Source organism: Neisseria musculi, from assembly GCF_014297595.2.
Lineage (GTDB): Bacteria > Pseudomonadota > Gammaproteobacteria > Burkholderiales > Neisseriaceae > Neisseria > Neisseria musculi.
Genome location: NZ_CP060414.2, coordinates 172,019 through 228,882 on the forward strand (window position 1 = coordinate 172,019; position 56,864 = coordinate 228,882).

Annotated in this window: 53 protein-coding genes, 10 pseudogenes and 1 CRISPR repeat array (1 of these 64 cut by a window edge); of the genes and pseudogenes, 42 read left to right on the forward strand and 21 right to left on the reverse strand. The window is 51.5% G+C overall.

Translation table 11 applies throughout. The features are described from left to right. Nucleotides 1-720 precede the first annotated feature (720 nt). The 3 genes from H7A79_RS00780 to H7A79_RS15140 form a co-directional block, all read right to left on the reverse strand. Nucleotides 721-1,404, reverse strand: coding sequence for a 16S rRNA pseudouridine(516) synthase (locus H7A79_RS00780; protein WP_187000760.1), 684 nt, complete (start codon nt 1,402-1,404; stop codon nt 721-723). A 501-nt stretch (nt 1,405-1,905) separates the two neighbouring features. After that, complete coding sequence (locus H7A79_RS00785; protein WP_353663628.1) at nt 1,906-2,100, reverse strand: IS3 family transposase; 195 nt, start codon at nt 2,098-2,100, stop codon at nt 1,906-1,908. Between the two features lie 309 nt (nt 2,101-2,409). Continuing rightward, complete coding sequence (locus H7A79_RS15140; RefSeq protein WP_187000022.1) at nt 2,410-2,664, reverse strand: IS3 family transposase; 255 nt, start codon at nt 2,662-2,664, stop codon at nt 2,410-2,412. A gap of 643 nt (nt 2,665-3,307) precedes the next feature. Here H7A79_RS15140 and cas1 point away from each other — a divergent pair. The 3 genes and pseudogenes from cas1 (at nt 3,308) to H7A79_RS00805 (ending at nt 6,853) form a co-directional block, all read left to right on the forward strand. Beyond that, nucleotides 3,308-4,216 carry a type II CRISPR-associated endonuclease Cas1 gene (gene cas1, locus H7A79_RS00795; protein ID WP_187000332.1) on the forward strand — a complete coding sequence of 303 codons (909 nt, stop codon included), beginning with the start codon at nt 3,308-3,310 and terminating at the stop codon, nt 4,214-4,216. Then, the gene (gene cas2 / locus H7A79_RS00800; protein ID WP_135033316.1) at nt 4,209-4,535 is read left to right on the forward strand and encodes a CRISPR-associated endonuclease Cas2; all 327 of its coding nucleotides are present in this window, start codon (nt 4,209-4,211) and stop codon (nt 4,533-4,535) included. The genes cas1 and cas2 overlap by 8 nt, the downstream gene beginning before the upstream one ends. A 63-nt stretch (nt 4,536-4,598) precedes the next feature. Next, a CRISPR array of direct repeats spans nt 4,599-6,020; the repeat unit is 36 nt; unit sequence ATTGTAGCACTGCGAGATGAAAGAGGAAGCTACAAC. 191 nt (nt 6,021-6,211) lie between these two features. Continuing rightward, a pseudogene (locus H7A79_RS00805) lies at nt 6,212-6,853 on the forward strand (IS1595 family transposase). Between the two features lie 247 nt (nt 6,854-7,100). Here H7A79_RS00805 and recD read toward each other — a convergent pair. The 3 genes from recD to H7A79_RS00820 form a co-directional block, all read right to left on the reverse strand. Then, nucleotides 7,101-8,837, reverse strand: a complete 1,737-nt coding sequence (gene recD / locus H7A79_RS00810) for an exodeoxyribonuclease V subunit alpha (RefSeq protein WP_187000762.1) — start codon at nt 8,835-8,837, stop codon at nt 7,101-7,103. Between the two features lie 374 nt (nt 8,838-9,211). Continuing rightward, on the reverse strand, nt 9,212-9,706 hold the full coding sequence (tpx, locus tag H7A79_RS00815; RefSeq protein WP_135037469.1) for a thiol peroxidase: 495 nt from the start codon (nt 9,704-9,706) through the stop codon (nt 9,212-9,214). Between the two features lie 24 nt (nt 9,707-9,730). Then, a complete protein-coding gene (locus H7A79_RS00820; RefSeq protein WP_187000763.1) occupies nt 9,731-10,336 on the reverse strand; it encodes a DUF4230 domain-containing protein in 606 nt (201 codons plus the stop codon). A gap of 306 nt (nt 10,337-10,642) precedes the next feature. Between H7A79_RS00820 and lepA the strand changes: the two genes are divergently transcribed. From lepA to H7A79_RS00840, 4 genes are all read left to right on the forward strand, one after another. Beyond that, nucleotides 10,643-12,436 carry a translation elongation factor 4 gene (gene lepA / locus H7A79_RS00825; protein ID WP_135037475.1) on the forward strand — a complete coding sequence of 598 codons (1,794 nt, stop codon included), beginning with the start codon at nt 10,643-10,645 and terminating at the stop codon, nt 12,434-12,436. After that, nucleotides 12,437-13,420, forward strand: coding sequence for a signal peptidase I (gene lepB / locus H7A79_RS00830; RefSeq protein WP_187000764.1), 984 nt, complete (start codon nt 12,437-12,439; stop codon nt 13,418-13,420). A gap of 137 nt (nt 13,421-13,557) precedes the next feature. Next, nucleotides 13,558-13,845, forward strand: coding sequence for a hypothetical protein (locus H7A79_RS00835; protein ID WP_353663616.1), 288 nt, complete (start codon nt 13,558-13,560; stop codon nt 13,843-13,845). A gap of 167 nt (nt 13,846-14,012) precedes the next feature. Continuing rightward, nucleotides 14,013-14,267, forward strand: coding sequence for an IS3 family transposase (locus tag H7A79_RS00840; RefSeq protein ID WP_187000022.1), 255 nt, complete (start codon nt 14,013-14,015; stop codon nt 14,265-14,267). Between the two features lie 328 nt (nt 14,268-14,595). Here H7A79_RS00840 and H7A79_RS00845 read toward each other — a convergent pair. Then, nucleotides 14,596-14,809, reverse strand: a pseudogene (locus H7A79_RS00845) (IS110 family transposase); the annotation flags it as partial. 104 nt (nt 14,810-14,913) lie between these two features. On the opposite strand from H7A79_RS00845, the gene H7A79_RS00850 reads away from it, so the two are divergent. The 5 genes and pseudogenes from H7A79_RS00850 to H7A79_RS00870 all read left to right on the forward strand — a co-directional run bounded on the left by H7A79_RS00850 (nt 14,914) and on the right by H7A79_RS00870 (nt 18,136). Beyond that, nucleotides 14,914-15,069: an IS3 family transposase gene (locus H7A79_RS00850; RefSeq protein WP_167743223.1), complete on the forward strand. Its 156-nt coding sequence runs from the start codon at nt 14,914-14,916 to the stop codon at nt 15,067-15,069. Between the two features lie 49 nt (nt 15,070-15,118). Further along, nucleotides 15,119-15,907, forward strand: a pseudogene (locus tag H7A79_RS00855) (integrase core domain-containing protein); the annotation flags it as partial. Nucleotides 15,908-15,949: 42 nt separating this feature from the next. After that, nucleotides 15,950-16,063: pseudogene (locus H7A79_RS00860) on the forward strand (IS1595 family transposase); the annotation flags it as partial. A gap of 672 nt (nt 16,064-16,735) precedes the next feature. Next, nucleotides 16,736-17,358 (forward strand): annotated as a pseudogene (locus H7A79_RS00865) (IS1595 family transposase). Nucleotides 17,359-17,485: 127 nt separating this feature from the next. Continuing rightward, the gene (locus tag H7A79_RS00870) at nt 17,486-18,136 is read left to right on the forward strand and encodes an IS1595 family transposase (RefSeq protein ID WP_186999959.1); all 651 of its coding nucleotides are present in this window, start codon (nt 17,486-17,488) and stop codon (nt 18,134-18,136) included. A 527-nt stretch (nt 18,137-18,663) separates the two neighbouring features. On the opposite strand, the gene H7A79_RS00875 is transcribed toward H7A79_RS00870, so the two are convergent. From H7A79_RS00875 to tgt, 3 genes are all read right to left on the reverse strand, one after another. Further along, complete coding sequence (locus tag H7A79_RS00875) at nt 18,664-19,314, reverse strand: IS1595 family transposase (protein WP_186999959.1); 651 nt, start codon at nt 19,312-19,314, stop codon at nt 18,664-18,666. A 176-nt stretch (nt 19,315-19,490) separates the two neighbouring features. Then, nucleotides 19,491-19,838 carry a rhodanese-like domain-containing protein gene (locus tag H7A79_RS00880; protein WP_187000766.1) on the reverse strand — a complete coding sequence of 116 codons (348 nt, stop codon included), beginning with the start codon at nt 19,836-19,838 and terminating at the stop codon, nt 19,491-19,493. A gap of 30 nt (nt 19,839-19,868) precedes the next feature. Beyond that, nucleotides 19,869-20,984 (reverse strand): tRNA guanosine(34) transglycosylase Tgt, encoded by a 1,116-nt coding sequence (gene tgt / locus H7A79_RS00885; RefSeq protein ID WP_187000767.1) that lies wholly within the window; start codon nt 20,982-20,984, stop codon nt 19,869-19,871. A 134-nt stretch (nt 20,985-21,118) separates the two neighbouring features. On the opposite strand from tgt, the gene ung reads away from it, so the two are divergent. The 5 genes and pseudogenes from ung to H7A79_RS00910 all read left to right on the forward strand — a co-directional run bounded on the left by ung (nt 21,119) and on the right by H7A79_RS00910 (nt 24,200). Then, nucleotides 21,119-21,778, forward strand: coding sequence for a uracil-DNA glycosylase (gene ung / locus H7A79_RS00890; protein ID WP_135037571.1), 660 nt, complete (start codon nt 21,119-21,121; stop codon nt 21,776-21,778). A gap of 180 nt (nt 21,779-21,958) precedes the next feature. Continuing rightward, a pseudogene (locus H7A79_RS00895) lies at nt 21,959-22,112 on the forward strand (uL14 family ribosomal protein); the annotation flags it as partial. Nucleotides 22,113-22,244: 132 nt separating this feature from the next. Next, nucleotides 22,245-23,201 carry a glutathione synthase gene (gene gshB / locus H7A79_RS00900; protein WP_135037568.1) on the forward strand — a complete coding sequence of 319 codons (957 nt, stop codon included), beginning with the start codon at nt 22,245-22,247 and terminating at the stop codon, nt 23,199-23,201. 22 nt (nt 23,202-23,223) lie between these two features. After that, nucleotides 23,224-23,628: a diacylglycerol kinase gene (locus H7A79_RS00905; protein ID WP_187000768.1), complete on the forward strand. Its 405-nt coding sequence runs from the start codon at nt 23,224-23,226 to the stop codon at nt 23,626-23,628. 101 nt (nt 23,629-23,729) lie between these two features. Continuing rightward, on the forward strand, nt 23,730-24,200 hold the full coding sequence (locus tag H7A79_RS00910) for a copper chaperone PCu(A)C (protein WP_187000769.1): 471 nt from the start codon (nt 23,730-23,732) through the stop codon (nt 24,198-24,200). Nucleotides 24,201-24,372: 172 nt separating this feature from the next. Here the strand turns inward: H7A79_RS00910 and H7A79_RS00915 are convergent. Further along, nucleotides 24,373-24,777 (reverse strand): annotated as a pseudogene (locus tag H7A79_RS00915) (transposase); the annotation flags it as partial. A gap of 428 nt (nt 24,778-25,205) precedes the next feature. Here H7A79_RS00915 and citC point away from each other — a divergent pair. The 14 genes and pseudogenes from citC to H7A79_RS00985 all read left to right on the forward strand — a co-directional run bounded on the left by citC (nt 25,206) and on the right by H7A79_RS00985 (nt 39,219). Beyond that, a complete protein-coding gene (citC, locus tag H7A79_RS00920) occupies nt 25,206-26,240 on the forward strand; it encodes a [citrate (pro-3S)-lyase] ligase (protein ID WP_187000770.1) in 1,035 nt (344 codons plus the stop codon). Continuing rightward, the gene (gene citD, locus H7A79_RS00925; RefSeq protein WP_187000771.1) at nt 26,237-26,530 is read left to right on the forward strand and encodes a citrate lyase acyl carrier protein; all 294 of its coding nucleotides are present in this window, start codon (nt 26,237-26,239) and stop codon (nt 26,528-26,530) included. The genes citC and citD overlap by 4 nt, the downstream gene beginning before the upstream one ends. Continuing rightward, a complete protein-coding gene (locus H7A79_RS00930) occupies nt 26,527-27,405 on the forward strand; it encodes an aldolase/citrate lyase family protein (RefSeq protein WP_187000772.1) in 879 nt (292 codons plus the stop codon). Before citD ends, H7A79_RS00930 begins: the two co-directional genes overlap by 4 nt. A gap of 3 nt (nt 27,406-27,408) precedes the next feature. After that, nucleotides 27,409-28,932: a citrate lyase subunit alpha gene (gene citF / locus H7A79_RS00935; protein ID WP_187000773.1), complete on the forward strand. Its 1,524-nt coding sequence runs from the start codon at nt 27,409-27,411 to the stop codon at nt 28,930-28,932. A 3-nt stretch (nt 28,933-28,935) separates the two neighbouring features. Beyond that, nucleotides 28,936-29,586 (forward strand): citrate lyase holo-[acyl-carrier protein] synthase, encoded by a 651-nt coding sequence (gene citX / locus H7A79_RS00940; protein ID WP_187000774.1) that lies wholly within the window; start codon nt 28,936-28,938, stop codon nt 29,584-29,586. After that, nucleotides 29,583-30,335 carry a triphosphoribosyl-dephospho-CoA synthase gene (locus tag H7A79_RS00945; protein WP_246408001.1) on the forward strand — a complete coding sequence of 251 codons (753 nt, stop codon included), beginning with the start codon at nt 29,583-29,585 and terminating at the stop codon, nt 30,333-30,335. Before citX ends, H7A79_RS00945 begins: the two co-directional genes overlap by 4 nt. Continuing rightward, nucleotides 30,322-30,642: pseudogene (locus H7A79_RS00950) on the forward strand (anion permease); the annotation flags it as partial. The gene H7A79_RS00945 and the pseudogene H7A79_RS00950, both read left to right, overlap by 14 nt. 61 nt (nt 30,643-30,703) lie before the next feature. Further along, entirely contained in the window at nt 30,704-31,801 is a 1,098-nt protein-coding gene (locus H7A79_RS00955) for a DASS family sodium-coupled anion symporter (RefSeq protein WP_281384941.1), read from the forward strand. A gap of 346 nt (nt 31,802-32,147) precedes the next feature. Beyond that, nucleotides 32,148-34,073, forward strand: coding sequence for an ATP-binding cassette domain-containing protein (locus tag H7A79_RS00960; RefSeq protein WP_187000776.1), 1,926 nt, complete (start codon nt 32,148-32,150; stop codon nt 34,071-34,073). 66 nt (nt 34,074-34,139) lie between these two features. Then, nucleotides 34,140-34,304 carry a hypothetical protein gene (locus tag H7A79_RS00965; RefSeq protein WP_187000777.1) on the forward strand — a complete coding sequence of 55 codons (165 nt, stop codon included), beginning with the start codon at nt 34,140-34,142 and terminating at the stop codon, nt 34,302-34,304. 100 nt (nt 34,305-34,404) lie between these two features. After that, entirely contained in the window at nt 34,405-34,938 is a 534-nt protein-coding gene (locus H7A79_RS00970; protein ID WP_187000778.1) for a hypothetical protein, read from the forward strand. Nucleotides 34,939-35,356: 418 nt separating this feature from the next. Beyond that, on the forward strand, nt 35,357-35,968 hold the full coding sequence (locus H7A79_RS00975) for a hypothetical protein (RefSeq protein ID WP_187000779.1): 612 nt from the start codon (nt 35,357-35,359) through the stop codon (nt 35,966-35,968). Between the two features lie 527 nt (nt 35,969-36,495). Further along, nucleotides 36,496-38,529, forward strand: coding sequence for an excinuclease ABC subunit UvrB (gene uvrB, locus H7A79_RS00980; RefSeq protein WP_187000780.1), 2,034 nt, complete (start codon nt 36,496-36,498; stop codon nt 38,527-38,529). A 111-nt stretch (nt 38,530-38,640) separates the two neighbouring features. Further along, entirely contained in the window at nt 38,641-39,219 is a 579-nt protein-coding gene (locus tag H7A79_RS00985; RefSeq protein WP_187000781.1) for a hypothetical protein, read from the forward strand. Nucleotides 39,220-40,045: 826 nt separating this feature from the next. Here the strand turns inward: H7A79_RS00985 and H7A79_RS00990 are convergent. From H7A79_RS00990 to H7A79_RS01010, 5 genes and pseudogenes are all read right to left on the reverse strand, one after another. After that, nucleotides 40,046-40,996, reverse strand: a pseudogene (locus H7A79_RS00990) (IS110 family RNA-guided transposase). A 239-nt stretch (nt 40,997-41,235) separates the two neighbouring features. Then, entirely contained in the window at nt 41,236-41,601 is a 366-nt protein-coding gene (locus H7A79_RS00995; protein WP_187001756.1) for a hypothetical protein, read from the reverse strand. A gap of 9 nt (nt 41,602-41,610) precedes the next feature. After that, nucleotides 41,611-41,835, reverse strand: coding sequence for a hypothetical protein (locus tag H7A79_RS01000; RefSeq protein ID WP_187000500.1), 225 nt, complete (start codon nt 41,833-41,835; stop codon nt 41,611-41,613). A 152-nt stretch (nt 41,836-41,987) separates the two neighbouring features. After that, nucleotides 41,988-42,116 (reverse strand): hypothetical protein, encoded by a 129-nt coding sequence (locus H7A79_RS01005; RefSeq protein WP_281384923.1) that lies wholly within the window; start codon nt 42,114-42,116, stop codon nt 41,988-41,990. Nucleotides 42,117-42,129: 13 nt separating this feature from the next. Beyond that, nucleotides 42,130-43,071, reverse strand: a complete 942-nt coding sequence (locus tag H7A79_RS01010; protein WP_187001580.1) for a rolling circle replication-associated protein — start codon at nt 43,069-43,071, stop codon at nt 42,130-42,132. 879 nt (nt 43,072-43,950) lie between these two features. Between H7A79_RS01010 and H7A79_RS15145 the strand changes: the two are divergent. The 4 genes and pseudogenes from H7A79_RS15145 to H7A79_RS01025 all read left to right on the forward strand — a co-directional run. Next, nucleotides 43,951-44,119: pseudogene (locus H7A79_RS15145) on the forward strand (IS3 family transposase); the annotation flags it as partial. Then, entirely contained in the window at nt 44,095-44,217 is a 123-nt protein-coding gene (locus H7A79_RS15150; RefSeq protein ID WP_434968549.1) for a hypothetical protein, read from the forward strand. The pseudogene H7A79_RS15145 and the gene H7A79_RS15150, both read left to right, overlap by 25 nt. A 125-nt stretch (nt 44,218-44,342) precedes the next feature. Beyond that, nucleotides 44,343-44,552 carry a hypothetical protein gene (locus H7A79_RS01020; protein ID WP_187000782.1) on the forward strand — a complete coding sequence of 70 codons (210 nt, stop codon included), beginning with the start codon at nt 44,343-44,345 and terminating at the stop codon, nt 44,550-44,552. Continuing rightward, nucleotides 44,545-44,988 (forward strand): phage virion morphogenesis protein, encoded by a 444-nt coding sequence (locus H7A79_RS01025; protein WP_187000783.1) that lies wholly within the window; start codon nt 44,545-44,547, stop codon nt 44,986-44,988. The genes H7A79_RS01020 and H7A79_RS01025 overlap by 8 nt, the downstream gene beginning before the upstream one ends. A 578-nt stretch (nt 44,989-45,566) precedes the next feature. Here the strand turns inward: H7A79_RS01025 and H7A79_RS01030 are convergent. Further along, nucleotides 45,567-45,704 carry a DUF3149 domain-containing protein gene (locus tag H7A79_RS01030; protein ID WP_135035102.1) on the reverse strand — a complete coding sequence of 46 codons (138 nt, stop codon included), beginning with the start codon at nt 45,702-45,704 and terminating at the stop codon, nt 45,567-45,569. Nucleotides 45,705-46,100: 396 nt separating this feature from the next. On the opposite strand from H7A79_RS01030, the gene H7A79_RS01035 reads away from it, so the two are divergent. Next, nucleotides 46,101-47,006 (forward strand): LysO family transporter, encoded by a 906-nt coding sequence (locus tag H7A79_RS01035; RefSeq protein ID WP_187000784.1) that lies wholly within the window; start codon nt 46,101-46,103, stop codon nt 47,004-47,006. A 97-nt stretch (nt 47,007-47,103) separates the two neighbouring features. Beyond that, entirely contained in the window at nt 47,104-47,880 is a 777-nt protein-coding gene (locus H7A79_RS01040; RefSeq protein ID WP_135035096.1) for a DeoR/GlpR family DNA-binding transcription regulator, read from the forward strand. Nucleotides 47,881-47,961: 81 nt separating this feature from the next. On the opposite strand, the gene H7A79_RS01045 is transcribed toward H7A79_RS01040, so the two are convergent. From H7A79_RS01045 to H7A79_RS01055, 3 genes are all read right to left on the reverse strand, one after another. Continuing rightward, nucleotides 47,962-48,294, reverse strand: a complete 333-nt coding sequence (locus H7A79_RS01045) for an NGK_0946 family protein (RefSeq protein WP_377057408.1) — start codon at nt 48,292-48,294, stop codon at nt 47,962-47,964. A gap of 47 nt (nt 48,295-48,341) precedes the next feature. After that, a complete protein-coding gene (locus H7A79_RS01050) occupies nt 48,342-48,716 on the reverse strand; it encodes a hypothetical protein (protein ID WP_377057410.1) in 375 nt (124 codons plus the stop codon). A 358-nt stretch (nt 48,717-49,074) separates the two neighbouring features. Beyond that, entirely contained in the window at nt 49,075-49,227 is a 153-nt protein-coding gene (locus tag H7A79_RS01055) for a hypothetical protein (RefSeq protein WP_187000785.1), read from the reverse strand. A 708-nt stretch (nt 49,228-49,935) separates the two neighbouring features. Between H7A79_RS01055 and H7A79_RS01060 the strand changes: the two genes are divergently transcribed. The 3 genes from H7A79_RS01060 (at nt 49,936) to H7A79_RS01070 (ending at nt 54,695) form a co-directional block, all read left to right on the forward strand. Further along, nucleotides 49,936-51,636: a glutamine--tRNA ligase/YqeY domain fusion protein gene (locus H7A79_RS01060; RefSeq protein WP_187000786.1), complete on the forward strand. Its 1,701-nt coding sequence runs from the start codon at nt 49,936-49,938 to the stop codon at nt 51,634-51,636. Nucleotides 51,637-52,018: 382 nt separating this feature from the next. Next, a complete protein-coding gene (rho, locus tag H7A79_RS01065; protein ID WP_135035084.1) occupies nt 52,019-53,278 on the forward strand; it encodes a transcription termination factor Rho in 1,260 nt (419 codons plus the stop codon). Nucleotides 53,279-53,345: 67 nt separating this feature from the next. Beyond that, nucleotides 53,346-54,695 (forward strand): deoxyguanosinetriphosphate triphosphohydrolase, encoded by a 1,350-nt coding sequence (locus H7A79_RS01070; protein ID WP_135035105.1) that lies wholly within the window; start codon nt 53,346-53,348, stop codon nt 54,693-54,695. 615 nt (nt 54,696-55,310) lie between these two features. Here the strand turns inward: H7A79_RS01070 and H7A79_RS01075 are convergent. Continuing rightward, nucleotides 55,311-55,739 (reverse strand): TOBE domain-containing protein, encoded by a 429-nt coding sequence (locus H7A79_RS01075; RefSeq protein ID WP_187000787.1) that lies wholly within the window; start codon nt 55,737-55,739, stop codon nt 55,311-55,313. A gap of 654 nt (nt 55,740-56,393) precedes the next feature. Here H7A79_RS01075 and H7A79_RS01080 point away from each other — a divergent pair. Beyond that, nucleotides 56,394-56,768: a hypothetical protein gene (locus H7A79_RS01080; RefSeq protein ID WP_187000788.1), complete on the forward strand. Its 375-nt coding sequence runs from the start codon at nt 56,394-56,396 to the stop codon at nt 56,766-56,768. Nucleotides 56,769-56,810: 42 nt separating this feature from the next. Then, nucleotides 56,811-56,864: the start of a malate synthase G gene (locus tag H7A79_RS01085; RefSeq protein WP_187000789.1), read on the forward strand. 2,121 nt of this gene lie beyond the right edge of the window; the window shows 54 of its 2,175 coding nt (coding positions 1-54); its start codon is at nt 56,811-56,813; its stop codon lies off the right edge, out of view.

A 56,864-nucleotide genomic window follows, 5' to 3' on the forward strand; every position in this document is an offset into this window, starting at 1 on the left:
CGGCACCGGGTCGGCCGCAAACCTGACGGAAGGCCGTCTGAAAGCTTTAATCTTGGCATTAGTTTAGAAGGCTGCTACGCTATTCCCACGAAGCTAATGATGGTAGAGAATACGTTGGCCGAATATTGAAATAATGTTGTAAAGCTCTTGTTTACAAATCAACAAAACTGCTGCAGCAGCGGTTTTGTTGCGTAGGCAGCTGCTCGACTAGAACGGCATGGAACTAGATAAAAGTTTTTATAATGGATCCGCTTAACTTTCGCTACGGCGTTGTCTGCGCCTTGCTGTAATATTTGCTGTAATATACTGTTTACGGCTTGCTGCGTTGTATCGAAAATTAGTTCAATCCACTATATGTGATGAACGCAATATTGATCGTTATACCGAATTTGTAGATATGATGTAGAGTATATTTGTGTAGTGGCTGAGCAGCATTAATATTTATAGATATAGTTAACTTTAAATATTATGAATTAAAAAAATTTGTGTTAAAAAAAACCATCTATACTAAGGGGAAAAGTATAGATGGCCAAACACATTACGGGGAAAACGTCTTACTCACTTACTTACTCCTTTCGGAGCAAGTGTTACTCAGACAGATAAATTATATAATAGTTCATCAGTTTTGGCATTAAGTTTTGTAAACCACTTTCTAAATAATGCAACCTATTGCTTTATAATTAAAAATATATTTAATACTGTTGTCATTTTGGTCGTTGTTTACATAAATATAAACTTCCAGCTACCCTCGGGCAGATTTTCAGTAGTTTGGTTGCCGAATTTGCAGCGATGGAGTTGTTCTACACGGTTGCCGGCGGCAGCTATCATACGTTTAACTTGATGATATTTGCCTTCGGTGATGGTGAGCATTAGCGTGTGGGAAGATTCGAGCGTGGCATCGGCAGCAGTTACAATTTCATTTTCATCACGAAGCAGAACGCCGTTTTTGAGAGTGGCGCACAAGGTTTTACCCGCAGCGTGTTTGAGTGTAACGCGGTATAATTTAGGTATCTTACATTTGGGTGAAGTTTGGCGGTGGTTGAAACCGCCATCGTTGGTAATCAACAACACTCCGGTGGTGTCGGCATCCAAACGGCCGACAGCCTGCATCGACAAGCGGCGCATATGGTTGGGAAACAGGCTGAATACGCTGGGATAGTGCTGTGGTTTATGTGATGTTTCATAACCCGCAGGCTTATTGAGTAAGATATAAAAATAAGGCATGGGCACAACCACCAACGATTCACCATTGATTTCAAGAGTGCGTATTTCTTCGGGGCGGATAGTACAGCGCGTATCGTTATACAGGATACCGTTGATAGCAATACCGTTGTTTTCAATCAGCTGCAGACACTCTTTACGGCTGCCTATGCCTTGCGATTGAAGATATTTGAAAAGTTGCATAGTGAAAGGTAAGCAGGTTTTCAGACGGCCTGATTGTACTGCAAGGCCGTCTGAAAACCTATTTTCTATAACACAGTTGATCCAATTACTACACGCCTCGTTGAGCCACTATAGAAAATTTCAGCATTATTTATATTTTGGGGGTCGGTATCGGTTATCAGTTGCGACAGGCTGCTAAAATCAAGATAACACACTATAAATTAAATAAGCACCCCAAAGAAAACCGCTTGAATATTTTATACCTTATACTGGGAACCGCCGCACATTCGGCTGCCGATATCCCAGCATCCAACCTGATACCGTCATTATCTTATACCGCAAAGTCTCTCGTCATCAGCTATGATTTGGTTTTGGAAGTAGATCAGGCTTTTGGGTGTTAACCCCATCAAATCCAAGCCACAGTTGCAGTCTGAAATTGATCTGTCTGTGTGAACTCCCCCAAAAAAGTTGGACAGCTTAACCAATCGACTCCCAAAGCCTGAATCCTGTATGGCACAGAACTCAATCCTTTTCATTCCAATTAATCCCATTATGGTTGCAGTAACGGATAGATTCGCGCAAAGCCGCTTCCGGTTCGGCAGCGGAAGCGTATTTGCGCGTATGGAAACATTCCGACTTTAACATGCCGGAGAAGCTTTCCACGGCCGCATTGCCCAAACAGTTTCCTTGCGCGACATGTTTTGCACCGGTTTGCATTTGCCCGATTCAATTTGGTAATCAAGCACCTGATACCGCACCCATACCGATCCGAATGCAGTATCGGCTTTTCAGACGGCCTTGACTTCTCCAATGCCTCTTTCAACATCTTGCCGGCCAAATTGAAAGCAGGCCGGGTGGGGGTGCGGCAACCGATGATTTCTCCGTTAAACCAGTCCGTCAGCGGCAACAGTTGCGCTTTTTCCCACCGGCATCGAGTCCGGCAACCGATGATTGCCTTGTTGAACCAATCCATCAGCGAAGAAAGATACAACTTTTCTCCCGCATTATTGAGCTCCGTGGCAGCCCTTACCCGTTTCCCATTTGGCTTTTCCGCCTTGAAACGGCGTTGCAGGATAGCGGCACAACGTTGCCGGCCTCTTTCGAACGGGCGATGGACGGCATTGGCACCGCCGTACCGCCGCCCCGGCCCGACACCGCCTTCAGACGGCTGATTGTCTTGTGGTTGGCCAACATCCCTGCATAGCGGATTGCCGCCGTTATCCTGCGGCAGCCGCAGCGTCCTTTGTGTTGCCGGCAAGCCGCACGGATATGCCGTTTCAAACCGGCATATTGGTCTTCTGCCGAATGCGCTGCCGGTTGGCAGCAGAAGGCAGTAGCATGTACCGCGCCCCGAATCTTCCCCGGCGCCGTCTGAGCAGCCGTGGCTGCGGAAGATACTACGCGGCTGCCCCGTCATCTCCAAAGCCGTTTCAAAGGATAGTCCTGCCTTAATCCTGAGACGACTCGGCATCTTTCTGCCGCGCTTCGTTCTTCCCGGATTCAGACATCGGGCTGTTTTCAGACGGCCTTTGCCCGCGGTATCGGGCGGTTGTCGGGCCGGTATGGAATCCGCCGGCCGGGGCGCGTCCCTTTGGGGATACCCCTTCATTTCTGACCATGACATGGCGTTCATCTTGAGATTCAAAGGGTTGCAATCCAAAGGGCAGTCGGAGATGCCCTGTTGCGGGTTGATGCTGCCCTCCCCGTGAAGAATATAACGCGATGCCTGTTTGCGAATGGTAGTGCGGTTTAGAGAAAAAACGTTGGCGGTGTGTTTTTACCATGCCTACAGGGTATTTCACGGCTTTTAATTTGAATCCGTTTGAATACTTTGCCGTAAAAAACTGCATCTCAGATAGCGGGGGATGGTGTCTGGTTTTTGGGGGCAGTTCATTTCAGACGGCCTTTTTATAAAGGGAATTTTATGAGCTGGCGCAGTATCCTTATTAGCAAACCTGCCCGCCTGTCGTTACAGCAAAACCACTTGCTGATCCAACAAGACGATACAGTTCCCGTACCGCTGGAAGACATTGCCGTGATTGTGGTCGAATCGCGCGAGGTAGTGCTTACCGCTCCGCTGCTATCGGCACTGGCACAATACGGCATCACTCTGCTCACCTGTGATGAGCAGTTTCTGCCCTGCGGGCAATGGCTGCCCTTTGCCCGCTACCACCGCAGCCTGAAAATCCTAAAATATCAAATGGAAATGACCCTGCCGCAGAAAAAGCAGCTTTGGCAGCAGATTGTGAAACAGAAAATCCGCAATCAGGCCTGGCTGCTGGACTACAGCGGACACGATATTGCGGCAGGCCGTCTGAACGCATTGGCCGACAGCGTGAAATCGGGCGATAAAAACTTTGCCGAAAGCCAAGCGGCCGCGCTCTATTTCCGCGTACTGTTTGGCGAACACTTTACCCGCAGCCACGATAATGCCGTGAATGCCTGCTTGAATTACGGTTACAGCATCGTGCGTTCCGCTGTTGCCCGCGCTTTGGTGCAGTATGGCTTTCTGCCTGCACTGGGCCTGCAGCATCATAGCGGATTAAACGCCTTTAACCTGGCCGATGACTTTATCGAGCCCTACCGCCCGATGGTGGATTTACTGGTATGGGAAAACGGCTTTACAAACGGGTTGCCGGATACGCTGACTCCGCAGGCCAAGCAAAAATTGGTGTCATTGCTGCACTGCCAAATCAAACTTGATAGGCGCAGTTATTCCCTATTGGCTGCCATCGACCGCACCGTACAGTCTTTTCAGACGGCCTTAACCGGCGGTTCAAAAAATTTGAAGTTGCCCGAGATGCTTCCTTTAAAGGTGCAGGATTATGAGTGAGGCCAAGTTTATGCGCTTAATCGTATTTTTCGACCTTCCGGTCACCACCGTAGAAAAACGCAAAGCCGCCAGCCAATTTCGGAAATTTTTGCAAAAAGACGGCTACCAAATGCTGCAATTATCTGTTTACTCCCGCATCGTACGCGGCAGAGATGCGTTGCAGAAACACCACAAACGGCTGCAGGCACACTTGCCGGAGGAGGGGCAAGTCCGCTATTTAGAGGTAACCGAAAAGCAATTTGCAGGCATGATTATGCTGATCGGCGAGCCGAAACCGCGTGAAAAAAAGGTGAATGCCGACCAACTTTTACTGTTTTGACACAGTTTTTCAGAGCAAAATAAAGCAGGGAATCCTTATAAAACAAGGATTCCCTGCTTGGGTATTGTAGCACTGCGAGATGAAAGAGGAAGCTACAACATCGGTATGGAGCGGTATGCAAAGGCGAAAATTGTAGCACTGCGAGATGAAAGAGGAAGCTACAACCCATGATAGATTACTACGCTCCAACACACTATTGTAGCACTGCGAGATGAAAGAGGAAGCTACAACTTCTCTTTTGCCGATGACAAAAAATTTAAGATTGTAGCACTGCGAGATGAAAGAGGAAGCTACAACGGCGGCTTGCTTCTTTCACGTCCTGCACGTATTGTAGCACTGCGAGATGAAAGAGGAAGCTACAACCCTGAACACGCCGGGTGTAACCGAAGTATTATTGTAGCACTGCGAGATGAAAGAGGAAGCTACAACTCGACGAGGCACTGGGCAGCAGTTGGTTTAATTGTAGCACTGCGAGATGAAAGAGGAAGCTACAACGTGGAAACGGGAAATAATGATTTCATACCTATTGTAGCACTGCGAGATGAAAGAGGAAGCTACAACTGAATGCCAAAATTGAGGAAGAGAAACAAAATTGTAGCACTGCGAGATGAAAGAGGAAGCTACAACAAACGCCTGATAAAGGGCAAATATGTAGATATTGTAGCACTGCGAGATGAAAGAGGAAGCTACAACGTCATTGTCGGAATGGCATCGTGCTGGGAAATTGTAGCACTGCGAGATGAAAGAGGAAGCTACAACAAGACCTGAATTGGCCAAATATGCTTATGAATTGTAGCACTGCGAGATGAAAGAGGAAGCTACAACGTTATTACGTTGCCCGATGGCGGCATTGTCATTGTAGCACTGCGAGATGAAAGAGGAAGCTACAACAGGACATATACAATTACAATTAAAGAAATCATTGTAGCACTGCGAGATGAAAGAGGAAGCTACAACAATACAAATCGCCCATTATTACAAGAAATGATTGTAGCACTGCGAGATGAAAGAGGAAGCTACAACCTTGACTGAACCGGTGGGGATAACAGCATAATTGTAGCACTGCGAGATGAAAGAGGAAGCTACAACGGCGGCTTGCTTCTTTCACGTCCTGCACGTATTGTAGCACTGCGAGATGAAAGAGGAAGCTACAACTCGACGAGGCACTGGGCAGCAGTTGGTTTAATTGTAGCACTGCGAGATGAAAGAGGAAGCTACAACTTCAAACGAACCGCTAATGCTCCGTATGGCATTGTAGCACTGCGAGATGAAAGAGGAAGCTACAACCAGGTATACCACACTTGGCCAATTGGTCAAATTGTAGCACTGCGAGATGAAAGAGGAAGCTACAACCAAAATACAAATGTGGTGGTTACCGACAAAATTGTAGCACTGCGAGATGAGAGAGGAAGCTACAACTGCGAGGTGTGGTTAGATGACTACACCCCCATTGTAGCACTGCGAGATGAGAGAGGAAGCTATAACGGAGATACGGCACGTGCCATGTGCATAATATTGCAGCACTAAGAGAGATGTAGTGAATGAATTTTAATTTGCTATTTCATAAACTTATGATATTAATATATTTGTATAGGGGACTTAGGAAGCAAAATCACCCAATATAGTGATAAGCTTCTGAAATGAAATTAAAAAACAAGTATTAAAAGTGCAGTAAAATTACCGAGCCCAATGCCGTCAGGTCCTGTGGCTTTCCGCCTTCTATTTGAACGCTTCCGATACCGCTAACTAACCGGAATCAGTGTCGGAAGCATTAACAGCCCGTACCTGAAGTTACACCGGTGCCCAGCTGGCGAATGCGGGCAGTACATCTCTTTCTAAGACACCGTAGAATCAGACCAATCCTATTCCAAGGCAAAGCGCATCTGAGGTAAACTCGGGCTGGGAGAGGGAGGCAAAACCATTGTTTTCGGCATCTTAAAACGGGACGACAAAGTCTATACCGAAATCGTGCCGGATACTTCGAAAGCTACACTGCAACAGGTTATTCGAGGGCGGGTTGCTGTTGAAATTGTCATCAATACCGACGGCTGGCGCGGCTATCACGGCTTGGTCGATATGGGCTGTGAAAAGCACTTCAGGGTACATCATGGTGTAGACGAGTTCGCCCGGGGTGCGCAACACATTAACGGCATCGAATTGTTTTGGGGTTATGCCAAAAACCGCTTGGTTAAATTTAACGGTGTACCGAAACAGACTTTTTATTTACACTTAAAGGAAACCTAATTTCGCTTCAATCACAGGCATGATGATCTGTATTAGTCTTGCTTAAAATACTGAGAAATCGACCCTTGGGCTAATTTTTCTTCCTAAGAAACATAAATAATATATTGTTTTTAAACATAAAATATATTTTAGCAAAGGATGTGGACAAGCTGGCCTTTTCCTGTGCCTGAGCCTTTTCTGATGCCCAAAGCCTTGTCTTGCAACGCCTCAAGGCCGTCTGAAACACTTGGATGCTGCCACTTCCCCTGCATGAAAATAACGGCAATCGGCTTTTTCGGGATTTTGCAAACTGCCCGGCCTTATGGTTATAAGGGGCGGGCTTTATTTTCTGCTTTTGGCTGTTTCTCTGTTTATCATTTCGCGCAATGCGCTGCGGCGGTTTTCTTGTGTGGCGCAGGCCGTCTGAAAAGCAAGGCGGCCGCCCCAAAATACAAACCGTTCGCGGGCGCGGGTTACGGCGGTGTAGAGTAGGGCGCGGCTCAGGCCGTGCGGGCTGCCGTTTGCGGCCGGAGGCAGCAGCCAGACTTCGCCGTATTCCGAACCCTGACTTTTGTGCACGGTAACGGCAAATGCGGTTTCGTGGGCGGGCAGGCGGCTCAGGGAAACGGATCGGAACCCGTTTGCGGCAGGAAAGTGCGCAGCCAGCGTGTCGGGACGGTTGTGGTCGGGGAGAATCAGGCCGATGTCGCCGTTAAATAAATCCAGCGTGTAATCGTTGCGCAACACCATCACTATCTGCCCTGCAAACCACGGTGCATCGGCGCGTGCCAAACCATGCCGCTGCAGACAGCGGCGGTAGGCTTCGTTGAATGCGGCGGCATCTTCCCGCCGGGCTGCCAGCACCACCGTGTCGGTGTGGCGGCGGAACGCTTGTCCGGCATCGCCCGAAGCTACTGCCTGCCAATAGGCGGCCTGTTTTTCATAAAAAGCTTCGACCTGTTGTTTGATGCCGCTTGCGCACACGCCGAGTGCTGCGGGAAAACGGGCAAATTGCGCCCATGCGCTTTCTGCATCGCCCGCTATAACGGCATGGGCCAGGCAGCCGATGCCGCTGTCGCTGCCGAAGCGGTGGCTGAACTGCAGGCGGGAGGTGTTGGCCGACAAGGGTGGCGGGTTGCTGCCGACTTTGAAGCCGTGTTGCGGCAGTATGACCGATAATTCTTGCGCAGTGGTGGTGTTTAAAAGGGTTTCTTGCGCCAGTTCGGCCAAAACCGCGCCTGCGCCTACCGAAGGCAGTTGGTTTTCATCGCCCAACAGAATCACGCGGCACCCCGAAGGTATGGCACGCAGCAGTTGCAGCATGAGGGCAAGGTCGAGCATTGAAGCTTCATCTATAACCAACACATCCAGCGGCAGCGGCTGCCCGCTGTGGAAAGCAGGCTGCATCTGCGGCGGGTGCAGCTTCAGCAGGCGGTGTACGGTTTGCCCCTCGAGTTGCAGCAGATGGCGGCAGACAGGCTCGGGCGGTTTGAAATCGCAGACGGCGCGGTGCAGCGCGCGCGCCATATGGGCGGCAGCCTTGCCGGTGGGGGCGGCCAAGGCAATGCGCGGCAATGTACCGGCATTGCTGCACAGCAGCGCCAGAAGTTTGGCCACGGTGGTGGTTTTCCCCGTGCCCGGCCCGCCGCTGATGAGCATAAACGGTTGCAGCAGAGAGAGTGCGGCGGCATCGCGTTGGCCTTCGCTGTTTGCGCCGTCAAACCATTGCGCCAGATTCTGCCCGGCCTGCATCCAATCAACGGGTTGGGTTTCCGCTGCGGCCAGGCGCACGATCTCCCGCGCCAGGTCGTGCTCCAGTTGCCATATCCGGCCGAGAAACAGCCGCCTGCCCACAATCACCAGCGGCATATCGCTGCTGCCGGCTATGCCCGGTATCTGCTGCAAAGCAGCGGTATCGGCATCGTTGAGCCAAATAAAAGCGTGGCCATCTGAAAGCGCTTCAAACAGTTGATATACATAGGGGGCGGCCGTTTCGGCTTCTGCAGGCGCGTGCCGCTGCAACAGCGCAACGGCGGCATCTGCCGCCTGAGTGTAGCCGTTATCATTGAAGGGATACATATTGCTTCCTGTTAAGCCGCGCTTGCAGCAATCGTTTGACCGGCAGCAGAGTGAGTCCACTTAATCCTGTTACAGCTTTTTTTCGCTGCGGCCGGCCGCCTTGTGCTGGAAATAAAACAGATTGACTGACCGCACCTTGCCTAACCTGAGAGGGTTTGTAACCAGCCTGATGGCACAGCCGGAAACATCACCACACCGTGTTGCGGGCGGCGGTGCTGCGGTGCTGCGGTGCTGCGCTGTCGTATGGCTGCCGGCTGTTTCGGGCGTATTTGCAATTTGTGGAAACCAAAACGAAACCAATGATGCCGTTATGGTTTCGGAACAAGGCCGTCTGAAATGTTCAGACGGCCTCGGTTGTTGCATTCAAAGCCGCATTACAATGCCGTTAAAGCCGAGGCATAATCCGGCTCGCGGGCGATTTCGCCCACCAGCTCGCTGTGCAGGACTTGGTTGTTTTCATCCAGCACCACCACCGAGCGGGCGGTCAGCCCTTTGAGTTTGCTGCTGTCGATGGCCACGCCGTAATCGCGGGCAAAGCTGCTGCGGAAAGTGGACAGCATTTCCACATTGTCGATGCCTTCGCCGCCGCAGAAGCGCGCCTGGGCAAACGGCAGGTCGGCAGAAATACACAGCACCACAGCGTTATCCAGGCCGGCCGCTTTTTCGTTGAAGGTGCGCACGGATTGCGCGCACACGCCGGTATCGATGCTGGGGAAAATATTGAGGATTTTGCGTTTTCCCGCAAAGTCGGCCAAGGTTTTTTCGGCCAAACCGCTTGCGGTTAATTGGAAATCGGGCGCAGTCTGCCCTTTTTGTAAAAATACGCCGCCGATTTCAACGGGGTTGCCTTGCAGGGTTACTTGGGACATAGCTTTCCTTTCATATCTAAACAATCAAACTTTGCACGGCGGCAAAGCGGAGGGATAAATGGATACATTGGTTTGCGTGAGCGCAAACAGCGTTTCGAGCCGGCGCCGGGCCTGAACTTGCGCGTGTTCAAGAATATCTGCTTTACAGGCGCTTGCCAACACTTGTTTTTTCGCCTGCTCCTGTACCGAAGCAAACACGCTTTTATCGATAGGGTGCAGGCCGAGCGAACCGGTTTGGATGTCGTACACTTCGATATTGTCGAGGTTAACATCTAGCACCTCTACCGGCGGCAGGCTGATAATCACTTTGCCGTCAACCACATTCACATTGTCGGCAGTGAGTTTGTTTAAATCCAAGCCTGCCAGCACCCGGCCCTGCGCCATAAACAGCCCGGTTTGCGCATCTTGCCACAGCGCATACCAGTTGCCTTTTTTCTGGGTTTTCACAATGGTATCGATATGGAATGCCGTGCTTTCCAGGCGGTTGAGGTTTTGGATTTGCGTGAGTACTCCTTCGCGCGTGAGCACTTGCTGCTCTTGCTGCGGCAGCCTGTCCGACCCATACCGGCCGGCGGCAAAGGCCAGCAGCAACAGCAATACCGCAACAGCGGTGCGGAAAAACGTTTTCATGTGTTCCAACCCCAACCAAAACTGGATAACAGCCCAGATATAATGCTTCCAATCGGATTTTCAATATCCGGGCCGTCTGAAAAATCCCCTGCGGAACACAGGCGGCAAATCCCCGCCGGCTTCTTTGCCGTGGTGCGTCTGACGCTTCGGCGGGATTGCCGCAAACCCCGCAGGCCGGGCCGTTTGAAATTAGCCCAAACCTTATTTTTCGGCTAAAATACGCAGCTATTTGATTTTCGTTTTGCCCGATTGGGCAAACCCTTTTCAGACGGCCTTTCAAGAATAACGAGCAGTATGTCCAACTCAATGAAAAACATCCGGAATTTCTCCATTATCGCCCACATCGACCACGGAAAATCCACACTGGCCGACCGCTTTATCCAATATTGCGGCGGTTTGGAAATGCGCGAAATGAGCACACAGGTGCTCGATTCGATGGACATCGAAAAAGAACGCGGCATCACCATCAAAGCGCAAACCGCCGCCCTCAACTATAAAGCGCGCAACGGGCAGACTTATCTGCTCAACTTAATCGACACCCCGGGGCACGTGGATTTTTCTTACGAAGTTTCCCGCTCGCTTTCCGCCTGCGAAGGCGCGCTGTTGGTGGTGGACGCTTCGCAGGGCGTGGAAGCGCAAACCGTGGCCAACTGCTACACCGCCATCGATTTGGGTGTGGAAGTGGTGCCGGTGCTCAATAAAATCGACCTGCCTGCTGCCGACCCCGACCGCGTGTCGCAGGAAATCGAAGACATCATCGGCATCGATGCGGCAGATGCAGTGCAATGCTCCGCTAAAAGCGGCTTGGGTGTGGAAGACGTGCTGGAAGAAATCGTGGCCAAAATCCCCGCACCCGAAGGCGATGAAAATGCCCCGCTGCAAGCCATGATTATCGATTCGTGGTTCGACAACTATGTGGGCGTGGTGATGCTGGTTCGGGTGAAGCAAGGCCGTCTTAAACTGAAAGACAAAGTGCTGTTTATGAGTACCAGAGCCGAAACCCAGGCCGAACAGCTCGGCGTGTTCACCCCGAAATCGGTAGCCAAATCCGAGCTGAAAGCAGGCGAGGTGGGCTTTCTGATTACCGGCATCAAAGAGCTGAACGCGGCAAAAGTGGGCGACACCATCACGCTCTCTGCCAACCCCGCCCCGCAGGCGCTGCCGGGTTTCCAAGAAGTCCAATCGCAGGTGTTTGCCGGGCTTTATCCGGTGGAAAGCCATGATTACGAAGCTTTGCGCGATGCACTGGAAAAACTGCAGTTAAACGATGCCTCGCTGAAATTCGAGCCGGAAGTGTCGCAAGCGCTGGGGTTCGGCTTCCGCTGCGGCTTTTTGGGGCTGCTGCACCTCGAAATCGTGCAGGAGCGTTTGGAGCGCGAATTCGATATGGATTTAATCACCACCGCGCCGACTGTGGTTTATGAAGTATTGCTGAAAAACGGCGAAAAAATCGAAGTGGAGAACCCTTCCAAACTGCCCGATGTGGGCAGCATCGACACAATTTTCGAGCCGATTATCACCGCAACCATCCTCACCCCTCAGGAATATGTGGGCGCAGTGATGACCTTGTGCAACCAAAAACGCGGCGTGCAGAAAAATATGCAGTATATGGGCCGCCAAGTGATGCTTACCTACGATTTGCCCATGAACGAAGTGGTGATGGATTTTTTCGACAAACTCAAATCCACTTCGCGCGGCTACGCCTCTTTGGATTACGAATTCAAAGAATTCCAGGCTGCCGATTTAATCAAGCTCGATATCATGGTAAACGGCGAAAAAGTCGATGCCTTAAGCCTGATAGTGCACCGCGCCAACGCTGTGTTCCGCGGTCGCGAGCTGGCGGCAAAAATGCGCGAACTGATTCCGCGCCAAATGTTCGACATTGCCGTTCAGGCAGCCATCGGCAGCCAGATTATCGCCCGCGAAACCGTTAAAGCCCTGCGCAAAAACGTGTTGGCGAAATGTTACGGAGGCGACATCACCCGTAAGAAAAAACTCTTGGAAAAACAAAAAGCCGGCAAACGCCGCATGAAGCAGGTGGGCAATGTGGAAATTCCGCAAAGCGCATTTCTGGCAGTTTTGCAGATTGGGGACAAATAAATGAACAATACTTTGATTTGGGGCGCACTGGCCGCCTTGGCCGCAGGCCTGGTTTTGTATGCAAAAAGCAGCAAACTGCGGGAAGAGGGCGGCGAGTGGAGCGGCGGCCTGCAATGGGGATACCTGCTGATGATGGTAGGCATATTCGGCATTTTGTCGGTATTTATGAGCTTTACAGCCGTGCTGCTGATTTTCGTACTGTTTACCGGCACCGTATGGTTTATCCACAAAGGCCGTCTGAAAAAAAGCCCGGTAGGCGACAGCAACCATTTCACCGATTACATGGGCGGTTTTTTTCCGATTATTCTGGTGGTGTTTGTGTTGCGCACCTTTGTGGCCGAGCCGTTTCAAATTCCCTCCAGCTCCATGCGCCCGGGGCTGGTGGTGGGCGACTTTATCCTGGTGAACAAATTTGCCTACGGCATCCGCACACCGATTGTCAATAACGTGCTGGTGCCCACCGGCCAAGTGGAGCGCGGCGACGTGGTGGTGTTCAACTATCCCGAAGACACCAAAATCAACTATATCAAGCGCGCCGTCGGCCTGCCCGGCGACGTTGTCGAATATAAAAATAAGGTGTTGAGCATCAACGGCCAAATCGTTGAAGACCGTTCCAGCGGTATTCAAAACTATCAGGAAAACACACCGCAATACGGCATGATTACCATCGAGACCCAAGTTTTTCAAGAAACCATAGGCACACACCATTTCGAAGTGCTGAAAATCGCCGGGCAGCCCAGCTTTCTGCCGCAAGGCGTACGCTCCGATTTCCCTGACCGGCAAAGCTGCGAATATGCGGAAGACGGCTCATGGTTCCGCTGCACCGTGCCCGAAGGCCATTATTTCATGATGGGCGACAACCGCGACAACAGCGAAGATTCCCGTTACTGGGGCTTTGTGAGCGACAAATTGATTGTCGGCAAGGCTTTCTTTATCTGGATGAACTTCAGCGACATCAGTCGAGTAGGCACCCGCATACAGTAATCGGAAAGAAAAGATTACATGACGGCCGTCTGAAAATATGTTTCAGACGGCCTGTTCCTGTTTGCGGTGGTACCTTGACGGTTTGAATCCCAGCCCGAAAGGCGGGCAGCCTGTGGAGAAACCAAACTGGCCAAGATGTGCAGGACGGAAAATCTGTAAAAAAGATCAAACAACCTGAAACCGTTAAAAAAGCCAGGCATCTCCGACTGCCCTTTGGATTGCAACCCTTTGAATCTCAAGATGAACGCCATGTCATGGTCAGAAATGAAGGGGTATCCCCAAAGGGACGCGCCCCGGCCGGCGGATTCCATACCGGCCCGACAACCGCCCGATACCGCGGGCAAAGGCCGTCTGAAAACAGCCCGATGTCTGAATCCGGGAAGAACGAAGCGCGGCAGAAAGATGCCGAGTCGTCTCAGGATTAAGGCAGGACTATCCTTTGAAACGGCTTTGGAGATGATGGGGCAGCCGCATAGTATCTTCCGCAGCCACGGCTGCTCAGACGGCGCCGGGGAAGATTCGGGGCGCGGTACATGCTACTGCCTTCTGCTGCCAACCGGCAGCGCATTCGGCGGAAGACCAATATGCCGGTTTGAAACGGCATATCCGTGCGGCTTGCCGGCAACACAAAGGACGCTGCGGCTGCCGCAGGATAACGGCGGCAATCCGCTATGCAGGGATGTTGGCCAACCACAAGACAATCAGCCGTCTGAAGGCGGTGTCGGGCCGGGGCGGCGGTACGGCGGTGCCAATGCCGTCCATCGCCCGTTCGAAAGAGGCCGGCAACGTTGTGCCGCTATCCTGCAACGCCGTTTCAAGGCGGAAAAGCCAAATGGGAAACGGGTAAGGGCTGCCACGGAGCTCAATAATGCGGGAGAAAAGTTGTATCTTTCTTCGCTGATGGATTGGTTCAACAAGGCAATCATCGGTTGCCGGGTTCGATGCCGGTGGGGAAAAGCGCAACTGTTGCCGCTGACGGACTGGTTTAACGGAGAAATCATCGGTTGCTGAATCCTACAACCCGGCGTTGTCGATTCGGTCGGGAAAATATTGAAAGAAGTATTTAAGCAATCAAGATAGTGTGTGAAAGTGTCAATGCCGTTGATGTATTCTTTCGGCAACAACCAAGCCGTGCCCTGCTTTTGCGGGGCATTTTTCTGTTTGGTATTGTTAATTTATGTTGTTAATCCGTAACGGGTTTTGTCGTATTCCGTTTGGTTTTTCAAAATGTAGAAAGCGATGGTTACCAGCTTTCGCATAATTGCAACAATAGATGAGTTTCGGCGGTTTTTTCCCGGCTTTCAGACGGCCGATAAAGGCGGGAAAGGCGTTCATGCGGTAGGCGGCCGATGCGGGCATGTATAGGGCTGCCCGTGCCTGGCTTTTGCCGTCTGAAAAGCCGATACTGTGTTCGGATCGGTATGGGCGCGGGATTACCAAATTGAATCGGGCAAATGCAAACCGGTGCAAAACATGTCGCGCAAGGAAACTGTTTGGGCAATGCGGCCGTGGAAAGCTTCTTCGGCACATTAAAGTCGGAATGTTTCCATACGCGCAAATACGCTTCCGCTGCCGAACCGGAAGCGGCTTTGCGCGAATCTATCCGTTACTGCAACCATAATGGGATTAATTGGAATGAAAAGGATTGAGTTGTAGTAAAAGCTAGCGTTGTTTACAGTATTTGAAAGACAATACTGCATGAATATCCATAAAAATACCCGGCTAACCCCGCATAACCGCCAGGCCATTTGACGCGCTTATACACAAGACAAAATTCAGTGTAACTTCGTTGGCACAACACTACCGTGTCAGCAGAGTAACGATTTACCGTATACTCAAAGCAGCCCGGTTGCGGCTGCCCACCCCGCAAAAAAGCACCAACAACCGCTTTAAATAAACCAAATACGGCATGAAACGCCTGGTCAAAGTCGAGCGGGAAATCGAAGAGAAACTCAAAAAACAGGCAAAGCGTTATAACAAATCCTATCCCAGCGAAACGGTTCGTTTCGATACCAAACGGCTGCCTTTGCTACAAAACCAAAAAGCAACCGACCATCTGGATTATCTGTTTGTTGCCATTGATGATTTTTCCCGCGAGCGGTATGCTGCGATATTGCCGGACCGTACAGCAGCCGGCGCAGCCAAATTTCTTTTGCGCGATGTGATAGATTGTTGTCCTATACCATCGAATGCGCCTATTGCGACAACGGTGCGGAATATCGTGACAATGCGGGGCACCCGTTTGGCATTGCCTGTGTGCCAAACAACATAAGCCAAAAATTCACCCGTGTTGCCCGGCCGCAAACCAATGGTAAAGCCGGGCGGGTTGTCCGTACCTTAATGGAAATGTGGCATGACAAGCATCCGTTTAAGGATTCGGCGCACCGGCAAAAAGAGTTATGTCGTTTTGTTAACTTTTATAATAACGTCAAGCCCCACAAGAGCCTGAAAGGTGACACCCCTTTTGAGGTCTTACAGGCTTCATTCCCAACCTGTTGTGTAAACAACCCGACCATTTCCTACAGTGTATCGAAACAGACTTTTTATTTACACTTAAAGGAAACCGAATTTTGCTTCAATCACAGGCATGATAATCTGTATAAAGTCTTGCTTAAAATACTGAGAAATCGACATTTGGGCTAATTTTGCTTCCTATTAAAAAGATTAAGTGGCCAAGTTATGATAAATCGCTCCAATGAAAAAAATTCTTTGTTATATCAAATAGTTAATGTGAAATTTCTTGGTGAAATTAGATGCTTATCTGGCCTTCGGAATCCTTGTAACTTAGAATTGAAAACCACAGATATAATCCATGCTTCACTAGTTTTTTCCTCTTCAATATAGCACAGGTACTACCAGACATAGTCTTAATAGTTTCTTGCATTTGTTTCATAAGCCTGATTCAACAGTATATTGAAAGTTTCCGAATACTCTTTTGCCGAAAAATCAGTAAGCACATTAATGCCACACATTTTCGCTAAGGCACAAGCAACCATCCTTTTCTTAATCAGATTTAGTCCCATAGCAGAACGATTCAAACTGTTAAACATGACAGCATTTTTTAGATTTCAGCCCCAAAATACATATGTATTTGTATTAATAAGAGTAATTTCCATCATCTAAATTTTCTCTAAAAACTGATGAACTCATTATCTTTAAAAAAGCAAGGTGCTTATGAAGCAAAATTCATTTTAAAGGGTCTTTCTGCAACATTTCCAATAGTGCTTTATACAGATCATTTTGTCGGTGGCTGAAGCGAGACCCCGGGTTTCTTTTAGGGGCTGTATTAGATTAGAGTTGTGTTGCCCTGCAAAAATGAAAATAACAAACTGTAAACTAAACAAAAAAGCACAAAAGAAGTTGCTTGAATTTTTTGTGCCCGAAGTTACCGCTCGCGCAGCCGCTAATTTATTGGATATTAATCCCAATTCAGCCGCACTGTTTTATCGAAAAATCCGCCAAGTCATTGCCTGTCGTTTAGCGCTTCAAGCAGATGAAGGTTTTTGATGGTTCTGTTGAGTCGGATGAAAGCTGTTCTAGCGGACAGCGCAAAGGCAAACGCGGTCGCGGTGCAGCCTGCGAAGTAGCTGTATTCGGTATTTTGAAACGCAATGGCAAAGTCTTTACCATTGTTGTTGAAAACACTAAGCAAGAAACTTTAATTACTGTTATTAAAAGAAAAATTATGCCTGACAATGTTGCTTATACTGATTACTGTAAAAGCTATGACGTGTTGGATGTGAGCAGATTTATCCATCATCGCATCAATCATTCCCTGCTGTTTGCAGACCGCCAAAATCATATCAACGGCATTGAAAACTTCCGGAATCAGGCAAAGCGCGTTCTGCGAATTATTCTTGAAAGAATGCGAATTTTGTTTTAACTGTGGTACACCAAAAGAGCAGTTGAAAACACGGCGGATTTGGTGTGGTATTTAGGGCTAATCTAATACAGCTCCTTCTTTTAAATGCAGGTAAAAGGTTATGCTCCGGCACCCCGTTAATAAAAGGTTAGGGGCTGTACTAGATAACTAGGGAAATTTAACTTCAGGTTAGAATAATCCCTATGAGAAAAAGTCGTTTAAGTCAGTACAAGCAAAACAAACTGATTGAACTATTTGTTGCAGGTGTTACCGCCCGCACAGCGGCGCAATTAGTTAGCGTCAATAAAAATACCGCTGCCTATTACTTCCACCGTTTGCGCTTACTTATCTATCACAACAGCCCGCATCTGGAAATGCTTGATGGTGAAGTAGAAGTTGATGAAAGCTATTTTGGCGGACAACGCAAAGGCAAACGTGGTCGCGGTGCGGCTGGCAAAGTGGCTGTATTCGGGCTTTTGAAGCGTAATGGTAAGGTTTACACCGTTGCCGTACCCAATACACAAACTGCGACTTTATTGCCAATTATCCGCGAGCAAGTGAAGCCTGATAGCATTGTTTATACCGATTGTTACAAAAGTTATGACGTTCTTGATGTGAGCGAATTTTCACATTTTCGGATCAATCACAGCACACATTTTGCTGAGCGACAAAATCACATTAACGGAATTGAGAACTTTTGGAACCAAGCAAAACGCCATTTACGCAAGTTTAACGGCATTCCCAAAGAGCATTTTGAACTGTATTTGAAAGAGTGTGAATGGCGTTTTAACAACAGTGAGATAAAATTTCAAATTTCTATTTTAAAACAATCAGTAAAGCAGGATTTGTTCTAGTTATCTAGGACAGCCCCAAATATTCAAGCAGTTTTCTTGGGAAACTCTTATTTAGCTTACAGTGGGTTATCTTCATTTTGGCAGCTTGTCATAACTGCTAATCTACGGTAGCCTCAATATTTATTTAGAAATAATGTATCTGTTTTCTCGAAAACAGATACCATGATCCCGCTGAAAATTGGCCGAAAAGAGCAGCTGTTTTTTGTTATTATCCATACCGTACCCGCTATTGGGTAGACAGCCATTGCAGGGATTACAAATACTGAAGGCGGCAATTAATCCAAAACCCTGTTATCTACTCGACTTTGGCATTGTTTTGTTGATGCTTAATCCATTATCAAACCATACCCGACCCAAACCAGGCTATGCAGGCACTTTAAAATCAGCCGCTAGAATAATCTGAAAAGGCTTTAAACAGGCTTTGGTATCAGAAAGGCCGTCTGAAAACATTTTCAGACGGCCTGTTAACGCAATAAAGGTAAACCGGATTGTTTACTACGCTTTTTATTTGGGGCTGTCCTAGATAACTAGAACAAATCCTGCTTTACTGATTGTTTTAAAATAGAAATTTGAAATTTTATCTCACTGTTGTTAAAACGCCATTCACACTCTTTCAAATACAGTTCAAAATGCTCTTTGGGAATGCCGTTAAACTTGCGTAAATGGCGTTTTGCTTGGTTCCAAAAGTTCTCAATTCCGTTAATGTGATTTTGTCGCTCAGCAAAATGTGTGCTGTGATTGATCCGAAAATGTGAAAATTCGCTCACATCAAGAACGTCATAACTTTTGTAACAATCGGTATAAACAATGCTATCAGGCTTCACTTGCTCGCGGATAATTGGCAATAAAGTCGCAGTTTGTGTATTGGGTACGGCAACGGTGTAAACCTTACCATTACGCTTCAAAAGCCCGAATACAGCCACTTTGCCAGCCGCACCGCGACCACGTTTGCCTTTGCGTTGTCCGCCAAAATAGCTTTCATCAACTTCTACTTCACCATCAAGCATTTCCAGATGCGGGCTGTTGTGATAGATAAGTAAGCGCAAACGGTGGAAGTAATAGGCAGCGGTATTTTTATTGACGCTAACTAATTGCGCCGCTGTGCGAGCGGTAACACCTGCAACAAATAGTTCAATCAGTTTGTTTTGCTTGTACTGACTTAAACGACTTTTTCTCATAGGGATTATTCTAACCTGAAGTTAAATTTCCCTAGTTATCTAGTACAGCCCCTTTTATTTTATTATAGCCAGTCTGCTGGAAAACTATGGCGGTGTTGCGCTCTCTGTATTACCGGCATTGTTTGCGCTAGGCTACCTGGTGCTTAACTTATTGGGCTGATTGGTTATGGCGTTTGTTATTTCGGTGTCCGGATTGCGGTGGTTGTTTGAGGGTGTTTTTGGAGAAACACGCGGGCATTTTCCAAACTGCCTAGGTTTTTTACATCCGTATAGCCCATTTCAAGCAGTGTTTGGCGCGCATGTTCGGCGCGGTTGCCGCTGCGGCAATAGAGATAAACCGTTTCTGTTTTATCGGGCACAACGGTGGAAATACTGTTTTTTACTGTGTCTACAGGCATCAGGACGGCGTTTGGGATATGGGATTGGGCGTGTTCATCTGGTGTGCGCACATCAATCAATACATCGGCAGAAGCTGCCTGATATATTGCGGCACCTAAAATAAATGAAAGTAATTTGGCGTTCATCGGTTTACCTTTTTTGCTTGGGGTAAATGTTTAGTTTGCTCCGCGCGCGCGGTTTTCGTGGAACTGTGCCTGCCAGTCGGCAAACTTGCCTTGTTCGATGGCTTCGCGCATTTCGGCCATGATCACTTGATAAAAATGCAGATTGTGTATGGTGTTTAACTGTGCGCCGAGAATTTCGCCGGCTTTGTGCAAATGATAGAGATAGGCGCGGCTGAAGTTGCGGCAGGTGTAGCAGGTGCAGCTTTTATCGAGCGGGCGGGTGTCTTGGCGGTGTTTGGCGTTTTTGATTTTGATGTCGCCGAAGCGGGTAAACAGCCAGCCGTTGCGGGCGTTGCGGGTGGGCATCACGCAGTCGAACATATCCACGCCGTGCGCCACGCCGTATACCAGGTCCTCGGGTGTGCCCACGCCCATCAGATAATGCGGTTTGTGCGCGGGCAGCATCGGGCCGATGGCACGCAATATGCGGTACATTTCGGGTTTGGGTTCGCCCACTGATAAGCCGCCGATAGCCAGCCCGGGAAAGTCAAACTGCTCCAGCCCGCGTAGTGATTGTTCGCGCAGCTCTTCATACATCGCGCCCTGCACGATGCCGAACAGGGCATTGGGGTTATTCAAATCTTCAAAGGCTTTTTTACTGCGTTCCGCCCAGCGCAGGCTCATTTGCAGCGATTTTTCTGCCTGGGCACGGGTGGCTTCGCCGGGGGTACATTCATCGAGCTGCATTACGATGTCGGAATTGAGCGTGGTTTGGATTTTCATCGAGATTTCGGGCGACAAAAACAGTTTGTCGCCGTTAATCGGGCTTTTGAAGGTGCAGCCTTCTTCGGTGAGTTTGCGCATATCGGCGAGCGAAAATACCTGAAATCCGCCCGAATCGGTGAGAATCGGTTTGCTCCAGCCGATAAAGCGGTGCAGACCGCCGAATTGTTCGATAACTTCCAGCCCGGGGCGCAGCCATAAATGATAGGTGTTGCCGAGAATAATCTGCGCTTTGATATCGTGCAGATTGCCGGGCGACATGGCTTTTACCGAGCCATAGGTGCCGACCGGCATAAACACGGGAGTTTCGATGCTGCCGTGGTTGAGTTCGAGCGTGCCGCGGCGGGCGTGTCCATCGGTTTTGTGCAGGGTGAATTTAAGCATGGCAAAGCAGAAAATATCATCAGGCTGCGATTATACAGGCTATTGCTGCAGGCCGACAGGCCGTCTGAAGCTATTTCAGACGGCTGTTTCTTATATAATGGCATGGTTCGTTTATCCCGATTACGGAGCGGTTTATGCAAACTTGGCAAGAAGCCCTCGGCGCAGAGAAGCAGCAGCCTTATTTCCAACATATTCTGAACACCGTTAAAGCCGAGCGCATAAGCGGGCAAACGGTGTATCCGCCTGCGGCAGATGTGTTTAACGCGTTTAAAGCCACTGAGTTTGGCCGGGTGAAAGTGGTGGTTTTGGGGCAGGACCCTTACCACGGCGCAGGGCAGGCGCACGGGCTGGCGTTTTCGGTGCGCCCCGAAGTAGATATTCCGCCGTCGCTGGCGAATATTTATAAAGAGCTGGCCGGCGACATCGAAGGTTTTCTCATTCCCAACCACGGTTGTCTGCAACATTGGGCGCAGCAGGGCGTGCTGCTGCTCAACACCGTGCTCACCGTGCGCGCGCATCAGGCGCATTCCCACGCCGCGCTGGGTTGGGAGCAGTTTACTGACCGTGTGATTGAACAATTAAACGAACACCGCCGCAACGTGGTGTTTATGCTGTGGGGCAGCCATGCGCAGAAAAAAGGCGCGTTTATCGACCGCAGCCGCCATCTGGTGTTAAGCGCGCCGCACCCCTCGCCGCTATCGGCCTATCGGGGTTTTTTCGGCTGCCGCCATTTTTCGCAGGCTAACGCTTACTTGCAGCGGCACGGCTTGGACGGGATAGACTGGCAGGTGTAGTGAATCTGTTTTTGCCTCCGCCGGGCTTGGCATTTGCGGGCGGGCTTGGGTAAAAGAAAGCGGCTAGGCAGGCTGCAAGTGCGGCAGAACCGGTTCCGTATCAGTTTTAACCGTTGGTATTCCAGGCCGTCTGAAAAAGGTAAATCAAGTTGGTTTTTTAAAGGTAAAAAATGATTCAAAATGCAGACCATATTAAATATGGCTGACAACTCTGGTGCGCGCCGCGTGATGTGCATCAAAGTGTCGGGAGGGCTGGGCATCGCTATGCTTCGATTGGCGGCATTGTTAAAGTTGCAGTGAAGGTGCAGCCCCGCATGGCCGTATTGTTGGCGGTTTGCTGCTTGATATCGGTAAATTGTAAGTTTGCTACAGGCACCACATCTAGGCCGTCTGAAACGCAGAACGGTTTTTCAGACGGCCTGCACCTATCGCGTGTATGATTGCCGCCATTCAAAAAAGGACATTTATGAAAATCTTATTTATCGCCGACCCGTTGGCAACGTTCAAAACCTATAAAGACACCACCTACGCCATGATGCGCGAAATGGCCGCGCGCGGTTGGGCGCTGTTCCACACCCTGAGCAGCGGGCTTTCGGTGCAGAACGGCATGGTGGCCGCTCAGGCTGCACCGTTTGAATTTGTTGGTGCCGAAAACGATAACGGCCACGAATGGTTCAGGGCAGGAAAACAAATTCAGACAGCCTTGAAAGATTTCGATGCCGTGATTATGCGCACCGACCCGCCTTTCGATATGCAGTATCTCTACGCCACCCAACTGCTTACGCTGGCCGAAGGGCAGGGCGCGAAAGTGTTCAACAGCGGGCAGGCCATGCGCGATTTCAACGAAAAACTGGCGATTCTGAATTTCAGCCGCTTCACCGCGCCTACGCTGGTGAGCACCTGCGCCACCGATGTGCGCGCCTTTTTACAGGAACACGGCGACATCATCGTGAAACCGCTGGACGGCATGGGCGGCATGGGCATCTTCCGCCTCACCGGAGCCGACCCCAACACCGGCAGCATACTTGAAACCCTGATGCAGCTCGACACCCGCACCATCATGGCGCAGCGTTATCTGCCCGAAATCGTGCACGGCGACAAACGCGTGTTGGTGATCGGCGGCGAAGTGGTACCGTTTGCGCTGGCACGTATCCCGCAACAGGGCGAAACGCGCGGCAATTTGGCCGCAGGCGGGCGCGGCGTGGCGCAGGAGCTTTCCGCACGCGACCGCGAAATTGCCGAAACCCTGGCGCCCGAATTGAAACGCCGGGGCATTTTGCTGGCGGGTTTGGACGTGATTGGCGACTGCCTCACCGAAGTCAACGTAACCAGCCCCACCGGTTTTCAAGAAATCATGAAACAGAAAGGTTTCGATGCGGCCGCCATGTTTGCCGACACCGTTGCGGCTTGGGCAAAACCGTGAGGCCGTCTGAAAGGATAACGCCATGACCGGGCAAAACTATGCAGAAAAAATGAAAGGCAAACGCGGCATCGCACGTATCATCCGTACCGCAGGCTATTCGCTGGACGGCCTGCGCTCGGTCTACCGCCACGAAAGCGCGTTCCGCCAATTGCTGTGGCTGAACACTATATTGGTTATATCGGCGTTTGTTTTCGATTTCAGCGCCGTTACCCGCATGGTGCTGGTTGCCGCATCGTTTTTATCGCTGATAGTCGAATTGTTTAACACCGCCGTTGAAGCCGCCGCAGACCACGCCTCCGCAGCACGGCACGAGCCGGCCGAGCGCGCCAAAGACGCCGGCGCCGCCGCGCAGATGCTGGCATTGGCGCTGCTGGCACTACTGTGGCTGATGTCGCTCTGGCGGGAATACGGCTTTAATCTTTTCTAAATTTCTCAGGCAGGTTTGAGACAGGTCATATTTTCAGGCGGCCATTGCTGCTATAAAGGCTGCTCAAACCTGATTTTTCCACCCCGACAAAGGAGTTTGAAATGAAGAAAATACCGGCAATATTGCTGGCCGCCGCACTCAGCCAAACAGCGTGGGCAGCAGACATCACCGTAGAGCAACCCTGGGCGCGCGCTACCGTGGAAGGCATGACGATGGGCGGCGCCTTCATGAACATCACCAACAACACCGGCAAAAACGATTTTCTTATCGGCGGCAGCAGTGCAGTAGCCGACAAAGTGGAGGTACACACGCATGTGAACGACAATGGCGTGATGCGTATGCGCGAAGTAGCGGGCGGCATCCCCTTGAAAGCCGGCCAAACCACCGAACTGAAGCCCGGCAGCTACCACATCATGTTTATGGGTTTGAAAAAGCAGCTGAAACTGGGCGATAAAGTGGAGGTTACTTTGAAATTCAAACGCGCCAAACCGCAAACCGTTACCATGGAAGTACAAAACGTACCGAAAACCAACGGCAATGCCGACAGCCACGGTATGAAACACACGCATTAAACCGAGATGTTTACAGCTTTTCTGCTTGAAACTTGGAACTACAGGCCGTCTGAATATTTCAGATGGCATGTAGTATCTAAAATTTAGTTGGTTACATTTTTAATTTTTGCTTGAGAACCTATTTTGGGATTTTTTAGAAGGAGTTGTACTAGATTAAACCCTAAGTCCTATATCAATTCCGCAGGGCCTTAAGATGCTGGAATGGTGTACCGAAGTTAAACCCGAAATTTGCATTTTTTCTAAAATAAAGGGGAGGATTTTCGATCGATTCCATTGTATTTATGTAAGACACGTTTTGTCTGATTCCAAAAATTTCCAATGCTGTTATTAATATGTTTTTGTTGGTCGGCAAACTGCCGTGATTTATCCGGTGATGGGGGGGCTGCCAAAACTCTATGCATCGTAACTGTTCAAACTATCCATATAAACTACACTGTCAGGCATAATTTCCTCACAATAACAGGAAACAAGCTTTCTTTGCGGCGTTATTCACTATGGTCGTATAAGCTTTGCCATCCCGCTTGGGAATACCAAAAACCACTACTTTACCTGACGGTTTCCCCAGCCGATCTTTCCTTAATGCTTGAGACCGATGAGCTTATCATGAAGCCGGCGAGTTTCCTTTGAGATACAGACATGGATATTGTAGGCCACTGAGATCAAAGTAGGTTAAGCCAACAGGCGCTACGTAAACGCTGGCTGATGAGGAGATGACTGACTATATCGCCTAGTCCTTGCAAAGCAAGACTGCTGAGTCCGTTGCGTCTTACAGCCTTATACTTAATTTTATTAGATTAACTATTATTATGGTGTGTTTTGAGTTTTCAAAAATTCTATGCATGAATTAGTAATTTAACTATAAAATACTTTTAAATTTAAATACTTTTAAATTTTTTGACGAGATGAAAAAAACTACATTTTTTGATTAAAGTTAGAATAAAACCGGCATACCAAGTCTAAAATTTGTTCAAAATTTGTAATTTAATTAACACGGTGTGAGATGTTATGGATTCGGTATCGTGTGAATTTGAGCGAATTTATACTGGTGATTTGGAAGGTATCCATGAAGTTACTGAGTTTCTACATCAAAACAATCTCAATGTAGATGATTTTATTGAAGTGTTTTTGGTACTGCGTAACGGCAAAGGCGAAATCATTGCCTGCGGAGGTATTGCATTTGGGGTGATTAAGTGTGTGGCGATAGACGACAGCTGCCGCGGGCAGGGCATTGCGCTCACGTTGGCCTCTTCGCTGATCCAACTGGCCGCCGAACTCGGCTACCATCATCTCTTTATCTACACCAAACCCGAAAATGAGCCGTTTTTTACCGACTGCAGTTTCTATCCGATTGCCGCCGTGCCGGGCCGTGTGGTGCTGCTGGAAAACAGCCCCGTCCGCCTGAAGCAGTATCAGGCCCGGTTGGCGGCGCTCAAGCAGCCCGGCGAGCGTATCAGCTCCATCGTGATGACGCCAACCCGTTTACCAACGGCCATCTTTAATCTGATCGAGAGCGCGTTGGCGCAATGCGACTGGTTGCACCTGTTTGTGGTGGGTGAAGACAAATCGCAGTTTTCCTACGCCGACCGTTTGGCGCTGATTAAGGCGGGCACGGCCCACCTTTCGCGCTTAACGGTGCACGAAGGCTCTCCCTATATCATTTCCCGCGCTACCTTCCCCTGTTATTTCCTGAAGCAGGAAAGCATCGTCCACCAATGCCATATGGAATTGGATTTAAGCATTTTCCGCATTTATATCGCGCCGCCGCTGGGCATCACCCACCGTTTCGTGGGCAACGAGCCTAATTGCGTGATTACCAATTACTACAACAAACAGATGCGCATCTGGCTGAAATCCCCCGAAATCAACGCGCCGCCGATAGAAGTGGTGCAGATTCAGCGTTTGGAATACCAAAACGACGTGATTTCGGCCACCAAAGTGCGCAAATGGTTGGGCGAGGGCGATTTTGAGACGCTGCGGCATTATGTGCCCGACAGCACCTACCGTTTTTTAATCAACAAATATGAAAAGGCCAGTGTATGAACGCGATTACCAAAGACAGCGTGGCCGGCACGTTGGAATCGAGCGACGTGATGGTTTATGCCAGCCCCAACCCCGGCGGCGGCAGGCTGATTACCATCAACAGCTCGGTCGGCCAGCAGTTTGCCCTGCAGATCAGGGCGAGTGTGGAGGCGGTGCTGAACCGTTTGAATATCGAAGAAGCCGCGCTGCAAATCGAAGACAAAGGCGCGCTCGACTGCGTGTTGCAGGCACGGGTGAAAGCCGCGCTGCTGCGCGCCGGCGCGCAGGCGGATTGGGAGGAACTGCTATGAAACTGCGCCGCTCCATGCTGTTTGTGCCGGGCGCTAACGCCGCAATGGTCAGCACATCGTTTATCTATCGGCCCGACACCATTATGTTTGACTTGGAAGATTCGGTCGCCCTGTCTGAAAAAGACACCGCCCGTATGCTGGTGGCGCACGCGCTGCAACACCCGCTCTACCGCGAAATGGAAACGCTGGTGCGCGTGAACCCGCTCTCTTCCGAATACGGTCTGGTCGACTTGAATGCGGCAGTGCGCGGCGGTGCCAGTGGCATCCGCCTGCCCAAAACTGACGGACCGCAGGATATCGCCGATATGGAGGCCGAAATCGAGAAAATCGAGCGCGCTTGTGGCCGAGAAGTGGGTTGCACGCTGATGCTGGCCGCCATCGAATCGCCGCAGGGGATTTTGGCCGCCAACGAAATCGCCAAAGCCTCGAAACGCCTGATCGGCATTGCTTTGGGGGCGGAAGACTATGTGCGCGCCATGAAAACCGAGCGCTCGCCCGAAGGCATCGAACTGATGTTCGCCCGCTCCACCATTCTGCACGCGGCCCGCGCCAACGGCCTGATGGCGTTTGATACGGTGTACTCCGACGTGCGCAATGAAGAGGGCTTTTTGCGCGAAGCCGCTTTAATCAAGCAGATGGGCTTCGACGGCAAATCACTGATCAATCCTTCGCAAATCGCCCTGATTCACAACCTGTTCGCCCCCACCCAGAAAGAAGTTGAGCAGGCCGAGCGCATTATCCGCGCCGCCGAAGAGGCCGCGCAGGCGGGCATCGGCGTGGTGTCGCTCAACGGCAAAATGGTCGATACCCCGATTATCGAACGTTCGCACTTGATTTTGCAGCGCGCGCAAACTTCAGGCATACGCGAGGAATAAATCATGAGCAAAAGCAGAGAACAACGCGTTACCAAAGGCACAGCCAACAGCCAATACCGCGCTTTCGAGCCGGTGGTGAAAAAAGTGAAACTTTCCAACGAATACCTGTCGCGCAAAATCTGCCCCAGCATCCAAGCCGCCGTCAGAGCCTGCGGCTTGGAAGACGGCATGACGGTTTCGTTCCACCACTCCTACCGCGGCGGCGATTTCGTGCTGAATATGGTAATGGATGTATTGGCGGGCATGGGCTTTCACAACCTCACCGTGGCTGCCAGCTCGCTTTCGGGCTGCCACGATCCGATGATCGCCCATATCCGCAACGGCGTGGTGCGCAAAATCTATACTTCCGGCCTGCGCGGCAAGCTCGGCGAATTTATTTCGCAAGGGCATATGGAAGAACCGGTGCAGATTCACTCGCATGGCGGCCGCGTGCAACTGATGCAGAGCGGTGAGTTGGTGCCGGACGTGGCGCTTCTGGCGGTGCCCAGTTGCGATAGTTTCGGTAATGCCTGCGGCTATATCGGCAACAACATCTGCGGTTCGCTCGGTTATGCTAAAGCCGATGCACAGTTCGCCCGCAAAGTGGTGCTGGTAACCGAAGCGGTGAAACCCTATCCGCACAGCCCAGCCGGTGTTTACCAAGATCAGGTGGACTACATCGTGGTGGTGGACGCGGTGGGCGACTCCAGCAAAATTGGCGCAGGATCCACCCGTATGACTACTAACCCGCGTGAGTTGCTGATTGCCCGCCGTGCCGCCGACGTGATTGAAAAATCAGGCTATTTTCAAAACGGTTTTTCGCTGCAAACCGGTTCGGGCGGTGCCTCGCTGGCCGTTACCCGCTTTTTGGAAGACAAAATGCGCCGCCGGAACATCAGCGCCTCATTTGCGCTTGGCGGCATCACGGCCAGCATGGTGGATCTGCATGAAAAAGGGCTGATAGAGAAGCTGATTGACGTGCAGAGCTTCGACAGCACGGCTACCGCTTCGCTGGCGCGCAATCCCGGTCATATCGAAATCAGTGCCAACCAATACGCCAATTTAGGCTCCAAAGGCGCATCGGTGGAAAGGCTGGACGTGGTGGTGTTGAGTGCGCTCGAAATCGACACAGAGTTTAATGTAAACGTAATCACCGGTTCAGATGGCATCATCCGCGGTGCCTCGGGCGGCCATTGTGATACTGCATCGGGTGCGCGTTTGGCCATGATTGTGGCACCGTTGGTGCGTGGCCGTATTCCTACCGTGGTGAAAGATGTGCTGACCACGGTAACGCCCGGCGAACACATCGACATTCTGGTTACCGACCACGGCATCGCCGTCAACCCCAAACGCCCCAAACTGGCGGCGCGGCTGCACGAGGCCGGCATCGAAACCGTGCCGATCGAAGCGCTCTACCAACGCGCGGTGATGCTGACGGGCGAACCCGACGCCATCCGCTTCACCGAGCGGCCGGTGGCGATGATCCGCTACCGCGACGGCAGCGTGATCGACACCGTTTATCAAATCGCCGCCACCACGGAAGGTTAAACCATGTATTCCGCCCCTGGTTTCCCACCGCTCATCGGCAGCGAAGTCCCGCTGGAAAGTGTGCTGGCCGCGCGTGATTTGCGCTATGCCGCGCAGCAGGCGCTGCTGGCGGGCAGGGCGGCCTCTTTGGTGAGTTTCAGCGTATTGGCGCCGGGCGGGGTGAAACGCAGCCTGTTTCTAGACGAAATCTTTCAGACAGGCTATGCCTGTCTGAAACAGATACTGGCCGAAAGGCATATCACTATTAGCGCCGAACAGCATCTGGATTTGAAAGGCGGCAATAGTCTGCTGTTGGCGGTCGATTGCGCTGCCGATGTCTTGAAACCCCTGATGATGGAGCTGGAACACCAGCACCCGCTGGGCCGTTTGTGGGATATCGACATCATCGGCGGCGACGGTCAACCGCTGTCCCGCAGCCGTTTCGGCCTGCCGCCGCGCGCCTGCCTGTGCTGCGGCGAACCCGCCAAAGCGTGCGCCCGCAGTCGCCGCCACAGTTTGGACGAGCTTCAGACGGTCATGCGCGACCATTACCGCCGCTATCGCGAAATCGTGGTGCTGGGCGGCAGCATGAGCGCCGCCTTGTGTGCCGAAGCCGAGCTGACCCCCAACCCGGGCTGGTTGATGCTGACAATCAGGGGCCGTACCCCGACATGACCTTGCCCATGTTCCGCGCCAGCGCGCACGCCTTGGCACCGTTTCTCACCCGCTGCGCCCTCACCGGCAGCAGTTTCGCGCAACGACCGCCCGACGAAGCCGTGCTGGCCGCCGTGCGCCCCGTCGGTTTGCAGGCCGAACAGGCCATGCTGAACGCCACCGGCGGAGCCAATACCCACAAAGGCGCGCTGTTTGCCTTCGGCATTCTGGCGGCGGTGTTGGGGCGGCGGATAGCGCGCGGCGAACGGCCCGGCTGGACGGTGCTTTCCGGCGATATCCAAGCCGTTTGCGCCGGCTTACGGCAAGAGCAAGGGCAGGGCGACACCGCCGGCGCACGCTTCTACCGCGAATACGGCCTGGGCGGTGCGCGCGGCGAAGCACTCTCCGGCTTCGCCACCGTAACCGATATCGCGCTGCCCGCCTACCGGCAAGCCTTTGCCGCCACTGGGAACCGCAGCCACGCCCTGCGTTATGCGCTGCTCAAGCTGCTGGCGCACAACCGTGACACCAACGTGGTGAAACGCGGTGGCATCGAAGCGCTCGGCCTACTGCAGCGGCAGGCTCAGGCCGTATTGGCTAACGGGCAGCTTTTAAGACGGCCGCAACCGTTATATCTCGCTTTGAAACAGTTTGACCAATGGTGTACGCAGCGCAATTTAAGTACCGGAGGCAGTGCCGATCTGCTAGCGCTCACCATTTGGATAACACAATATTCCAACACACAGGAGTTTGATCATGACTCAATCTGACGGCTCTCAAGCCGCGTCCTCTTTCTGGAGCAGGCATTGGAAGCAGATTGCTTTCTTCGCCATTCCGGTACTGATTTTTTTCAGCACGCCCCCCGAAGGCCTGTCGCAGGTCGGCTGGCGCTTGTTCGGCTGGTATATCGCCGCCATTTTCGGGCTGGTGGTCAAGCCTTGGGCGATGCCGGTGCTGCTGCTGGCAGCTGTTACCGGCGCAGGTATTGCCATGGGGCTCACCCCCAACGAGCAGGATTTAGAAATGAAACATGTGCTTGCAGGCTATTCTTCCACCACCACCTGGCTGGTGTTCACCGCTTTTGCACTGAGCACGGCGTTTGTGTCCACCGGCTTGGGCAAACGCATTGCTTATCTGAATGATACGCAGCTTCGGCGGCACCACGCTGCGGCTGGGTTATATCAACACTGTGCTGGACTTGCTGATTTCGCCGGGAATGCCCTCGGTAACCGCGCGCGGTGGCGGCATCATGACCCCGATTATGAACAGTGTATCCAAAGCCATCGGCTCCGACCCCGGAACAAGCCCCAGAAAAGGCGGTCTGTTTTTGATGTTGAACACCTATTTCACCGTGAAAAACACCGGCATGATTTTTCTCACCGCCATGGCGCCTAACGCGCTGGCTCTAAGCCTGCTTATCCCGATATTGGGCGTGGAAGTGAGCTGGATGCAGTGGTTTGCCGCTGCTGCACTCCCCGGCCTGCTGGTTACTTTTTTAACCCCGCTAGTGCTGTATTTTCTTTACAGACCCGAAGTAACCAAAGTGGACCGTGAAGAAATTGTCGTGAAAGGCCTGGCAGAAATGGGGCCGATGAAACGCAGCGAAAAAATGCTGCTGGTGATTTTTGCGCTTGCTCTCTTGGGCTGGATAACAGGCGATTTTACTGGCATCAGTGCCGCTGCTGTAGCACTGGCCGCCATGGTGGGCTGCATCGTTGTGAGCGTTATCAGTTGGGACAATATCCTGCAAAACAAAGGCGGCTGGAACACCCTGATTTGGTATGGCGGCATTATCGGCCTATCTTCCGCGCTGGCCAAAGCCGACTTTTTCAAGTGGCTGGCAGCATATTTTTCCGAAATCATCGGCGGCGGGCAGATGCAGGGCGGCTATATTATGCTGGCCGTGATTCTCACCGTGAGCGTGGCCATTCGCTACCTGTTTGCTTCAGGCGGAGCCTATATCGCCGCCATGGTGCCCGTGTTTGCCACCGTGGGTGCGGTAACCAACGTCGATCCGCTGCTGCTGACTTTCGGCCTGCTGTTTTCCAACTCCTACGGCGGCATGCTTACCCACTACGGCTCCGGTCCCGCCTCGATTATCTACGGCACCGGCTATGCTACCACCAAACAATGGTGGACGGCAGGCGCAGTTATCGCTTTCGGTTCGCTGATTGTGCATCTCACCCTCGGCGTAGCATGGTGGAAAATGCTAAACAATATGGGTTTGATCGGATAAGTCTGCTTGGTTTGTTGTCCGTTTATCTGCAGTCGGTACACTTTGCAATAATGCTAGCATTGTCCGCTTTACTGCGCTGCTTATGCGATAGTGAATCCACTTTATCTCGGATATAAGGCAGCAAGCCTCAGACAGCTTGGATATGGGGCTGATTCTGCTGCTGGAGGGACTTGTAACATTGTTTTTGAGCTAGATGCAGCAGTGCCGTAGGCGCAATGAGCCGCTTGCCTGGCTGCCCGGGGTTCTCTGCCTTGCAGCTGGATTTTAGCGTAGCAGGTTGGCTATATTGATAGGTCTTTCGCTGTTTCCGCTACAATACTGCTTTTTCCCCACGCTGCCCCATCTCATGATTGAACTGAAAAACCTCACCCTGCGACGCGGCCCGAAAATGCTGCTCGATAAAGCCAATCTCACCGTCAATCCCGGCTGGCACATCGGCTTGATCGGCAAAAACGGAATCGGCAAATCCAGTCTGTTTGCCCTGATCAAAGGCGAAATCACGCAGGATGGCGGCGATGTACTGGTGCCCAAACACTGGAAAACGGCAGCGGTGGCTCAGGAAACGCCCGCGCTGGATATTTCCGCGCTCGATTATGTGTTGCAGGGCGATGCCGAATTGCAGGCTTTTCAGACGGCCTTGAGGCAAGCCGAAGCGCAAAATAACGGTATGGGTATTGCCGAATACCACGCCAGGCTGGAAGAAATCGATGCCTACACTGCGCCCGCCCGCGCTGCCAAACTGTTAAGCGGCTTGGGGTTTTCGCAGGAAGAGCACGGCAAAAGCGTCAAAGCCTTTTCCGGCGGCTGGCGGATGCGTCTGAATCTTGCTCAGGCTTTGATGTGCCGTGCCGACCTGCTGCTGCTCGATGAGCCGACCAACCACCTCGATTTGGAAACCGTGCTGTGGCTTGAAAACCACTTGGCAAGCCTGCCCTGCACGCAGATCATCATTTCCCACGACCGCGATTTTCTCAACGCCGCCACCGACCACACCGTTGAATTGTCCGGCCAAAAGCTCACGCTCTACGGTGGCAACTATGATTTCTACCAAAACGAGCGTGCCCAACGTTTGGCGCAGCAGCAGGCTGCCTACGCCAAACAGCAGGCACGCATCCAACACCTGCAATCGTTTATCGACCGCTTCAAAGCCAAAGCCACCAAAGCCGTGCAGGCGCAAAGCCGCATGAAAGCCCTGGCAAAGCTAGAGCGCATCGCCCCCGCGCACCTCGACAGCGAATTCAGTTTCGAGTTCAAAAATCCCAACTATATGCCCAATCCCTTGTTAAAACTCGAACAAGCCGACTTGGGCTACGGTGGCACCACCGTTTTGCACGGCATCGGCCTTTCTATCGAAAGCGGCGCACGCTACGGCCTGTTGGGCATCAACGGCAGTGGCAAATCCACCTTCATCAAAGCCTTGACGGGCGAACTGGCTTTGCAGGGTGGCCAGATGGTGAAGTCCGACAAACTCAATATCGGCTATTTTGCCCAACACCAGCTCGACACCCTGCGCGAAGACCAAAGCCCGCTTTGGCATATCCAGCAGCTTTCGCCCGAAGTGCGCGAGCAGGAAATCCGCAATTTTCTCGGCAGCTTCAACTTTACCGGCGATACCGCCCTGCAAAAAACCGCGCCCTTTTCAGGCGGCGAAAAAGCGCGGCTGGCGCTGGCGATGATTGTGTGGCAGCAGCCCAACCTGTTGCTGCTTGACGAGCCGACCAACCATCTCGATTTGGATATGCGCCATGCCCTCACGCTGGCTTTGCAGGGTTTTCAGGGTGCGCTGGTTATCGTGTCGCACGACCGCAGCCTGCTGGAAGCCGCTGCCGACAGTTTCTTATTAATCGATAAAGGCCGTCTGAAAGCTTTTGACGGCGATTTAAACGATTACCGCCTGTGGCGGCTGGCGCAGGAAAATGCCGCCGTGCCCGCCGCTTCCGCGCAGGCGCAGAGCCGCAAAGACACCAAACGGCAGCAAGCGCAGATGCGGCAGGAAAAAGCCCGCCGCATGAAGCCGCTATGGCAGAAAATCGAGCGCGCCGAAAAAGAAATGGCTGCCCTAAACGATATTCAAACGGCTTGTGAAGCATTTTTGGCACAGGAAAGCGCTTATTCAGATGAAAATAAAGTAAAACTTCAGCAATTACTCACTAATTTGGCTGAAGTTAAGGTAAAATTAGGTAAACTTGAAGAGGATTGGTTGGGTTGGCAAGAAACGCTTGAGCAAATCGGGCGTGAAATCGAAGCACAGTTTGCCGATAGCGCCGGGTAGTTACCCATCTTTATTGGTCTGCCTGGTTTGCTTTTTCATAATTTTATTAAAACACGGGGATGCACAATGTCTTATTCATCATTCAAACAGGCCATTTTACTGCTGGCTGCCAGCGAAATTTTGTTGGATGCGCAAACCAAAGCGCAAATCCGCACCGAAAACATGCCTACTTCTTCTGCCGGTTTGCCTGCGGCGGATCCAGCCGGAGCGGCTGTTGCCGCAACGCATTGAAAAGCAAAGCCTGCCGCCGCCCAGGCAGGGTCTATGCGCCAAGATAACTCCGGCGTGCTTTTGCACGCTTGCCGGCCTTTCTTTGCACGTGAAACAGAATATGAAAAAAATCATTGGGATAGTTGCATTAATCGGGTTGAATACCATAGGCATTCAAACGGCCTCAGCGAAAATCTACACCTGCGTGATCAACGGCGAAATAACCTACACCTCGCGCCACACGGGCAATTGCGAGGCTGCCAACCTGCCGCCCATCGGGCGTTACAGCAGCAGCCGCTATGATGCCCCCCAAGTCTATACACCAGGCGCAGCGAAGCCCGAAGTGAAAAAACAGCAGGCTGCGGTTAAACGCGAGCCCGTTTCAGGGCAAGCCGCATCGGTGCCTGCGAAATACACGCCAGCCGCAGTTGCGCCCGCCCCCAAACTCTCAGGCAGCAACAGCCGCCGCAGCATACTCGAACAAGAGTTGGCCAACGAGCGCAAAGCACTCTCCGAAGCGCAACAGTCGCTCACTTCCGCCCGCACCGCCAAAGGCGGCACCATTGACCAGCAGCAGATTACCCAACTACAGGGCCATGTGCTCGACCGCCAGCAGAATATCCAGGCATTACAGCGCGAATTAGGGCGTATGTAGGGTTTGGATTGGCACAATATATTTCAGACGGCTCAAAAAAGGCTGTCTGAAATATTTTCAGCTATGAAGCATCTCTGCAAAACCGGCTAAGAGCCTGAGTATTGATTGCGCCATCCCAGACAGGGCTCGTCAGTCAATCCGCTTTATTTCCGTTACGGCGTTACCACGCTTCAGCCCGAAGAAAAAGCTTTTGCAAGCCGCCCGAGCAGCCATAGTTCTCTATTGCCTGTATTGTTTCCAGCCTGCTGTCGGGTAGCGGAAAATAAAGTCAATTCACGCTCACCATATTGCCCGCCGGCTGAAAATAAACACAAGACGGGAAACTTGATACACAAACAGCATAAAGCGGAACAACGGCATCATGATTTTCAAACGGCCTTAACCAGTTTTACAGACTGGCGGTTTAAAAGATACTGCAGTGTTCGATAAAGCAATCTCCGGTGCCAACCGCTTCGATTTCGGCAACACTCATGCAGAAAACACCGATTTGGTTGTATTCGGCAACCACAGCCGCAGCGGCGATACCAAACTTGCCGCCAAAAGCGTTGCCCTGATCGGCAGCCACCGTTTTGAAAATCTCGAAATCAACAGCGAAGATTTGGCGGTGATCGGCGATATCGATTCAAACGGCAAATTTATCCTTAATGCCGAAAACACCCATATTTCAAACGGCAGGGAAATTGCCGCCGATTTTCCGCAGCAGGTGTCTGAACATCCGGCAGGTGAAAACGGGGCAGAAGCAGCGGCAGAAACACCCGTTGAAACCCCTTTTGAAATCCCCGCCGAAACACCAGCTGCCGAAGCCGCCGCCCTCCAAATACCCGGTTTGTTGGAAGAGGCCGGTTTCGATTGGGATGATGCAGAAACCGGGCCGCAAGGGCAGGCCGCTCTTGGCAGCCATTATCAGCCCCCAACCGAGCAGCCCGGTTTGAGCTTATCGGAAGAGCCGGTTTTGCCCGAAAACCCGGTATACCCGGATATTCTTCAGCCTGAAATCCAAACCCCAATTCAAGAAAATCCCATCATTTGATTAATCAAACAGGCCGTCTGAAAAACGTTCAGACGGCCTTTGGAGCTTTGTTATGAATAGAGAAAAAGTCGAAGGCTATGTTTTCATTTTGCTATTTATTTTTTCTATTTACTCCGGCGACCGGCAATTTTTGTAATTGTGTAGCAGGGTGGTCATTCGTTTCGGGTGTCTGCCGGCATAGATTCGACATTCTGGCCTGAAAGGGCGGGTATGAGTTTGTACAACTTTCAAATAATGCCGGCCCGGGGCCCGGCATTATTGCGCAGGCCGTCTGCAACCGGTATGGTCGTCCGCTTTGAAATATCCGCGGCATCGGCCGGGCTTGCCTTATGCTTTGATGTAATGCCTACGGCCTGCCAGGATGCGCCTTTCTGTCACCAAAAACCTGATGACGCACAACGATGTGGTGATTGTTGCCACCGTGTCGGCAATATACGGTATTTGATAGGTTTTCCGTAAAACAGCTTTCAGACGGCCTTTGTTATAATATCTGTTTTGTTTTGTGAAGCTTAAAAGGCCGTCTGAAAATGTCTGAACCGCAAATCATTCAATATGCCGATTCCCCTTTCAAACTGCACCAGCCTTTCCCGCCTGCCGGTGATCAGCCCGCCGCGATTGCCGGCCTGCTCGAAGGGCTTTCAGACGGCCTTTCCTATCAAACCCTGCTCGGCGTAACCGGCTCGGGTAAAACCTATACCATGGCCAACGTGATTGCGAAAAGTGGCCGCCCCGCCATCATCATGGCGCACAACAAAACGCTGGCGGCGCAGCTTTATGCCGAGATGCGTGAGTTTTTTCCCGAAAATGCGGTGGAATATTTCGTGTCTTACTACGATTATTACCAACCCGAGGCCTATGTTCCATCGCGCGATTTGTTTATTGAAAAAGACTCTGCGATTAATGAACACATCGAGCAGATGCGTCTTTCTGCCACCAAAAACCTGATGACGCGCAACGATGTGGTGATTGTTGCCACCGTGTCGGCGATATACGGTATCGGCGATCCCACCGAATACCAGCAAATGGTGCTGTCGGTGAAAGAGGGCGGCAGCATCAGCCGGCACGACATCATTTCCACCCTGGTTTCCATGCAATACGAGCGCGGTGAAACAGATTTCAAGCGCGGCTCGTTCCGAGTGCGCGGCGATGTGATTGATGTTTACCCCGCCGAAAGCTCCGACAATGCGCTCAAAATCAGCCTGTTTGACGATGAAATCGACCGCTTGGATTTGTTTGACCCGCTCACCGGCAGCCAGGTGCAGCGGGTAGGGCGTTATACGGTGTTTCCCGGCAGCCACTACGTTACCCCGCGCGAAACCGTGTTGCGCGCCTGCGAATCCATTAAAGAAGAATTGCGCGAACGCACCGCTTTCTTCACCCGGGAAAACCGCCCCGTGGAAACCCAGCGCATCGAGCAGCGCACCCGCTTCGATTTGGAAATGCTCTATGAAATGGGCTTTTGCAAAGGCATCGAAAACTATTCGCGCCACTTTTCCGGCAAAAAAGAGGGCGAGCCGCCGCCCACGCTGATGGATTACCTGCCCCCGAACACTATTCTGTTTATTGATGAGAGCCACGTTACCATCGGCCAAATCGGCGGAATGTATAAAGGCGATGCCAGCCGCAAACAGAATTTGGTCGATTACGGCTTTCGCCTGCCTTCTGCGCGCGACAACCGCCCGCTGAAATTTCACGAATTTGAAAAAATCATGCCGCAAACCATCTTTGTTTCCGCCACTCCCGCCAAATACGAAGAAGAGCACGCCGGCCGGGTGGTCGAACAAGTGGTGCGCCCCACCGGCCTGGTTGATCCGCAAATCATCATCCGCCCCGTTGCCACCCAGGTAGACGATCTGCTCAGCGAAATCAACGAGCGCACCGGCAAAGGCGAGCGCGTGTTGGTCACCACGCTCACCAAACGCATGGCCGAGCAGCTCACCGATTATTACAGCGAGCTGGGCATCAAAGTGCGCTACCTGCACAGCGACATCGACACCGTTGAGCGCGTTGAAATCATCCGCGATTTGCGCTTGGGGCTGTTTGACGTTTTGGTCGGCATCAACCTGCTGCGCGAGGGTTTGGACATTCCCGAAGTGTCGCTGGTGGCCATACTCGATGCCGACAAAGAAGGCTTCCTGCGCAGCCATCGCAGCCTGATCCAAACCATAGGCCGCGCCGCCCGCAACGTAAACGGCGTTGCCATACTCTATGCCGACAAAATCACCGACTCGATGAAAGCCGCCATCGAAGAAACCGAACGCCGCCGAGAAAAACAGATGAAATTCAACGCAGAACACGGCATTGTGCCGCAGCAGATCAATAAAAAAGTGAAAGACATCATCGATGGTGTGTACCACGATGATGCAGGCAGCGGCAGAGGCCGTCTGAAAGGCAAAGTGAAAGTGGGTGAAATCCACACCGAAGAAGACGCGGTTAAAGAAATTACCCGTTTGGAAAAACAGATGCAGCAGGCAGCGAGGGATTTGCAGTTTGAAGAAGCGGCGGTGTTGAGGGATAAGATTCGGGGGATTAAAGAAGGGCTGTTGTTTGGAGCGGAGTAGGGTTTGAAGTAGGGTTTATTGATATTCAATTAATAAGAGAGTTGGAAAATGAATGTTTGAAGGACATTATCAGATGGCAGAAGGGTTTTGATATCAAACCCTCGGAAGGAATTGATTGATAAACCTGAAAGGGTCGTGTCCGGTTTTGGTAGAGCAGTTTGTGGTGGTGCACCCAAAAGGGGTAAAAGACAATTCTTTATTTTAATAGAACAAAAATCTTCGGCAGGAGAAGCAAAGTGCCCTATTTGCGGGAAAAAGACATATTTTATAAGGGCAACAAACGGAGGGAGCTTTTGGTGTGATGTTTTGGGTATCCCCTGGACACCGCATCCTTGTATGAAATATGAAAAATACTCAACAGAAGTTAAAAGGTTGGAAAGCAACAATTTAGAGCTGATTGGTGCGGTATTTAAAGTTATTACACCTGATCGATGGGAAAAGCTTAATTTGGTTTATGTAAAAACATTGAATGGAAGCCTTAAGATTGTTAAAACAGAATACTCTGGCGTAAAAGGTTTATTGGGTATGATTTGCGGAGTTATGGATACTGGTATTTTTCCTATCGGAAAACCTGAATCTTCAGTAAGATTATGGAAAAGAAAGAGATTGGAGGATAGCCTATATGACGATGATATTGATGAGCTGCATATACTTAAAAAACCTGATAATAAAAAAGGCCGAGAGAAATAACCAAACAAGATGTTATTGATAAGTTAATTGACTATTTGGATATAATTTTTACAGGAATGATGGATGAGAAACAATTTTTCTGTTTGCTGCATAATCAGCCATTAGGTTTCAAAAGATTTTTTCTAAATGATATTAACATTATCAGTTTGTTTGATTGCAATTTAAAATTCAAATACAAAAATACTGCGAGAGGATTGGATAAGTTGAATGCAGTTAAGTTAAATATCAAAAAGCAAGCAGGTATTAAAAAGCAAGTATAAGGTGTGCATCTTTGGGGCACACACTTTTCTTTGGATTTTCGTTACCGTGTGTCGGGCTGGGTTGCCATATTATTTCCTTCACGTTTCCGTTCCCCGCGCTCAAGGCCGTTGAAGGCGGTGTCGGGCCGGTACGGCGGTGCCAATGCCGTCCATCGCCCGTTCGAAAGAGGCCGGCAACGTTGTGCCGCTATCCTGCAACGCCGTTTCAAGGCGGAAAAGCCAAATGGGAAACGGGTAAGGGCTGCCACGGAGCTCAATAATGCGGGGGAGGGGTTGTATCTTTCTTCGCTGATGGATTGGTTCAACAAGGCAATCATCGGTTGCCGGGTTCGATGCCGGTGGGGAAAAGCGCAACTGTTGCCGCTGACGGACTGGTTTAACGGAGAAATCATCGGTTGCTGAATCCCACAACCCGGCGCTGTCGATTCGGTCGGTAAGATATTGAAAGAAGCATTTAAGCAATCAAGATAGTATGTGCAAGTGTCAATGCCGTTGATGTATTCTTTCGGCAACAACCAAGCCGTACCCTGCTTTTGTAGGGCATTTTTCTGTTTGGTATTGTTAATTTATGCTGTTAATCCGTAACGGGTTTTGTCGTATTCCGTTTGGTTTTTCAAAATGTAGAAAGCGATGGTTACCAGCTTTCGCATAATTGCAACAATAGATGAGTTTCGGCGGTTTTTTCCCGGCTTTCAGACGGCCGATAAAGGCGGGAAAGGCGTTCATGCGGTAGGCGGCCAATGCGGGCATGTATAGGGCTGCCCTTAAGTCGGACTTGCCTACCTTTGAAATCCGTTCTTTGCCGTTTACGCTTGTTCCCGGCTGATGCCGTTTTGGACCCAAACCGAAATAGGCGGCCAGTTGGGCAGCGGTATCAAAGCGTGATGTTATGGTCGAGAGCAAAACGGCGGCGGTGTTTTCGCCTATGCCTGTGATGGTTTTCAGGCGTTGGCGGTTTTTGTCGTAATCGGGATTGGCTTTGTAAAAGCTCTGCAAGTCTTTTTTAAGCGTCTGCAAATAGCGGCTCAAGTAGTCTATCGTTGCCTTTATGTGCCGTTTCAAGTAATTGGGGGCTGTTTGATACTTGGTCAGTTCTGCCGCCCGTTGTTTTTTGATGCGAGCTATATAGCGGGTCAGTTCCTGAAGCTGTTTTTGTTCGGACGGCTGCGGCTGCCATGTTTCGGGGTTCATGGCCTTGCAGTAGCGGGCGATGAGTTTTGCGTCTTGTTTGTCGGTTTTGCTTCTTTGCAATACGGCGTTTGCGAAGCCTTTTATTTTTCTTGGGTTGTCCACGCTCATTTTGTAATGGCTGTTGAGATATTCGGCCGGCGGTCTATAGCAGGTTCCCGTTGCTTCGCAGCAGCAGTGCAGGCTTGGGTTGGCGTTATGGCCGTTTAGCATGCTTTCAGCTCGGCTTAACCTGTGGGGCTGTTTCCGAATCGGTGTTCGTAAAAAAAGCCGTCTGAAATCAGACGGCAGTCTATGGTTACTTTGCTCACGTCTATTCCCAAGTACATGGTGTTTTACCTTATCAATGCGGGCTTTGCGCCTTAGATAGTGTTCAAGCTTGATGATTGGGGTAAGCCCCCGCTTCAATCTTTGGGACATGTTTTGAACATCGGCCGTACTTGCGAAGTCGGGGGCTTTATGCCTTTATGGGGCGCTGCCCCAAACCCCGCAATTCCCGCAGTTTCTGCCGCTGATTGGGCGGCGGCTGAGGCAGATTTTCTCAATTCCACACCCAAATCGGATAAACTCAAACCGCTGCCGTTTTCAGACGGCAACGTACCGAGACCGCGCCCGATACCCTTGGCAACAGAAGAAATCGCACCACCCCCGGCAAATTATCCAATGTGGCTCCTGCCGTCATAACGGCATGATGCGCGGCACCCAAGTCATTACCTTGTTTAATCGAACTTCCCAATTGTTCAGAATAAATATCAACGGCCTTTGAAGCTGCACTGCCGACTGCACCCGCAATAATTGCGGCACAGGCCGTCTGAGTAATTTTTGACGGCACTTTTACCTGATTGCCGTATTTTGTCGGCACAACTTGGGTCATCACGGCGTTTGTTGCTTCTTCATGCGTTTGATGGCAGATTCGGCCTACCTGATAACCCATGACTGCACCTTAGCCTACAGAGTCTGCACCGCGTTTGCCGATGCGCACGAGCGCAAAGGCAATAGAGATGCCCACTACCACCGCGCCAATCGCCAAAACGCCTGCTTTCAAACCGCTGATTTCGGTTTTGATGGTTTCCAGCAGATTGGCATCATCGGCCAATGCAACGGCAGGCATGGCGGCCATTGTGGCAACGGCCAAGCCTTTGTACATTTTGTCTTTCAGGTTTTTCATGATTTTTTCCTTTCAAAGTTTAGTAAGTAAAAACAGGTTGGCAGTGTTTAAAGGGTCAATTCAAGGCACACCGCCCAGGCCCTGAATCTTTGTTCAGCTTTCGTCAGAGTAGTAAACGTGGTCTTTAAAAGCACACGGGAATACGCGCACGGTCAAGAGTTGGTTTTGCTGTAACTGCCGTCATCGTTTTTGCGCTCTCTCACCATCATGCGGTGGTCAAAGGCGGCGGTCATGTAAATGCCTTGAACGGGCGGCTGCGGGGTTGGGGTTTTGTTGCTCATGGCTTTTCCTTTCTTAAGGCCGCTTTCCGATAATTCCGCGGTTCAAAAATGCCCATTTGGGGCTGATGGTTTCACTTAAAACGATGTTGTAATTCTCTTCGGTTATATCGGGTATCACCAATCCCCTGACTTCAACGGCATATCTTTTGAGATACGGCCCAACGGCCACACCCCGGTTTTGCAGCTTGCGCCGCCATCGGGCCGAACCGGCAGAGCGGAACGAAAAGTTTGATGTGGCAATCTTCCAAAGGCTTTTTTTGTCAATGGTGGTGCGGATAAGCCTATAGCCCTTGTCTTCGGGAAAACGACTGTCAATATGCTTGGCAATGTACTTGGCGACATAATGCGACAAACCCTTGCTGTTGGTTTTGACCGGCAGCAGTTCGGCGCGGCCGAAACCGTATCTGCCCACGTTTTCGCGTATCCGCTTCCAAAGCCGGCGCAATGCGGGGTTGGCACTTTGGTAGCCACGGGCGGCGGCAAAGTTCAGCCCTCGCCGTATATCTTCACGGGTGTTTACGATTAGGTGGAAGTGAATACGGCCTTTCTTGGTGCGCCCATACACGCAGATGCAGTGTTTGAAATGTTTACTCAGAAAGTTTGTGCGCAGACTGTGAAAGCGGCGGCCGGCTTCTTTTACGTCCTGCACGTCATCGGCAAAGGTTAGAGTTAAAAAGCCGACATGGTTTAGGCCAAATGTTTGTATGAATTGGTGTACGTTTAATTCCAACGCGGTTGCAGATTTCTTGTGCGAAGTCGAAAACACATTCAGTTTTGCGCTCTCTTTTGCCGCTTCGCTTTCAAACCTTTCATGAAATTTTGGCAATTGCTTGTTTTTACTGCCTTTCATGCCTGCAGCATGATTCCCGATGCAGTTGTTACTATTAAGACAAGAAAGCGCGCCGCGCTTCGCGCTTTGCGCCGCTACGGCGCATACATCACAGACGCAGCCCAAAACGCCCGAAAAAGCGGACGTTTGGCGGTACTGGCGGCATTCGGGGCAGCAGCGGGTACTCATGGACACACCCCCCGCTTCAATCCAAGATTGGCCGCCTAATTTGCAGGCCGGCAAAGCCAAATCGTGATGGATTTGGCCGGCAAACCCAAAACCATGCGGGCATGGGTTTGCAGGTTCGTTTTTTGTGAGCATGATTTTTCCGGCTTCGATTAGCTGCAGATTCCAACCGCCGCCGAAACGGGCGGGGTCGGGTTTGGTTCCGTACGTTCTGCACGCCATCTCAAAACCCCTATACGGCCTATGTGTTTTAAGCTGAAACATCATCGTATAAATACGCTGCTCCTGCTTAACAGCATCTTTCAGGCTTTTGGCCGTTCTGGTCGGAAGTTCGCTATAAATTCCATCTTTTCCGGTTTTCCGAACCGCCAGCCTGCCTTTGTCATAGGTAGCAACTTCGCACAAAGTCGGACGGTCGGAGTTACCAATACGCACATAAATATTTCTCATCTCACGAATCCTTAAATAATCAATAAATTAATAAAATTATTATAATTAAAACCCCGCTTTTGCCATCATAACAGTCAATCAGTTTCTTAACGGCCATACGCCCGAATGTGTCGGCTCCGGACAGGGTTTTATTAGGCGGGACAGGGTTTCGTATAGGAAAATTGACGGTTTGCAGGCAAAGCAATCATGGTTCGACTCACGGAATACGCGGACGGTGCAGGATTTGGGAAAACGTTCGGGTTCGGGCGTGATGGTACGGCAGGCTGATGACATTTGAGACCCCTTTCAAAAGTCGGTTGTTCCGATTTGTAAAGGAGTAGAATGTAAAAATACACCCCTTTTGTTGGGGTGCAATATATAAGGCCGTCTGAAAAACCGATACTGCATTCTGACCAAGGTTGGCAGTATCAGATGGATTTTTATCAAAAGCAGTTAAAAGACAAAGGATTAGTGCAGAGCATGTCCCGTAAGGAAAACTGTCTGGACAATGCGGCCGTGGAAAGCTTCTCCGGCATGTTAAAGTCGGAATGTTTCCATACGCGCAAATACGCTTCCGCTGCCGAACCGGAAGCGGCTTTGCGCGAATCTATCCGTTACTGCAATCATAATGGGGTTAATTGGAATGAAAAGGATTGAGTTCTGTGCCATACAGGATTCAGGCTTTGGGAGTCGATTGGTTAAGCTGTCCAACTTTTTTGGGGTGAGTTCAGCTTGACCAAAGCCGTGCTGGCTTGGGTGTTGGATTTACTGAAAGGGTAAAGATGGCAGAGTTGGACTTAAGCCGGGATATTTATCGGGCGGCCTACACTATTGAAGACAGTGTGGATGTGGAAAGAAATTTAAAAGACGACAACACCATAGTGTTGGACTTCGGGGAAATCAACGTCATCATTGACGATTTTCAAGCATTGGATATGATGCGGAAACTCGCCGCATTTTTTAATTATAAACTGGTGGATTTAGATGCTTGAAATCAGCTTAGATGCCAGTCAACTCGAACACGGTCTCAGCCAACTGTTGAAAAACGCCACCGACACCCGCCCCGTGATGCGTGCCATCGCTACCGAAATGGTCTCACTCACGGAAGACAACTTCGAAAGTGAGGGCTGGGGTGGGCAAAAATGGAAGAGAAGCCGGCGCGTTGCCGACAACGGCGGCAAAACCCTGCAATTATCCGGCCGGATCGCCGCCGGCATCAGCACCCAGATCGGAAACGGCTTTGCCCGTATCGACAGTAATAAAAAATATGCCGCCATCCACCACCTAGGCGGCCAAGCCGGGCGCGGCAGGAAAGTCAAAATCGAGCCGCGCCCCTACCTGCCCATCAACGGAGCAGGACAACTGCAAAAAGGAGCAGAGTCTGCCCTGCTCGACATCGCCCTAAAATCCCTCAGCAAAGGATTGTGAGCATCAAAAAACGGGCCAAATCAGCCCGTTCATTTTTATTTCACTGTGTGCAACAGCATTACAAATCCGCCATCCCACATCAACCCAACCAGTCCCGCCTAATCCCATTTATCTCACAGACCACTATATATTTATCTCACTTGGTTTCAGCGGAAAGCGCAAAAAGTGCAAAATAATAGAACAGCATGAAATGACCGGCCGTCTGAAAGTTTTGGATTGCTTTCAGACGGCCTTGTGTTTTGCCGGCTGTGCGCTGCGCAAACGCGGCGCGATAGTGAAATCCTGTTATTTCTGTTAGGGTTTTGCTGCGCTTTGTCTTGCCGTATCTGTAGCGGCTTGCTGTTTTTGCACCGGAAAGGAAGTGGATTCACGGCAGCCGGCTTGTTTAAAATCAGTAATCAGCCGGCGGGCGGAAGGCAGCAGGCGGGTGAGAGCGGGCGGGCACCGCTGCCGTTACTTTAAAATAGGCGATAAACGGTTATGGATTAGCAGTTTTCCGATGCGCGGGCAAAAAAAGGGGTGGCATACAGCCACACCCAAACACACACACATCAAGAGGAAAGAGATGAAAAATAAAACTATTGTTTTTCGGGGCTTTTGCCTGCCTGGCGTTTCACCCAAAAAAATAAAACCGTTGCGATAACCATCACTAAGATAATGGTTAATAAAGATAAAATGCCGACAGGCGATTTAAACAGTTCGCTTAAGAGTTCCATCGTTTGTGCCCCGATTGGTTTGTTATTCAGTTTAGGTGCGATTATAGGTTAAAACGGTTATCCGGCTTTGACACAGGTCAATCTTAGCAAAACCGGCCCGGGAAATCTGTTTGGCAGAGTCGGCGCGGTGCGGGGAAGGGAGGGGTTATCATGGCGGTTTTCGGTATCAATGAGCGGTAGAGCCAATCTAATCTAGAATCTAAAATAATGACAATAATAACGGCACCGCCCCACCTTGGTTTAAAGAAAACGGTTTTGTCAGCCGCGAAAGGGCCAGTAGAAAATCGGCGGTGCGCCATTTGGGCAGCCTGCATTCCGTTGCCTTGTCGTTATTTTGAAGTGAATGAGCTATCATGCCGGCTTATTGCCGATGCCGTCTGAAACCGATGGATATTTATGAACAGCCTGATTACCCTGATTTTGATTCTGCTGCCGCTTTGTCTCGGTTTTTTTATCAATCTGCCGAAGGTTTATCTGAACATTATCGATAAGGCACTGGCCTGGTTGGTGTATGCGGTTTTACTGCTGATCGGTGTGTCGCTCTCGCAGGTGGAAAATCTGGGCGCTCAAATCGACACCATTATCGGGGCTGCGGCTTTGCTGTTTGTGTGCGTTATCGGCCTGAACCTTGCGGTGTTGGTGTGGTTCGACCGCCGCTATCCGTGGCAGAGTGCAGCTGCAGGCAAAAAGGCGCGGGTGGGCGTTGCCGGCAGCGTCAAACAGATAAGCTGCGTGGTGTCGGGTTTCTTGGCCGGCAGAGTCTTGCAGGATAATTGGCTGCCGCCTGAGCGTGCGGGCACTTATTGCCTGATGCTGCTGGTGTTGCTGGTAGGCATACAGTTGCGCAGCAGCGGCATCACGCTGCGCCGGGTGCTGATTAACCGGCGCGGCGTGCAAACCGCAGTTTTAACAACCGTGTCTTCGCTGCTGGGCGGGCTGCTGTTTGCCGCGCTGATGCCCGGAGTGTCGTGGAGCCGGGGTTTGGCGCTTGCGTCCGGTTTCGGCTGGTATTCGCTCTCGGGCATTGTGATAACCGAGGCCTACGGCCCCGTGTGGGGCAGCGTTGCACTGCTGAACGATTTGGCGCGCGAGTTTTTCGCTTTGGCATTTATTCCCGCGCTGATGCGCCGCCACCCGGGCGCGGCGGTGGGTGCGGGCGGCGCCACCAGCCTGGATTTCACATTGCCGGTGATTCAAAGCTCAGGCGGGTTGGAGATGGTGCCGCCGGCCATCAGTTTCGGCTTTATCATCAATGTTGCCGCTCCGTTTTTAATGGTGTTTTTTTCGAGCGTACACTTTTAGCGGGGCGGCTTGCCGCCGTGTGCTTAATTTGGCACAATGCGCCGACAGTTTTTTGCAGCAACAGAGATTCAGCATTTCACATTATAAAGAACACGCCATGCCGCCACGCCTCAGACGACACGAAAAAATCATTGCCCTTGTGCGCGAACACAGCTTTATGCCGATCGAACAGCTCGCCCGCGAGCTTGATGTTACCCCGCAGACCATACGCCGCGACATCAACCAGCTTTGCGAAGAAAACCTGCTGCGGCGTTATCACGGCGGCGCCACTTTGGGCGAGAGCCTCGAAAACGAAGATTTCAACACCCAAAAAGCCAAGCTGCAAAGCGAAAAAGCCCATATTGCCGATTTGATTGCCGAGCATATTCCCGATAACGCCTCGCTGTTTCTCAGCATAGGCTCCACCATCGAAGCGGTGGCGATGGCTTTGGTGAAAAAGCGCAAAAACCTCTGCATCATCACCAACAATATCCATGTGGCGGCCATTGTGTCGGGGCGCAGCGACTACACCGTGATTATCACTTCAGGCGTGGTACGCCCGATAGACGGCGGCGTAACCGGCGTGGCAACGGTGGATTTTATCAACCAGTTTAAAACCGATTATGCCGTGTTGAGCGCATCGGGCATTGATGCAGACGGCTCGCTGCTCGATTTCGACTATAAAGAAGTCAGCGTGATGCAGGCCATGATTGCCAACGCCCGCATCTGCTATCTGGGCGTGGATCACAGCAAGTTCGGTCGCAACGCGCTGGTGCGCATAGGCAGCATCAGCGAATTTGATGCCGTGTTTACCGACCGGGGGCCCGATGAGGCGATGTGCAAACGGCTGGAAGAAGCAGGCGTGAAATGCCTGATTGCCGATAACGCAAAATAATGAAAAGGCCGTCTGAAAACGCAATATGGTTTTTCAGACGGCCTGTTGTTTCTGTTTGCCGTTCTATTTCAGAACCACCGCTTAAAAGCCCCAGCGTAGGTTGCGTATGGTGCCGATTGCCTCATTAATCACACCCAGGCCGCCCGAAGTGGTGCGCATGGTATCCCTGATGCCTTCGTGTTTGTTTCTGCGCTTTTGCTCCTCTAAAGCGATTTCCTCTGCCGTGTTGGTTCTTTGGCGGCGCTGCTGCTCCAATTCAGACCGGCTCAACTCGGCAGACATTCGGTTTCTTCCCGCCTTAATGGCGGCAGAATCATCGCCGATCGCCATATTGCCGGCAGAGTTCGGCGATGCGCAGGCAGCCAAAACACAAGCTGCAAATAAGGCGGATATTAATTTATTCATTGCTTCCACTCCTTTAAATGGAAAGGTTCGGTTGAAAACGAAACATCAGCTAAAAATCAGCGGATAAGGTAAACTCCGTTAAGCCCTTTATATGCGCGGTTGACGGCATCGGCCTCATCCATCATCTCTTCGCGGCGTTCGGCTCTGCGCTCAGCCCGCTCCTCCCGCTCTGCTTTCTGGATAGCGAGCCTGTTTTCATAAAGCTGCTGTTGCTGGGATTGGGAGGAAACAAAGCGTTGGTCGGCATAAGTGCAGCCGCCAAGCAGCAGCACGGCAGCGAAAGCGGGGATTAACAAATTGTTCACAAAAATCTCCAAAAATAATTTTTCAAAAAATCGAAGAACTTTAATTTTTATATCTAGTTTAAAATAAAATAAAATAAAATAAAATAAAATAATGTAAATATATTGCCGGCGAATAGTCGGTTGCAATGACAATGCCTTTACAAATGCTTTGGATGCAAAATGCTTGAATGCCGAACACCGGGCTTCCCGCTTGCGCGGAAATGACAGCAGATAAATTTCTTGTGTTTTTGAAATGTTGCAAAGGCATCAGGCCGTCTGAAAAATCCTGCCTGATACAAACTTTTCAGACGGCCTGATACGGTATATTGAAATATAAAATTCAGAGCGGCCGGCCGTTTCAGACGGCTTGAATATTGGGAAAGGCCGGGCTGCCTGCATTTTCTCTTATACTTTAAACTATGCCCGGCAGCCCGAGTATGCCCGGCAGCCCGAGGCCTTGCAAAAATATCCTGCCGCCTGAAAAGCCGCAGTGCCGCTGTCGGCTTCACGATTCCGCTGCGCTGCCCCGCGCGGGCGGAGGCTTGGGAAGATATTGAAGCATCGATAAAACAAACACTTGGGCGACAAACGCTTGGTTTTCCGCCTGCGCGCCGATAGCGGCAGACAAATTTTTGTGTTGTTTTTTGAATGTAGGCAAGGCTCTTCAGGCCGTCTGAAAAAAGCCTGCCGGATGCAAACTTTTCAGACGGCCCGATACGGCGCGTTGAAATATAAAATACAGAGCGGCCGGCCGTTTCAGACGGCCTGAATATTGGGAAAAGGCCGGGCGGTTTGCATTTTCTCTTTACACTTTAAACTATGCCCGGCAGCCGTGGTTTTCTGCTCAAACAATGGTTTGGCAGTTTTTCGTATGTGCAGAAACCATGCGGTTTCTCCGTGCCTTTGCGGATTGCTGATAATGCCTGAAAATTTAGGCAGGGTTTTTCAGGCAAACGGGTAAAAAGAAAAATGTAAACAACGCTGCGGTTGCCTACCCAAAAGCCGTCTGAAATATTGGGTTTCAAACGGCATGATATGGCGTATCGAGGTATAAAATTATAGAGCAGCGGCCGTTTCAGACGGCCTGCAGACGGCTTGATGATGTTGGTGCAGCAACGGTTGGTCAGTTTATTTGCAGGGAAAACGTTGCGATATCCCTGCGGCTTCATGTTGGATTTCGGCTTGCCGTTTCTGCGCAGAAGCATTTACCCGTTGCAGTCTGCCGCGCCGCAGGGTTATTTTCTGCCTTGATGTTTGATGGCAGGCTGAAATAGGGCGGAGAAAATGCATCATCCCGCCGCGCAGGCAGTATAATATCCCCCATCATTCCGCATGCCTTTTTATCTTGCAACTTAAAACTTGAACCATGATGAACAAAGACCAATTCGCCGACAACCACTTTATCCGCACCATCATCGAAGACGACCTGCAAAGCGGCCGGCACAGCGCGGTGCACACCCGCTTTCCGCCCGAACCCAACGGCTATCTGCACATCGGCCACGCCAAATCCATCTGCCTGAATTTCGGTGTGGCTTATGTTTATGACGGCCTGTGCAACCTGCGTTTTGACGACACCAACCCCGAAAAAGAAAATCAGGAATACGTTGATTCGATTAAAGAAGACGTGAGATGGCTGGGCTTTGAATGGGCAGGCAGGCCGCATTATGCCTCCGACTATTTCGACCAACTCTTCGATTATGCAGTCGGCCTGATTAAAGAGGGAAAAGCCTATGTGGACGATTTGACCGCAGAAGAAATGCGCCAATACCGCGGCACGCTCACCGAGCCGGGCAGAAACAGCCCCCACCGCGACCGCAGCATCGAAGAAAACCTTGATTTGTTTTACAAAATGCGCGATGGTGCCTTCCCCGACGGCAGCAAAACCCTGCGCCTGAAAATCGACATGGCCTCGGGCAACGTGAATATGCGCGACCCCGTGATATACCGCATCCGCCGCGCCCGCCACCACAACACCGGCGACAAATGGTGCATCTACCCGATGTACGACTACACCCATGCCGTTTCCGATGCCATCGAAGGCATCACCCATTCACTGTGCACACTCGAATTCGAAGCCCACCGCCCGCTCTACGACTGGGTGCTCGACAATATTCCCGCGCCGCACCCGATCCGCCCGCGCCAATACGAATTTTCGCGCCTGGAGCTTTTATATTCCATCACCTCCAAGCGCAAACTCAGCCAGCTGGTTTCAGACGGTCACGTTTCCGGCTGGGACGACCCGCGTATGCCCACCATATCCGGTATGCGCCGCAGGGGCTACCCCCCCGAAGGGCTGCGCCTGTTTGCCAAGCGCGCAGGCATTTCCAAATCAGAAAACACAGTCGATATGAGCATACTCGAAGGCGCAGTGCGCGAAGAATTGGAAAATTCCGCCCCGCGCCTGATGGCAGTGTTGGATCCGATTAAAGTAACACTCACCAATTTTTCAGACGGCCTCACCCAAAGCCGCAGCGCACCGTTCCACCCCAACCACCCCGAAATGGGGGAGCGGGAAGTTCCGATTTCGCAAACCGTCTATATCGAAGCCGGCGACTTCAGCGAAAACCCGCCCGCCGGCTGGCAGCGTCTGACTCCCGGCGGCGAAGTGCGCCTGCGCTACAGCTATGTGATCAAGTGCAACGAAGTCGTGAAAGACGAAAACGGCAACATCATCGAACTCAAATGCAGCATCGACCACAACACCTTGGGCAAAAAGCCCGAAGGCCGCAAAGTGAAAGGCGTGATTCACTGGGTTTCCGCCGAACACGCCGCCGAAATCAAAGTGCGCCTTTACGACCGCCTGTTTACCGTTGAACGCCCCGATGCCGTGCGCGGCGAAGACGGCAATTATCTGCCGTTTACCGATTTTCTCAACCCCGAATCGGCAAAAGAAACCACCGCCTACGCCGAAACCGCCGCACTTGGCCTGCCTCCCGAAAGCCGCCGCCAATTTGAACGGCTGGGCTATTTCGTTACCGACCGCCGCGACCACCGCCCCGATGCCCCCGTGTTCAACCGCACCGTCAGCCTGAAAGACACCCGGCAGGAAAAACAGACCGATGGATAAACACAGGCCGTCTGAATGGTTTTCAGACGGCTTGCGGTCATCTATATTAATGGAATATTTAGTAATAGGATATTTCAGTTAGGGTGGAAATATTTGTTTGATGCGGTTTTGATAGGCTGTTGTCCGGTTTTAGCTTGCCGCATCTGCGGTGGCTGTTGATTGTCGTGTAACGCTCGGAGGCGGGGACTGTGGAGTGTCAATATGTTTGACACTGCCTGCTGAATTCTCTAAAATCTGATTCCGACAAAAATTTTGTCGTTCTTTCTGCCGTATCGGCAATCGAATCCCTAAGTATCTTTGAAATTTCGGACGCTCCGTTGCTGTCTGGTTTTCCGTTCTTGCCCATCATTAATACATTATTTCAATACATTATTTCTATTTTATGCACGTTTCCGAACTACAAACCCAACACATTTCCCGATTACTGGAAATGGCTGAACAGCATGGCATTGAAAATGCCAACCGTTTCCGCAAACAAGATTTGGTTTTTGCCATTGTGCGCCAGATGATGAAGCAGGGTGAATCGTTTACCTGCTCGGGTACGCTTGAAATTCTGCCAGACGGTTTCGGTTTTTTGCGCAGTGCCGACACTTCCTATCTGGCCGGCCCGGACGATATTTATGTGTCGCCCAGCCAAATCCGCCGCTTCAACCTGCACACCGGCGATACCATCGAAGGCAGTGTGCGTGTGCCTAAAGACAATGAGCGTTATTTTGCGCTGGTGCGTTTGGACAGCATCAACGGCGATAATCCCGAGGTGTGCAAACACAAAATTCTGTTTGAAAACCTCACGCCGCTTTTTCCTACCACGCAGTTCAAACTGGAGCGCGACATCAAGGCCGAAGAGAATATCACCGGCCGCGCCGTTGATTTGGTTTCGCCGATAGGCTTCGGCCAGCGCGCGCTTTTGGTGGCACCGCCGAAAACCGGTAAAACCGTAATGCTGCAAAACATTGCGCATGCCGTTACGGCCAATTACCCCGAGGTGGAGCTGATTGTTCTGCTGATTGACGAGCGGCCGGAAGAAGTAACCGAAATGTCGCGCAGCGTGCGCGGCGAAGTGGTGGCTTCTACTTTTGACGAGCCGGCGCAGCGTCATGTGCAGGTGGCCGAAATGGTGATTGAAAAAGCCAAGCGCATGGTGGAACACAAAAAAGATGTGGTGATTCTGCTGGATTCCATCACCCGGCTGGCGCGCGCCTACAACACCGTGGTGCCGGCTTCGGGCAAAATCCTCACCGGCGGCGTGGATGCCAATGCGCTGCACCGCCCGAAACGCTTTTTCGGCGCGGCGCGCAATGTGGAAGAGGGCGGCTCGCTCACCATTATCGCCACTGCGCTGGTGGATACCGGCAGCCGCATGGACGATGTGATTTTCGAAGAGTTTAAAGGCACGGGCAATATGGAGCTCAATCTCGACCGCCGCATTGCCGAAAAACGTGTGTTCCCCGCCATCAACATCAACAGATCCGGCACGCGCCGCGAAGAGTTGCTGGTGCCCAACGACCAGCTTCAGCGTATGTGGCTGCTGCGCAAGTTTCTGCACCCGATGGACGAAATCGAAGCCACCGAGTTTTTGGTGGGCAAGCTCAGAGATTCTAAAGACAACAATGAATTTTTTGAACTGATGCGCGGCAGATAACCATACAGGCCGTCTGAAAATTTCAGACGGCCTTCCGTCAACTAAGGCTTGAGGGCTTATGCAGACAATGAACTGGCAGCAACTGCTTTCTACCCGGCGTTTCCGTTTGAAAGACGGCGAAATTGTGCCTACGGTAACGCCCTCCACCCAGGAAGGTGCCGACGCGCTGCGCACCGATTTCCACATCGATTACGACCGCGTGGTGTTTTCGGGCGCATTCCGCCGTTTGGGGCGCAAAACGCAGGTGCATCCGTTTGCCGAACACGACCACACCCACAACCGCCTTACCCACAGCGTGGAAGTGGCCAGTGTGGGACGCAGCTTGGGCAACCGGGTGGGCGTGATGATGCAGGCCGGCGGCTTTCTGCCGCAGGGCAACACCCCGGGCGATATCGGCGCAGTGGTGCAGGTGGCGTGTTTGGCGCATGATTTGGGCAACCCGCCGTTCGGCCATACCGGTGAAGACGCGCTGCGCGACTGGTTCCGCAATCCCGCCCACAACCATTATCTCGAACCGTTGAGCGAAGCCCAGCGCAATGATGTGCAGACTTACGAAGGCAATGCCCACAGCCTGCGCATTTTGGCCAACCTGGAAATGTATCGCGGCAAGGGCGGTATGCGGCTCACGGCTGCCGCCATCGGCACATTGCTGAAATACCCGTGGACCACGCTAGAGCCCGCCGGCCGCAAAAAATTCAATATCTACCAAACCGAGCTGCCTTTTATCCGCCGCGTGGCCGAAGAATTGGGACTAATCGGGCAGGGCGGCGACCGCTGGGCACGCCACCCCTTGTCTTATCTGATGGAGGCGGCAGACGACATCTGCTACGCCCTGCTTGATTTGGAAGATGCGGTTGAAATCGGCCTGCTCGGCGATGCCGAAGTGGAAAGCATTTTGGCCGAGCTCACCTTCACCGAAACGGCGGGCGCATGGCAGGCGCAAAGCAGCCTGCAACGCTGCGCCATGTTGCGCGGCATGGCCATCGGGCGGGCGATTGAAGATGTGGCGCAAACCTTTATGACGCATCAGCACGATTTGCTCTCCAACCAATTTCAGGGCAGGGATCTGCTTGCTTTGTGCAGCCCCGAAGTGCAAAACACGCTCGAGAAAGCCAAAGAGCTGGCACGCACGCGCATTTTCCGCCACCAAAGCAAGCTGATGACTGAAATCGCGGCTTTTCCGTGTTTGGGTTTGATTCTCGACCTGCTGGTTCCCGCCGCTTATGCGCTGGTTACTCAGAGGCAGGTGAGTGCGCGCCAGTCGCTGGCTTTGGAGCTGCTGAAAAACAGCGATCCGGTTACCCGTAACGACAGTCTTTATGAAGCCTATATGAAGATTCTCGATTTTGTCGGCGGCATGACCGACAACGCCGCTGCCAAAATGGCACGGGAAGTGTCGGGTATCGGCATGGTGTAGTGGACAGGCATACAGATTGCGGTTGGTGCACGCAACACCGCCCGCGTCTGCAACCATCACAATCCGAACCTATCCACAAGCGGCCGGCGGTCGTCTGAAAAGCCGAAATGCCGCTACCGGCTCCGTAAGTCTGCTGCGCAGCTCCCGCGCAGGCAGAATCGGAATGAAAATACCGAATACCGGTTAAACAAATCTTGAAATGCCGAACATTGGAATTTATGCCTGAGGGAAATTGCGGCAAACACACTTTTGGCGGTGTTTTTTTGAATGTTACACAAGTTTCAGCCTGTTAAAACCCGCTTCGGCCGTCTGAAACCATCCGCCCCGCCCTTGCCTGCTTGGAGTATCTGTTATGGCTTTAACAACCCGGCACTTGGTTGAAGCAGGGACAGGGGGTAGTTTCAGACGGCCTTGATGATTCTGCAAAAATTTCGGCCTGTATTGATAACAAACTGCCGTAGGGTCGGACTCATGTTGGAATCATGGCAGCCTTGCCTTGCTTTGTTGCAGCGGCTGCCGTCTTGCCTGTTTGGGCGGGTTGGTTGTTGCCGAACTGCGGTGGCCGGCTTGGCCGGCCGCCCGAAAACATAAGCCGAAGCCGGTTGGGCACAATATTCAGGCCAACACGCCCAAAATCACGCTGTCGGCTTGGAATATGGCACTTGCCTTTTGGCCGGGATGCAGGTCGAGCTGCTCGGTGCTCTGCATGGTGATGCCCGCCGTAATCAGCGTGCCGCCGCCCGCATCCAATGTAACCACCGAGTTTGCCGCACCGCGTTCGATGCTGCTGATGACGCCGTTTAAGCGGTTGCGGGCGGAAAGTTTGATGTGTTCCAAATCGGTGGCGATAACGATGTGGGCGGATTTGACTAAAACAATCACGGGGCTGCCCACCGCCAGGCGCAGATTGTCGCAGCTTTCGCGGGTGATGGCGGCTGCCAGCTCCTGCCCGCCGGGCAGGGAGATGGTTACTTCGCTGTTTACAGCGTCTTGCCTGATGGTTTTCACGGTGCCGGCAAATTGGTTTCGGGCGCTGGTTTTCATGGTGGTTTTCCTTTTTCAGACGGCCGCCGGCCGCTTGTGGATAGGTTCGGATTGTGGTGGTTGTATCCGTGGCGCGGGCGGTGTTGCGTGCAGCAACCGTAATCTGTTGCCGTTTGACCGCTTCGCCGGGCAGGGTGGTAACGGGGCGGAATGGACGAAGCTGCTGTCGTCCAAGCTGCCGGTCAGACCGTGTTTATATCGGCAGACGCATATGTTGATACGGCCTTTCCCAACCGGCCGCACACCGTTTAGGGCTTTCAAGCGGGACACGGTCAAGCCGGGCTGTTGCCGTATTCTATAATAATCAGACGGGGCATGCGGTTGCTTTTGAGGCCGTCTGAAAGTTTGTTGGTCAGTCAAGCGGAGGCTGCGGCGGATACGGCTGCTTCAGACGGCCGGGCATCTGCCGCCGGCGAAGATGCGGAGCCGACCATAGATAAAGGCGATGATACCCAATCGATGCCTGGTGTCCAAACGTTTGTTCCGTGCGCAAAAGCAGATTGCGGCCAAGCTCCGCGTCAAATACTTCTGCCGCAGCGGGCCCTCCTGATTCCGGCATGGGCTGGCAGGCCGTTGCCGGCCGGCTTTTGCAAAAATACCTTAAGGCCGTCTGAAAGGCCTGAATACCGTTATTTCCGTGCCGGCAGAAAGCCAATGAATATTAATGAATATATTGAATGGTTGAAGCATTGGCGAAACCCATATTTAAGATGCGGAACGTTTGAACTCCCGCGCGCGGGCAACGGCAAATCAACTCTCTGTGATGCTTTTGAATTTGGTAAAGGTCTCAAACAATGCAGAGCCGGCTCGGTTGCCGTTTTAGGCGGCCTGCAAAACCGATCTTTCCGCACCGGAGCGCGGCAACGCCGCACTGAAACGGAGCAGATCCATTATAACTGCTGCCCCGTGCTTGTTTCAGCGGATCGTCCGAATAAGGAGTTTTCAGACGGCCTGTTGCAGATTGGCGGTTGGAAACTATGGATTATTCCCGTGATTAATGATATTTTCGCCTTAGCTTTGCTGCAGTAGCGGCAGGGCACAATGAGAAAAAATATTTCAGGAGAATCCGATATGGCATACAACTACACCCGCGCCGCCGGCTTGCAGGTGGACAACCATCTTTAT

What these genes read in the sequence shown, in the direction of transcription:
- H7A79_RS00780 (WP_187000760.1), bottom strand. Translation starts at nt 1,404, where the DNA reads ATGCAACTTTTCAAATATCTTCAATCGCAAGGCATAGGCAGCCGTAAA.
- H7A79_RS00785 (WP_353663628.1), bottom strand. Translation starts at nt 2,100, where the DNA reads ATGCAAACCGGTGCAAAACATGTCGCGCAAGGAAACTGTTTGGGCAAT.
- cas1 (WP_187000332.1), top strand. Translation starts at nt 3,308, where the DNA reads ATGAGCTGGCGCAGTATCCTTATTAGCAAACCTGCCCGCCTGTCGTTA.
- cas2 (WP_135033316.1), top strand. Translation starts at nt 4,209, where the DNA reads ATGAGTGAGGCCAAGTTTATGCGCTTAATCGTATTTTTCGACCTTCCG.
- recD (WP_187000762.1), bottom strand. Translation starts at nt 8,837, where the DNA reads ATGTATCCCTTCAATGATAACGGCTACACTCAGGCGGCAGATGCCGCC.
- tpx (WP_135037469.1), bottom strand. Translation starts at nt 9,706, where the DNA reads ATGTCCCAAGTAACCCTGCAAGGCAACCCCGTTGAAATCGGCGGCGTA.
- H7A79_RS00820 (WP_187000763.1), bottom strand. Translation starts at nt 10,336, where the DNA reads ATGAAAACGTTTTTCCGCACCGCTGTTGCGGTATTGCTGTTGCTGCTG.
- lepA (WP_135037475.1), top strand. Translation starts at nt 10,643, where the DNA reads ATGAAAAACATCCGGAATTTCTCCATTATCGCCCACATCGACCACGGA.
- lepB (WP_187000764.1), top strand. Translation starts at nt 12,437, where the DNA reads ATGAACAATACTTTGATTTGGGGCGCACTGGCCGCCTTGGCCGCAGGC.
- H7A79_RS00870 (WP_186999959.1), top strand. Translation starts at nt 17,486, where the DNA reads ATGAGAAAAAGTCGTTTAAGTCAGTACAAGCAAAACAAACTGATTGAA.
- H7A79_RS00875 (WP_186999959.1), bottom strand. Translation starts at nt 19,314, where the DNA reads ATGAGAAAAAGTCGTTTAAGTCAGTACAAGCAAAACAAACTGATTGAA.
- H7A79_RS00880 (WP_187000766.1), bottom strand. Translation starts at nt 19,838, where the DNA reads ATGAACGCCAAATTACTTTCATTTATTTTAGGTGCCGCAATATATCAG.
- tgt (WP_187000767.1), bottom strand. Translation starts at nt 20,984, where the DNA reads ATGCTTAAATTCACCCTGCACAAAACCGATGGACACGCCCGCCGCGGC.
- ung (WP_135037571.1), top strand. Translation starts at nt 21,119, where the DNA reads ATGCAAACTTGGCAAGAAGCCCTCGGCGCAGAGAAGCAGCAGCCTTAT.
- gshB (WP_135037568.1), top strand. Translation starts at nt 22,245, where the DNA reads ATGAAAATCTTATTTATCGCCGACCCGTTGGCAACGTTCAAAACCTAT.
- H7A79_RS00905 (WP_187000768.1), top strand. Translation starts at nt 23,224, where the DNA reads ATGACCGGGCAAAACTATGCAGAAAAAATGAAAGGCAAACGCGGCATC.
- H7A79_RS00910 (WP_187000769.1), top strand. Translation starts at nt 23,730, where the DNA reads ATGAAGAAAATACCGGCAATATTGCTGGCCGCCGCACTCAGCCAAACA.
- citC (WP_187000770.1), top strand. Translation starts at nt 25,206, where the DNA reads ATGGATTCGGTATCGTGTGAATTTGAGCGAATTTATACTGGTGATTTG.
- citD (WP_187000771.1), top strand. Translation starts at nt 26,237, where the DNA reads ATGAACGCGATTACCAAAGACAGCGTGGCCGGCACGTTGGAATCGAGC.
- H7A79_RS00930 (WP_187000772.1), top strand. Translation starts at nt 26,527, where the DNA reads ATGAAACTGCGCCGCTCCATGCTGTTTGTGCCGGGCGCTAACGCCGCA.
- citF (WP_187000773.1), top strand. Translation starts at nt 27,409, where the DNA reads ATGAGCAAAAGCAGAGAACAACGCGTTACCAAAGGCACAGCCAACAGC.
- citX (WP_187000774.1), top strand. Translation starts at nt 28,936, where the DNA reads ATGTATTCCGCCCCTGGTTTCCCACCGCTCATCGGCAGCGAAGTCCCG.
- H7A79_RS00945 (WP_246408001.1), top strand. Translation starts at nt 29,583, where the DNA reads ATGACCTTGCCCATGTTCCGCGCCAGCGCGCACGCCTTGGCACCGTTT.
- H7A79_RS00955 (WP_281384941.1), top strand. Translation starts at nt 30,704, where the DNA reads ATGATACGCAGCTTCGGCGGCACCACGCTGCGGCTGGGTTATATCAAC.
- H7A79_RS00960 (WP_187000776.1), top strand. Translation starts at nt 32,148, where the DNA reads ATGATTGAACTGAAAAACCTCACCCTGCGACGCGGCCCGAAAATGCTG.
- H7A79_RS00965 (WP_187000777.1), top strand. Translation starts at nt 34,140, where the DNA reads ATGTCTTATTCATCATTCAAACAGGCCATTTTACTGCTGGCTGCCAGC.
- H7A79_RS00970 (WP_187000778.1), top strand. Translation starts at nt 34,405, where the DNA reads ATGAAAAAAATCATTGGGATAGTTGCATTAATCGGGTTGAATACCATA.
- uvrB (WP_187000780.1), top strand. Translation starts at nt 36,496, where the DNA reads ATGTCTGAACCGCAAATCATTCAATATGCCGATTCCCCTTTCAAACTG.
- H7A79_RS00995 (WP_187001756.1), bottom strand. Translation starts at nt 41,601, where the DNA reads ATGGGTTATCAGGTAGGCCGAATCTGCCATCAAACGCATGAAGAAGCA.
- H7A79_RS01000 (WP_187000500.1), bottom strand. Translation starts at nt 41,835, where the DNA reads ATGAAAAACCTGAAAGACAAAATGTACAAAGGCTTGGCCGTTGCCACA.
- H7A79_RS01005 (WP_281384923.1), bottom strand. Translation starts at nt 42,116, where the DNA reads ATGAGCAACAAAACCCCAACCCCGCAGCCGCCCGTTCAAGGCATTTAC.
- H7A79_RS15150 (WP_434968549.1), top strand. Translation starts at nt 44,095, where the DNA reads ATGTTAAAGTCGGAATGTTTCCATACGCGCAAATACGCTTCCGCTGCC.
- H7A79_RS01020 (WP_187000782.1), top strand. Translation starts at nt 44,343, where the DNA reads ATGGCAGAGTTGGACTTAAGCCGGGATATTTATCGGGCGGCCTACACT.
- H7A79_RS01025 (WP_187000783.1), top strand. Translation starts at nt 44,545, where the DNA reads ATGCTTGAAATCAGCTTAGATGCCAGTCAACTCGAACACGGTCTCAGC.
- H7A79_RS01030 (WP_135035102.1), bottom strand. Translation starts at nt 45,704, where the DNA reads ATGGAACTCTTAAGCGAACTGTTTAAATCGCCTGTCGGCATTTTATCT.
- H7A79_RS01035 (WP_187000784.1), top strand. Translation starts at nt 46,101, where the DNA reads ATGAACAGCCTGATTACCCTGATTTTGATTCTGCTGCCGCTTTGTCTC.
- H7A79_RS01040 (WP_135035096.1), top strand. Translation starts at nt 47,104, where the DNA reads ATGCCGCCACGCCTCAGACGACACGAAAAAATCATTGCCCTTGTGCGC.
- H7A79_RS01060 (WP_187000786.1), top strand. Translation starts at nt 49,936, where the DNA reads ATGATGAACAAAGACCAATTCGCCGACAACCACTTTATCCGCACCATC.
- rho (WP_135035084.1), top strand. Translation starts at nt 52,019, where the DNA reads ATGCACGTTTCCGAACTACAAACCCAACACATTTCCCGATTACTGGAA.
- H7A79_RS01070 (WP_135035105.1), top strand. Translation starts at nt 53,346, where the DNA reads ATGAACTGGCAGCAACTGCTTTCTACCCGGCGTTTCCGTTTGAAAGAC.
- H7A79_RS01075 (WP_187000787.1), bottom strand. Translation starts at nt 55,739, where the DNA reads ATGAAAACCAGCGCCCGAAACCAATTTGCCGGCACCGTGAAAACCATC.
- H7A79_RS01080 (WP_187000788.1), top strand. Translation starts at nt 56,394, where the DNA reads ATGAATATTAATGAATATATTGAATGGTTGAAGCATTGGCGAAACCCA.